The sequence below is a fragment of the Microbulbifer maximicatervae (SeqCode) genome (genome assembly GCF_052467615.1).
In genome coordinates this window covers 4,049,900-4,107,570 of the sequence record NZ_CP174319.1, presented here as the reverse complement: position 1 = coordinate 4,107,570, position 57,671 = coordinate 4,049,900, and the positions used below count along the sequence as shown (strand labels likewise).

Sequence of the window (57,671 nt, the reverse complement as noted above, 5' to 3'; positions counted from 1 at the left end):
TGGGGCATACCAGAATCAATAGTAGTATTTGACAGTTGATAAAATACGCTAATAGGTACTGGGGTTTTATTTGTGCTACTGCCCCTCATTTCATGCGTATTTTGCAGCTACTCCGTCAGTTAAGTGGATAACATCGGGAAGTGAGGAATAATAATGAACAGAATATTTGTTTTACCGCTCATTGGCTTGGCGTTATTAGTCGGCGCCTGCGCTCATGATCCCAGTAAGGTGGGGGACTCAAAGTTGGCTGAACAGGAGGATAGCCAAGGTTTGGTTCCCAGATCCAGCTCGTTGGATGAAGTTGCCGCAGCCTTTGCTTTTGATATGAGCGGCTCCAAAGTGTTTATTGCCCCTGTGCAAATTGACTACACCAAGCGTTTTTCTTCGTTGCCGCGCACCCGCTACAGAGAGAAAGATTACGAGCTGGATGATAGGGACCTACAGCAGATGAATGCATTGTTGGTCAAAACGTTTGCCGAGAAGTTTCTCGAACCGCGTAACAGCGTGGTAGCAGAGGAGCAGGAAGAGGCAGATTACACATTGTCCTTATCCCTGGAGAAATTTTCGGTAGCTGCGCCACTGGACCCCTCTCCCTGGACCTGGCGCGTCTACACCGAGCAGAGTGCCTATGGCGTACTGGTTGGAACTCTTTATGATCGAGAGGGCAATGCAGTGATGCGCTTCCGGGATCGCCGCGATATCGGTGAGAACTTTGGTGCCTATGGCCCGGGTGGACGCTTGGAGCGCTTTACCAGTGTTACTTTCTGGTCTGATATGCGTGTAGATATGGGGCGGGCCTTTGCCAGTTTGAATCGCACATTGCTGTGATTCCCACACGGTTTGAGGCTTCTGGTTACATAGCGCCCCCGATTGACGATATGGGCGCTATAATCACCGCCTATGCAAACTAATGATCTTCAGGGAAGGCCGGTGCTGATATATCTGCACGGCTTCCTTTCATCACCACAGTCCTTCAAATGCCAGTTGATGCGGGAACGGCTCCAGGCCCAATACCCGCATGTTACCTTCTGTGCACCGCAGATTCCTCCCTATACAGAGGAGGCGCAGAAATCTTTGGTGGCTCTTGTGGAGGATCTCCTTCGGCAGTCCGATAGGGGACCCATTGGATTGGTGGGGAGTTCTATGGGGGGCTTTTGGTGCACTTACCTTGGTGAGCGCTTCCGATTGCCCGCTGTACTGATAAATCCCGCAGTGCGCCCCGCGCGCTTTATCCCAGCCTATGTGGGGAAGGTTTTAAAACCCTATAGCGGTGAAGAAGAGGAATTCCGTCTTACCCAGGTTGATGTAGATGCCATGCAGCGGGTACAGGCTGAATTGGAGAAGCCGTTACAGAGTCGCTACTGGTTACTCGCCCAGCGCGGGGATGAAGTTCTGGATTATCGCGATGCGCAGGATTTCTACCAAGGGCAACGCCAGACCATTGAAGACGGTGGCGATCATAGTTTTCAGGAGTTCGCACGCTATTGCGACCCTATCACCGAATTTCTATTTAACGAGCAGTAATCAATAAGAATTATGGCTAATTATTCCGCCGAAGATATTGAGGTACTCACGGGACTAGATCCGGTGCGTAAGCGCCCCGGGATGTATACCGATACCGCACGCCCAAATCACCTGGCTCAGGAGGTAATCGACAACAGTGTCGACGAAGCTCTCGCCGGACATGCCAAGAAAATTGAAGTGGTGTTACACAAGGACCACTCGCTTTCTGTCAGCGACAACGGCCGCGGTATGCCCGTCGATATCCACCCTGAGCAGGGACGGCCTGGTGTAGAGGTTATCCTTTCCACCCTGCATGCCGGCGGTAAGTTTTCCAATGATAATTACCAATTCTCCGGTGGCCTTCACGGCGTCGGTGTTTCGGTGGTTAATGCCCTCTCAAAAGTGCTGGAGGTTACTATTCAGCGAGATGGCAAGGTTCATCGCATTGGCTTTAAGGATGGTGAAAAGGCCTCCGATCTGGAAGTAGTAGGTGAGTGCGGCAAGCGCACAACAGGCACCAGTGTTCGCTTCTTACCAGATCCCCAATATTTTGATTCCGCTAAATTTTCAGTGGTGCGCCTAAGACACCTTCTGCGTGCCAAGGCGGTGCTCTGCCCGGGCCTCACGGTTACGTTTATCAATGAGCAGGATGGCGAGTCCGATGAGTGGTATTACGAAGATGGCCTCAAGGACTATTTGGCCGCTGCAAATCAGGGTTGGGAAGTACTGCCAGCAGAGCCATTTGTAGGCAGTTTTGCAGCTACTACTGAGGCGGCAGATTGGGCCGTTCAATGGTTGCCAGAGGGTGGAGAAGTCACCGCCGAATCCTACGTAAACTTGATTCCCACCGCTCAGGGCGGTACTCATGTCAACGGTTTGCGGGCTGGCCTGCTGGAAGCAATGCGCGAATACTGTGAAATCCGCAATCTGCTACCGCGCGGAATTAAATTGGGACCAGAAGATATTTGGAGCCAGTGTTCTTACGTTCTCTCTGCCAAACTGGCTGATCCCCAATTCTCGGGCCAGACAAAAGAAAGACTTTCCTCCCGTGAAGCGACCGCATTTATTTCCGGTGTCGCTAAAGATGCATTCAGTTTGTGGCTAAATCAGCATACGGAAGAGGGCGATAAACTGGCGGAACTGTGTATTGGCAATGCACAGAAGCGCATGCGCTCCGCAAAAAAAGTTGCACGTAAAAAAGTTACTCAGGGACCGGCCTTGCCTGGAAAACTGGCAGACTGCTCCAGTGGAGATACCACGCGTTCTGAACTCTTTCTGGTGGAGGGAGATTCAGCTGGTGGCTCCGCCAAGCAGGCGCGAGACCGGGAATTCCAAGCTATCATGCCCTTGCGCGGTAAAATCCTGAATACCTGGGAAGTTGACTCAGGGGAAATTCTCGCTAGCCAGGAGGTACATGATATTGCTGTAGCCCTCGGCGTGGACCCGGGCAGCGATAACCTGGAAGGCTTGCGTTACAACAAAATCTGTATCCTCGCCGATGCCGACTCAGACGGCCTGCACATTGCCACGCTGTTATGCGCGCTTTTCTTACGTCATTTCCGGCCGTTGGTCACTAACGGTCATGTCTATGTGGCCATGCCCCCACTGTTCCGAATTGATATCGGTAAAGACGTTTATTATGCGCTGGATGAATCTGAGAAACAGGGCATTCTCGATCGTATCAGTGCAGAAAAGAAAAAGGGCAAGATTCAGGTAACCCGATTTAAGGGATTGGGAGAAATGAATCCTATGCAATTGCGTGAAACTACGATGGACCCCAATACCCGTCGTCTGGTACAGCTCTATATAGATTCAGGAGATGACAGTAATCAACTACTAGATATGCTCCTAGCTAAAAAGCGTGCTGGAGACCGCAAGCAGTGGTTGGAAAGTAAAGGGAATCTGGCTGAAGTGGGTTAAGCTCTAATTAATCTCTGATCTATTTTTCTTAGGTTGCCTTAGTTTACTAGGGCAACAATTTAAAGCTCTATGGAAGGTGTTTTGTGAAATTAAGCCATTTATTTATCTTATTTGTTTTTTTAGTTTCTCCTTTAACCGGATTGGCCAAAGACATTCAGTCTTTGCTAAATCAGGAAGTAGATAACTTTATAGCTGAATTAAAAGGTGAAGATAATTTAGCTTTGACCAAAGCTGCTAATCGTATTACAGGATCTGGATTAAGCGATGAACGTTTATTTGATGTGGCTGAACAGCTTCTCCTGGAAAAACACCAGGCGAATATGACAGTTGCTCAACGTGATGAACAAGTGATTAGTGAAATCGTTAATTTGTTACGTACACTTTCGTCATCTGGGAATACAAAATATTCCCCCACTATCAATAAGATAATGCGCGAAAGTGGTAATCGTGCGATTAGAAATCGAGCGAAGCATGTGCTGACTAAGTTTAATTTTTATCGAAAGCGCAATGCAATAATGCAGAATATGGAAGGCCATGTAGCCACTAATAGCTTGCATACTACACGGTTACTAAATTTGCTTAATAGTAACGATATGATCATGCAGCGATTTGCCGCTGAGGAAGTTGTCCGTGACGGAACTGCTGAAGTTGCAATTCAGGAGTGGTTTTACCAAGCGGTAGAGAAGGATGTTCGACAGCCTGTAGATAAACTGCATATCGATACACTCGCTTGGTACTGCAAAGCACTAGGTACGGTTAATAAAAGTGAGTACAAGGAATTTCTGAACTCTATAGCTAATGATAGAAATGTACACAGAAAAATCAGAAGACACGTTAGGAAAATTCTCGGCTAGGTAGCTACAACTGAGCGAAATGCATTTGTCATTTCGCTCATAACTCACCTTTCACTCTCCTCTCCTGTTTTCTGTTGGTATAGAAGTATGTTTAACACATGTGGTCGCGATTTTCTTTAGGTTGATATACGTCATCTCTTCCTTCTCGGTTTAATCTTGGCGGGTGCATTTACTTACTAATTTAAAATTTCTAAAATTTAATGGCAGAGGAATTGTTTTTGCTTTTATCTAAAGGTTATGTCGTTGGCTGATTGTATATAGGGTATTTAGGCGTGCAAGTATTTTTTTCTGCTTGGTGAGATCTATTAGGTGACAATAATATTAGAGTTGTGGATACGTTAACCTTCTTCTTGTTTTCTTTGGTCGTCAGTCTTCCAGATGCCTAGAAATAGGAAATGAACGTTACAAGGTAGGTGATTATATAATTTTGGTAATAGAACGTTATCTGTTGGTAAATCTGTAAAATCTAAGAGTTGGCACTAAAAGTTATGTAAATTACCGTCTTGTTCGAAGGAGTAGAGCCGGATTATGGTATGGGATACATTAAGTGCTGTTGGCGAGCTTGTTGGAGCTTTCGCGGTTGTCGCATCCTTGGTCTATCTTGCTGCTTTAATAAGAGTTCAGAATAAAGAATCCAAGATTGCTTCTATGCATGAGATATCTATTGCTCATCGAGAAGCTGTAGCAGCAATTTGTGAAGGTCCAATGGCAGATGTTTTTGCGAGTGCGATGAAGGATTTCGATTCGTTATCTAGTGCTGACACCTTGAGAGTCATTGGTTTTGTATATCGTTTTTTTAAGATCTGGGAAGAAGCTTATTTCCAATACAAGGCAAACAGACTCGATTTTACTATTTGGGACTCAATGACTCGTCAATATACAGCATACTTATCAATGGCACCTTTTAAAAGGATATGGGAGTTGCGCTCTGAATATGTAGCTCCCGAATTCCGTGATTATGTTAATTCAAGAAAATCAGTAGATTTGGTTTTACCAAATTCAATTAGTAATAGAGGTGATTCTAAAGGTTAATCTTAAATTATGCCTTAATAGGGCTGTGATTTATCTAGATGTTGTAAAAGGAATCGTCATATTAAATTTGTCTGCTGGTAGCATCACTCTCAACAAGATCAATAATAATCCAATTGTGAAAGATGTATTTTCTCTTTCTGAGTGCCAATAGTAGGTTGTATAACCGATAGTAAGGCAAAATATATAATGAATGAATATTGTGGGGTCATGGGAGTTCGTAAATCCAGGATGAAACCGTGAATTCGAAAATTACATACAGGGCGAGCTGGAAGAGTAGTTGAGTATCCAATAGCTTGAGCTCCAAATAAATATTGGAATACTCACAGGTTTTTGTTACAAGAAATTGCTACTACACCTTTTTAAACTGCTTTCATGCATAAAAGGTATGGGATACGATAAAAATAATACTCTATCATCCAAATGGCTAGAAGCCCAAATTTCTTATTTTTGATGCACGAAAGTTTTTAAGCTGCCATCTCTTTATTGATTTATTTTGTGTGATTATATGGGGTATCTAGCTTCAAATTGCTAAAAAGCTATCCATATTTTGGCTTACTAAGAAGTTTTAAGTCACACTTCTTTATGAAAACGTACCCTCAAGTTCGGACAGATATCTAGCCATTAAAGACTTTTAGTTGGACCTATTGTTCTAATTCGGAGGGTAAAAATATATTTATTAAAAAAAGTTCACTCTGTCAGTTGAATCTTGTAGGCTGCTTAAAAGTATCAGTGTGTTTAGATGGTCGTTTCATTATAAGTGCCTTATACAGCCTCGGATATAATGTGAAGAGTGATAGTTTATAGGTTAAATTAATGAATTATGTTTATAGACATTGCTATTGGTTTCGTATTGGTCGGTTGCTCCATTTGGTGTGCAGAATAATTGGCGCAAACCCAATGATAAAAGATAAATAGTGTAGACGTTGATTAGAGTTTTACACTTTGTTTAGTAGTTATTACTGCCGGCTGCTGAACAAATAAAATATATATAATAATGTCTGCTCGTCTGAGTTTTTGCTTTATATGTTTTTTCATGCTGGTTATTTTAGCCTTAAAGTTCATATTAGCTATTGTGAGTTCAAGAAGTGAATTTCTAAGTCTCAACTGGCAAATTAATAAAGCAGTCTTAGCCCTTAATCCTGTCAAGGCTCTAAAAGAGAATCAAACTTAAATCTATAAAAGGGGTTGTTTATTTACGAATATATTCGAAGTTTATTCTAATTTTACCTCTCGCAGTAGTTCTTGTTGGAGATATTTTAGTGCTAAGGCGATGCGAGAATAGTCTGTATTTTCGTGTTGACAATAAAAATTATATCTAATTAATAGCTAAGGATAAGAGAGTTTTGAAAAATTATACGATGACCTATAAGGAAAGCAAATAGTGAAATTTAATATTAACCTAGCAATCTTGATGTTCAGTGTATATCTTTCAGGTTGTAATGGATCTTCGAGCGGGGGAGATAATCCAGACACAGGTGGCGAGCTTACAGCTGCTACGATGGCGGTCCATTATGAGAAACCTAAAACGCTAACCTTTCGCTGGAGCGATATTTCTGGGGCAACTTATTATCAGTTATTTGAAAATGCTGATGGGCACTCTGGGTTTGAACCTATTGGAAACCCCATTGCGCCAAAAGAAGAGCAAATTGAATTAGTGGTGCCTTTATTCAAAAAGCTTAATGCCCAATACTTATTGCAAACCTGCGATGATCAGAGATGTATCGATTCTGATGCAGTAGCGATTGATCAGGATGTGATAGGCAGTATCGGTTATTTTAAACCCAGTAATACGGATGCTGACGATCAGTTTGGTTGGAATCTAGCAATTAGCGATGATGGCAACCTGCTTGCAGTAGGTGCTCCTCTCGAAGATAGCGGTGGTGACCAAGAGGATAACCTGACACCTGATTCAGGTGCAGTTTATATTTTTAGTCGGGAAGATGGCGAATGGACACAGCAAGCCTATCTTAAGTCTCCAGACCCTCAAGAAGCTGCAGAGTTTGGAACTGCATTGAGTCTTAGCGATGATGGTTATACGCTTGCAGTAGGGGCATTCAAGGAGAACGGGGAAAATGATAATTTTTCTGCGGGCGCTGTTCATATTTTTTCCCGAAGTAATGAAGGTTGGGTCCATAGCGCCCGACTTCAAGCAGACAATCAAGGAAATAATGACCTATTTGGTTATGCCCTTAGCCTTAGTGGGAATGGTTCTACTTTAGCAGTAACCGCACCCAGTGAAGATGGTGGTCTTGATGGTGATTCTATTGAAGATTCTGGAGCTGTATATGTGTTCCGTAATGAGGAGGGAGGTTGGTCACAGCATGCCTACATTAAGGCTACTGATAGTTCTGAGGGGTTAGGTTTTGGCTCTTCGATAAGCCTTGATGATGCCGGGGCTTCATTCGCAGTTGGGGCTTATACTGACAATGCAGAGGCAGGTTCCGTTTATCTATATCAGTTGGATGGTGAATCTTGGGTAGAAGATAGCAAGATATCGGCTAGTAATCCTGTCGCTAGTGATTGGTTTGGATTTGCGCTCAATTTAAGTGGTAATGGGCAAACTCTAGCAGTTGGCGCCCCATTACAAAGTGGATCTAACAGTGGCGCTGTCTACATTTTTTCTCGAAAAGAAAATGCTTGGGAGCAAACTGCCTATTTGAAAGCTTCCAATCCTCATGTATCGGCTTACTTTGGAGAGGCGGTAAACCTGAGTAATGATGGCAGTTTTATCGCCGTGGGAGCATGGGGAGAGAAAAGCTATAGCCAAGGATTGTTCGGAGATAGTACAGACGAATCTTCAAATAAAGCAGGAGCAGTTTATACCTATATATTTAATGGCGTAGACTGGTCTAGTGAGGCTTATATTAAGGCGAGCAACACAGACTCGGGAGACAAATTTGGTGGCTCTGTTGCGCTAAGTGGAGATGGAGCTAGTTTAGCAGTAGGGGCGAACGGTGAAGGAAGTGCCGATAGTGGTTTACTCGCAAGCCCTGAGAACAATGAAGCTTATTCTTCAGGAGCGGTTTATATTTATTGATTGGGCTGTATAATTTGTATTTACGTATAAAGTTAGTTGTTTGAGTTTAAATGGTATTGTTATCATTAATCTAGACCGAATGGAATACGTACAATGTAAATTTTAGAGATCTTTATTCTAAGTAAAGATTTTAGGTTGCTCAGGTAAATCAAAAGATTTTCCTAGAGCAGCAATATATCTAGAGTTTTAGCTAAAGCTTAGCTGGATAGTGAAAGAAAATGATATCTTTAAAATTTATAACTCTCTTTAAGTCTGAGCTTGTAATCAAGCTCAGCTAGTGAAATGTGAGTTTGGTTATAAATTTTAATCTCATACTTATCTCTAGTTCAATTCTTTAATGTATAAGTATTTGTTCGCTTTTTTTTGAGTAGATGGCGCGAAGTACTTTTTTGCTAATCTGAGGCAGTCCTTCTATCGATATTGGGGAGGCAGCAAAATGTGTGGGCTGCTAGCTGTATTTTCAAATACCGTTGTATACAACCGGGAACAGATTTATCGAGCATTACAGACCCTTTCCCATCGAGGGCCTGATGGTGAAGGGTTCTGGTCATCAGGAGATGGACGGGCCTGGCTGGCTCATAAGCGCCTAAGTATTATTGACTTGGAAGGTGGTCAGCAGCCACTATTGAGTGATGATGGAGAGGTAGTCTGCATTGTTAATGGTGAATTTTATAATTATTTAGAGATAAAAGATGATTTGATAAGGTGGAACTATCGTTTTCTTACACAATCGGATAGTGAAATACTTATCGGCCTATATCAAGAGTTTGGCGTTTATTGCTTGGACTATCTTCGAGGAGAATTTTCTTTCGTACTTTACGATAAAAGAAAAAACTTAATATTTTCTGCTCGAGATAGATTTGGAATAAAACCTCTTTTTTATTACTGGGCAGATGGATGCTTGTGTTTTGCATCAGAAGTTAAGGCCTTCAAAGCGCTTGGCTTGCCGATAGATTGGAATCCACATACTTTTTGGCAAGAAATTAGCTTCTTGCATGCTCCAGCCTCTAGCTTATTTAACAATATTCATGAGCTTCCTCCTGGTCATTATGGTTTGGCCTATTTGGATAATCTACAATTTTCGACTCATCTTTATTGGAATTTACACTTCCCCACTATTGCGGAACAAAGAAGTAATGTTTTCGATGAGAAAGAGGTTATTAGTGAGGTGCGCGAGCGCTTCTCTGAATCGATTAAGTTAAGGCTCAAAGCTGATGTACCTGTTGCCTGCTATTTGAGTGGTGGCATAGATGCCTCTTCCGTGCTTGGTATAGCGCAAGGTATGGTGGATAAGCCGATCGATGCATTCACCTTATCTTTTGATCATCCGGCCTATGATGAGTCCTCTAACGCAAAATCCATGACTGATTACTTGGGAAGTAATTATCACCCTGTTGAAATTGATAGTGACACACTGATCTCTTGCTTTGAGGATACTGCTTATACCGGCGAAAAAATGTTCTTTAACGGTAACGCTATCACTAAATATGTTCTAAGCCGAGTTGTTCGAGAGCACGGTTATAAAGTGGTTCTTACTGGGGATGGAGCAGATGAAGTATTTGCTGGTTACGGTTGGTTCAGGCAAGATTTTATCGAAAATTATTTAGATGCAATTCCAAAAAAAGAAAAGCAAGCTATCTTGCAGAAATTGCAGTCTGGTGATCCTGTTTCCGAAGGCGTTTTTATGGCCTCTACAAGAATGCATCAGTCACAGGTGGTGAAGTCAGCCCTTGGCTTCTTTCCAAACTGGATGCAGAGCTTTATGGATATGGGCACAAAGATATTCCCATTGTTTTGTGAGGGTTATGCCGAGTATATACAGAACTTACAGCCTGCAGAAACTCTGTTGGAACACTTGGGAGGTGCCTTTTCGGTTAAGAACAGGTCCATTTTATCAAAAAGTCTATATACCTTTACCAAGTCTATGCTGCCCCACTATGTTCTTACAATGATGGGGGATAGAACAGAAATGGCTCACTCTATCGAAGGGCGCCTACCTTTTCTGGATCATCACCTGGTTGAGTATGTCTCAGTATTGCCGGATAAATACAAGATTCGCGGGTTAACGGAGAAATATATACTCAGAGAAGCCATGAAACCTGTGTTAACAGAGCAAGTATACAAGAAGCAAAAACAGCCTCTTTGGACTCCACCACTTACGGATAAGAAAAACAGGAAACTTTATGAATATATGAAGGATATTGTTCATAGCCGTGCAACTTTGGATATGCCGTTTTTGGACCATAAGAAGGCAATTAGATTTTTTGAGAAGAGTGATAGCTTATTGCAAGCCGATCAGAATGTTGTTGATGCTGTAAAATACCTTATAGTGAGTGGTATTTTGTTGCACAAGCGATTGGTCATGTCTTAGGATTTAATTTTCTACTTTAGATGGTTTTGATGGTTTACTCTGGATATTTAAATAAAAGGTAAAATAACAATTCTTTAGCAGGAGCTGCAGTGCAGGAATTTCTCTAAATTGAGCCCGAATAAAATACTTCTATCCGGGCGTTTTGGTATTCTAGTTTCTCCCAGCAATTACCCCGCCATCAACGTCCCAAATGGCTCCAGTTACCCAACTTGCTTTGTCGCTTAAAAGAAAATCTACGACACCAGCGATGTCCTGGGGGGTACCAATTCTGCCAATAGGGTGAAAGTTATCGAAGGAAGCAAGTGCTTGGTCTATTTCCCCCGAATCGATAAAGGACTCATAGATAGGCGTCTTAACCACCGCAGGGGATACTGCATTAACACGAATTTTGTGATCGGCCAGTTCCATCGCCATATGTTGGGTGAGCGAATGTAAACCGGCTTTGGCCATTGAATAGGCTGAGGAGGGTGTCGCCTTTACGGATTGCTTGGCCCACATGGAGCCAATATTCACTACACTCCCTCCGCCGTTGTCTACCATGTTTCTTGTTACGGCCTGGCTAATAAAGAAGGTGGCACGGTTGAGGTCGAGATAAGTGTCGTAGTCTTCCCGAGTATGTTCAAGAAATGCAGTAGGATTAAAATATCCAGCGGCGTTTACCAGGTATTTAAAATGATGATTGCTGGATTTTATATATTCGATAATATCGCTGATATCAGCCTGTTGATAGAGGTCTGCCTGAAGTGCTTCTGCAGAGCCCATCTGAGTTAATTCGTTGTGGGCTCTTTCAAGTTTGTTGAGATTATTGCCAATAATAACTGTGTGGATTCCCTGTTTCACCAGTAGGTTTGCAATGGCGAGTCCCATACCACTGGAACCACCAACGATTAAGGCAACTTCTTTTTGTTCAGTAGAATCTGGTCTTTTAGTGGAGTCACTCATATTATTTCCTCACTGAGATATGCTCATTACGTGAGTGGAGTTTAGAAAAGAATCGGATAGGTTGAAAAGTAAGCACAAAATGGTGCACTAGTTACTTTTTGGTAAGTATTGATGAAATCAGAGAAAAACATGCTCACGCGAAAGCGCCCGCCCAAGAGAAGTGCCAGAATGGTTGAGACTATCTATGGCTGTAAATGGTCCCTTACTGTCTATCAGCTTCTGGCTGGAGGGGTAAATCGACCGGGGGAGATGGTTCGCAGCGTTGAGGGTTTGACTACCAAGGTCCTGAATGAATGTTTACGAAGAAATATGGAGTTCGGGATACTGGAGCGGATCAGCTATGCAGAGATTCCTCCCCGTGTGGAATATAACGTTACAGAATTTGGACAGAAATTCCTGAGAATTCTGGACGACTTGGAAAAGCTACAAGAGGAAATTGACGGCTCAGAATTATCTGAAAGTAAATAACTTTATCCCACCAATACCTTCGAGTTACACTAAGTGTCTAAATGATACTTGTCTCTCCCTATGAATGAAAAAGACTATATAGCTCGCTATGAGAAGCGTAACTTTGACGCTCCTTTAGTTACTGTGGATGCAGTTCTATTTACCTATCACGAAGGCTTTCTCAAGGTGTTATTGGTTAAGCGCTCGGCTCACCCAGAGAAAGGAAAGTGGGCTTTGCCTGGAGGATTTGTCTCTGAAACCGAAGATAATAGTCTGGAGGCGGCGGTTAACCGAAAGCTAAAAGAAAAGACATCAGTTATACCTCCCTATTTAGAGCAGCTTTATACCTTTGGTGGATCTAGCCGAGACAAGCGCGGATGGTCGATATCGGTTGCCTATACTGCCTTGATTGCCCACCAGCGCTGTGCAAGTGCAATCGATACCGTATCGAGTGTGGACTGGTTGCCTTACTCTCAGATATCTCAATTATCTCTGGCTTTTGATCATCAGGAAATTATTAGTCGTGCCCATGAGCGTTTGGTTCAAAAAGCGCTCTATACTATTGTGCCTGCATTTGCATTACCGGAAACTTTTACCTTGCCAGAGTTGCAGCATGTACATGAGGCAATAATTGGTAAACCAATACAGAAAAAATCATTTCGCAGGCGAATTGAGCAGGCAAATTTGTTAGTAGATACTGGTGAAAAACGTTCTGAAAAAGGTCGGCCTGCAGCGCTCTATCGTTTGAGTGAAAGCTCCGCTGATCATAAATTTATAAGAAATTTAGAGCTTTAACTGAAAAATAGTTTCGCTTCTTAAGATAAAAAATTGTTAACTAATTTTTTATCTAGCTCAATCAAGTATTGGTATCCATAAGTACTATTTTCCAGGCCAGAGAGTAAACTGAAAGGAAGTTCCAAATCGTACTCTCTGGTAAGTGCTGCAAGCCCGCAGGCAATTGCGGCGACACTATCAGTATCACCACCAAAATCTATACAGGTCTTCAATAGTCCAAGGAAGTCTCGATTACTTTGTAGTGCTATATTTACCGCAGCCAAGGTTTCTAAGGCATCACAGTTGACCTTGCCAGACCAGCTTCCTATTAATTTTAGGTTGAGCTTTTTCTCAATAAGCTTGGGCAACTCAATTAGAGTTGATTTTTGGTAGATTAATAGATGTGCCATTAGGGCAACTGCTTGAGCAGATAAGATCCCCTCTTCGGTATTGTGCGTAACGCTAGCTTGGCATTTAGCCACTGTTAGTAGTTGATCAATATCGGGAATAAGCCCAAGGGGTACTGAGCGCATTGCTGCACCGTTACGTTTGCTGTGAGGCCTTATCTTGCGAGTTAGATCCTTTCCAGTTTCACAGCTATCGAGAAGGCTTTGAAAGCCTGATGCATATCCAAGGCGAGGATCACGCTTATAAGCGTGGATAAAAGCTTGTGCAAAGTCCGACTCTTGGGGATTCGAATTCTCAAGAAGGAGCTCAGCAATAGCCAAGCTCATCTGAGTATCGTCGGTATAACAACCGGGTTTGATGCCAAGGGGATGAGAGATATACCCGTTAGCATGATTGTTATTGTTAATAATCTCACGGCTACAAAACTCAAATCCGGCTCCGTAGGCATCTCCAACTGCAATTTCCAATAACATCAACGCTCCCTAAAAGATTACTGATTAGTTAATATTAACTGGCAACAGCCAATATATCTCTACCCTCAACAATAACTGCCCGTTTCCGAATAGTTTCCAGGTCTTGTTCTATAAGTAATTTCCCGTTGCGGTAGACGGTTTCCAGCAGATTATTACGGCTACCAATATCTTGCTCATGAATAGTGTAGGGCGTTCCGCCGGGATGATTTATTAATGCCAAGCGCCCTCTCTTGGAGCGCTTACCGCTATCGGTGGCGGGGTCTTTGTAAACATCCCGCCATAGGCCATCGACTCGAACCGCACTGGCTTTCATGGCGAATCTCATGGTATCTCGGTTAACTTTTTGTAAAAGCTCACCTCCCATACCGAAGCTAATATTTTCAGCGCTCTGTTTTCTGGCTTTCATTGCGCTGAGGATGCCCTCAATGGTGTGTAGAGAAATCCCGTCACCCTGGATCACCCGAATAAAGTCAGGAAGTACTCGGAAACCTTTACTATTAATGGTCGCTCCGAATATTCTCATCAAGCGCTCAATAGTCTGAGTGACTATATCAACGGGATCGCCGCTATCCGGGCGAATTACCAGGGTGCCGCCATTATTTTCTACCCTCTCTTTTAATTCACCGCCCCAGATATTCTCGATAGCACTCCAAAGATCGTAGCTGTCACTCACTACGGCGACCAGACGATTGTCACCGCTGAATTGCGTCAGCATATTTTCATAGGCTTTGGCTTCCTGCTCGCGTCCCCAACTGGTCATGGTGCTGTGCTCTGCAGCGGGTATTGAAAATCCGGCCATTGGGGCTGCGTAGTAGCGGCGGCCGGCGAGTACGGCGGCAATGGTGTCTGTGCCTTGGAAATTTACCAGGTGGGCCAGGCCCCCAATCGCAGCTGTCTCTTCGCTGCTAGCACCGCGTGCGCCAAAGTCATGTAGCTTGAAGGGCAGTGAGTCGAGGCCCTCAGCAGTTTCCAGTAAATATCGTTGAATGACCTTTTTGGCTTCCCGGCTTTGGGTGGCAACTGTGGTGGGGTACCAAATTGCGCGCAGCAGGGCGGTTTCGATATAGCTGGTTAGCCAGAAGCACTTGGGGTCTGTATTGACTACTTGGACTAAGACATTCCTAGTCGGGATAACGCTGCCCTCGGGAACTGCTTGAATCTCAATGGGCAGGTAACCCTGATGCTCCTGGAGAATGTATTCCCATCCCTCGCGATTAAATGGCAGGCCATGGGCCAGACAGAGCTCCTCTGCCTCTTCGATGTGCTCTGCGTTGATCGGGGTAGTCAGGTACTGCTTGATAAATGCCTGTAGGCCAAAGAAAACAGCCTCTTTGAACTGGCCGCCCCGGCTCTCGATATAGCTGCTGACATACTGGGTTCCCTCTGGGTACTGAAGGTAGTGGCTGGTTTTATAGCTGTCGACATTCAGGATTGGGTTGTACTGGTTCATCGCGGAAATCCTCCGTGAGTAGTTGTTAGCACCGGTCTCTCCAGTGCGGGCCTTGCCAATTATTGTCTAAAGGACACCAACTAAGTTAATAGTGTCTTTTCGATACTAAGCTGTCAAGTATTGGCGTGTTTTTTTGGGTATTGGTGAAGGTAATGCGAGTTGTTGAATGTGCAAGAGGCGGCAATTGGCCACCTCCTACCAGCTTTAGGCACCGCCAATCAGGGATTGAATGATGTAATAGTGGTCTTCAAATAGCTGCTGAGGGTCCAGATCAGCGAGGGGAACCCAGCGGGCATGGCGAGCGTCGTCACCGCCCTTTACCTTGGGTAGCTGTTGGCTGGGAGCCAGTTCTATGTAATAGGCGTGTGTGATAGTCCTTCCACGGGCCGAGCGATAGGGTTCATCGAATACATCCTGCCGGCGTATAGATCCTTTCAACACTGGTGTCGGGACTTTAAGGCGTGTTTCCTCTCGCAATTCTCGCAGGCAGGCATCGATCAGTCGCTCACCGGGGTCGACAAAACCACCGGGCAGCGCCCATAAACCCCGCCCGGGAAAAGCTCGTCGCTCTATCAGCAGGATATGGCCAGATTGGACCACTACAGCATCGACAGTAACGTGAGTTGGCGGATAGGGAGCGGTGGCCCAGGAGGATCTGTAGCGCTGGATGAATGCCATTTCTTCGCGCATTTCGCCGTAGGCTGGATTGGTCTCCACAAACTCTCTTAAAGCGCCAATAGTGCCCTCTGGCAATTGCTTTTCTTGGTTGAGTGAATTCAACAAGCTATCGGCGCTGTCGGTAAATAGTGCCTCCCTAAAGGGGGTTGCACTGATTTCGTTGTGATTCTCCACCCCAAGGGATCCCCACTGGGGGAAGAGGTTGAGGTAAAAACCGCTCTGGTCTTTCTGGTGCCCGATTAATGCAATTTGAGGTGGCTTGTGGGGAATGGTGTGATGAGCGGTCACTATGCCGTTAACGGAGTTTTGTACATTGCGTACCCACAGCTCATCGTTATAGGGCACATCCATTAAAGGTAGGCAGGTCAGGCGCTTGTTGTCACTCTGGCTTAAGCTTTTCCTGATAAATTGTTCCCGCTCGCGATGAGTCCAGGGGTTGCGAGGATTGCGGGGCTGGTTGGCGGAGCCAATCAGGATAATCAGGTGCTGGGCCTGAGCTAATCCGCACTGGACTACTTTTAGATGTCCGGAATGGAATGGCTGGAATCGACCGATAAAAACGGCAAAATCGTAGTGCAGGGCCATAGCAGCAAGCTCCTTGCTGTGAGTAAACCCCGGTCTCTCCAGGGCTTGAATAATAAGTCTTGAAACATTATGTGTCTAATGGACACTAATGGCAAGTGGGCTTAAATTCAATTTTTAGTGGTTTATCGAAGAGGTGGGGTTATATTCCAGTGTCCGAGCCGATTTACTTTTTTCGAGTGTGTGAGTAGAACTGATGTGCCGCTGGTTGTTGTTCATTTCCTTATTGAGTTTGGAAGCCTTTGCGCAGGAAATAGAACCATTTACTACTGATGGTTGTAGCGCATTTCCCGATGGAACTTTTGATCAACAGGAGTTGTGGCTCGACTGCTGTATTGCCCATGATTATGCCTACTGGAAAGGGGGCACATACGATGAACGCGAGCAGGCGGATAAAGATCTGGAAGTCTGTGTAGCTGGAACCGGGGAAGAAGAAGTTGCACTAATGATGTTACTTGGAGTTCGGGTTGGCGGTACGCCTTTTTTACCCACCCCATTTCGCTGGGGGTATGGCTGGCCCTATTTGCGTGGCTACAAGGCTTTGTCACCGGTGGAATTACAGGCAATAAAACAATCAGAAGGTGAACTTTGACGGTAATTAGGAAAAGCTAGTCACAGAGACAAATTGTTCGCGTTTATTTGAGGTACTTTATTCAATAGGACTAACAGCTAAAGCCTGTAAATAAATATCCGCAAAACCTTCCTTTAGCCACTGCATCAAATTGCGCACCCGTAATAATTGGTGGCGTAGGGGCGGGCATACCATGGAGAGCTCGGTAGACTCAGACCAGCCGGGCAGAATTTCAACCAGACGCCCACTGGCAATATCTGCCTGGACATAGATATCTGCCAGCCGGGTAATTCCAAGTCCCTCAATTGCAGCGCGGTGCATTACCCTTCCGCTAATCAATTTAGTGCTGTTTTCAACTTGCACAACCTGTTGATTCTTACCTCGTGTCAGCAGCCATTGATCTACACTGCCGGAAATTAGTGGTACAGATGCTAAATCAGCAGGTTTTTCTATAGGTCCATATTCTTGAAGGAACTTTGGGCTGGCTACGTATCGGGTTTTGATAGTGTGAAGTTTACGCACGATTAGAGAGGAGTCCGGCAAACTGCCCATACGAATAACCAAATCGTACTGGTCTTGAATCAAATCTACTCGGGTGCTGGAAAAGTCCAGATGAACTCTAACTCCTGGATTGGCCTGCTGAAACTTGATCACCAGCCGAGCAATTAAGCTCTCTCCGATAATGCCACCAACAGCGTTGATGCGGATGTTTCCCTCCAGTCCTCCCTTTGATTCACTGGCCCACTCGGCGGCTGAATCCAACTGCTGCATCGCTTGCTTGCAACGCAAATAGTAACCCTCACCAATCTCGGTAAGACGCAGTTGTCTTGTCGTGCGGTAGAGAAGCTGTATATCCAGGGTTGTTTCCAGCTCTGTGACCAGTTGGCTCAAATTGGCCTTGGAAAAGCCGCTGTTCCGCGCTGCAGCGGTGAAGCTTCCGGCATCGGCCACCTGAATAAATGCACGAATAGCGCGCCATGAGATATTGTTCATAAAAACCAAACAATGTTTTCCTATTGGTTGGGCTAATCATATTAGTCGGAATTCCTATACTGGGTCTACTTAAACAAAACTATCCGCCGGGATAACTCATTGAAGGAGAGAGAGCCCATGTCCAAACCACTCGTTGTTATTACTGGAGCCAGTTCAGGTATTGGTGCTGCCATTGCCCAACATATGTCTGCTGCCGGGCATCCTCTATTATTGTTGGCAAGGCGTGTGGACAAGCTGGAAGCTTTAAATCTGCCAAATACTCTTTGCAGGAAAGTGGATGTGACTGATATGGCAGCCTTGCGCGAGGCAATTCGTGAGGCTGAGACTCAGTTTGGTCCGGTTGACTGTCTGATTAACAATGCCGGCAAAATGTTACTGGGCAATATTGAAACCCAGAACCCCGATGAGTGGCGGAAAATGTTCGATGTGAATGTATTGGCCTTGCTTAACGGTATGCAGGCAGTTTTGGAGGATATGAAAACTCGCCATTCCGGGACCATTATCAATATCAGTTCTATTGCTGGAGTAAAAACATTTATCAATCATGCTGCGTACTGTGGTACCAAATATGCTGTCTCTGCTATTGGTGAAACCGTGCGCGAGGAAGTGGCGCCTACCGGGGTACGTGTAATGACCATATGCCCCGGCGCGGTGGAAACAGAGCTGCTAAGCCACACTACCTCAGCAGAAATTATTGAGGCCTATCAACAATGGAAAGAATCCATTGGTGGTGCAATTAATGCAGAGGATATTGCTCGCACAGCTATGTTCATGTACTCCCAGCCCCAGCATGTAAATATTCGAGAGGTTCAAATTGCAGCAACAGGGCAGGGACAGTAATCCTGATTTTGTACCGCGCAAACACTAATCGTTTTTCCAAGCAATATTTCTTTTGCTAATATTCCCAACTTAAGCCAGCTAACTGGAGCTGGCTTAAGTTGGAATGGATAGTAAAGGATATGGAGATATCAGTGCGAAGAACGATTTTAATTGCCGGCCTGATTTTATGTTCCTCTGCGTTTGCACAGCAAAATACAGATGAGCAAGAGAGTGGCGTAGCGGAAACGGCAAAATCAGTGATGTCTAACATCGTCAGCTTTGGTAAAAACCTGATGGATGGTGCCAGTGAAGGTGTGGTTGATGGACGTAAAACAGGGCAGAGTACTGATGGTGCTGTACTTATCAATACGCTGGAAGATCTCAATAAGTATCTGGAAAGCGACGTTATCGCAGTGACCGCCCATGCAGAGAGTGGTTGCTATGTTGAAGTTGGTTTTAAAAATCAAAATGACTTCCCCGTGCGGTTAATCGACCTGGATAGCTCCGAGGCAGTGATCCTTATTGACCAGGATGGCTATGCAACCAACTTGTTTAGGGGCAAAGGAAACCCTGAAGAACTCACGATTCCCAGTAATGCTGGACGCAAACAAAAGTTCTACTTTGCTATAGAGTGGGATCAAGTGCGTGAAATCCGAATTCTCGGTAAAGTCATGCAACCATAGCCAGTAACTGGTGCTGGAGAGAAGTGGAGCTGCGGCAGGGGTTGTGGATACCCAGCCTGCTACGCGGCTAATCCACTTCTTGAAATAGCTTTTGAATAGATGAGAAGTCCAAATCACTACCTCCGCGCAAATTGAGAATTCCATAGAGATTGCGCGCCATTGAGCCGAGAGGCGTATAGCTCTTACTCTGAGTGGCTGCTTCCTGCGCCAACCCCAGGTCCTTACACATAAGTTTTACCATAAAGCCACCGCTATAGTTTTTACTCGCTGGAACTTCGGGCATTACTCCGGGATAGGGATTGTAATTTTGTAGGGACCAGTTGGCTCCTGAACTCTTTAACATAATGTCGGAGAGCACATTGGGGTCGAGTCCATTATCTACCCCCATTTGTAGGGCTTCAGCGGTACCAATCATATGAATAGCCAGCAGCATATTGTTACAAATCTTTGCTGTTTGGCCAGATCCCGCTGCTCCTGCATAGAAAATATTGCTACCCATTGGCTCTAGAACTTCCCGGGCCCTGTCGACATCACCGGCCTCTCCCCCACACATAAAACTCAAAGTTCCTTTGCTAGCACCCGCCACTCCCCCGGAAACAGGGGCTTCAATGGCTTGCAGGCCTTTGATTCTGGCTTCACGAATAAGGCGCTTAGAACTGTTGGAAGAAATAGTGGAGCAGTCGATAATCAAACAGTCGCGAGAAATACTGTCGAGTAGTTTGTCGGTATCAATATACAGGCACTCAACCGCCGCGCTATTAGGCAGCATGCTTACCACAAAATCTGCTTCCTCGACGGACTCTTGGGGAGAGGAGCACTTTTTGATACCGCTTTCTACAGCGGTATCCAGTATTTCAGTGACTGGGTCAAACCCTTTAACTTCAAAGCCCGCCTGGACCAGGTTGGTGGCCATAGGCAGTCCCATATGGCCCAACCCTAAAAATGCGACTGTTTTAGTCATGCTGCTCTCCAGTTAACATTATTTGAGCTGTATGGTTAAGTTGGTGTGCTCTGCATGCTCTATATCACTGTCAAACCAGCGTGCCGTAACAGTTTTGGTTTCGGTATAAAACCGTACAGCTTGTTTTCCATAAGCGTGTTGATCACCGTAAAAAGACGCTCGCCAGCCGGTAAAACTAAAGAAAGGTAATGGCACTGGAATAGGTACATTAATACCGACTTGCCCCACTAATATTTCGTGTTGGAACTTACGTGCGGCAGCGCCACTAGCCGTAAATATTGAGGTGCCATTGCCATAGGGGCAGTTATTGATTAATTGGATTGCTTCTTCCAGGGAGTCGGCATTTACCAGGCAAAGTACGGGACCAAAAATCTCGTCGGTATAGATCGACATGTCCGAAGTTACATCGGCAAATAGGGTGGGACCAACCCAGTTTCCATTGGGAAACCCTTCGACAGTAATTTCAGAGCCATCTAATACACAGCGGGCGCCTTCCTTTTTGCCCTGGGCGATATACCCAAGCACCCTCGCACGAGCAGCGGGTGATATTAGTGGACCGAAGCCCGCTTGCGTATCCTTCCAATGACCGGGCTTGATAGCTGACATAGCGTCTTTAATGTCGTCTACCCATTGTTGTGTCTCCCCAACAAGTACAGCGACGGAAATCGCCATGCAGCGTTGCCCGGCAGCTCCGATGGATGATCCAACAATATTATTAATAGCCGCAGCCTTATTGGCATCGGACATCACGACCATATGGTTTTTTGCACCGGCAAAAGCTTGAACTCGTTTTAGGTGCTGGGTACCCATCTGGTAAATATGCCGCCCTACGGGGACTGAACCAACGAATGAAATGGCCTGAATGCCGGGATGCGTTAGAAGAAAATCCACCTGTTCCCTGCCGCCATGTACTACCTGTAAAACACCTGCTGGAGCCCCCGCTTCAGCAAATAATTCGGCCAGTTTGCAAGGCGTGACAGGATCCTGTTCAGAGGGTTTCAGAATAAAAGTATTCCCACAGGCAATCGCCATTGGAAACATCCACAGTGGAATCATTGCGGGGAAATTAAATGGTGTGATCCCCGCACAAACTCCAATAGGTTGTAGATAGGAGTAACAGTCGATGGTGTTGGCAACATTCTCTACGGTTTCACCCATCATTAGTGAAGCGATATTGGCTGCATGCTCAACAACCTCAATACCGCGCCAGACGTCCCCTTTGGCATCCTCAAAAGTTTTACCTGTTTCCTCGCTGAGGATTTCAGCCAGCAGCTCCTGATTTTCTTTCAGAAGCGCCTGGTACCTCAACATAATCCGTGCTCTTGCGGTAACCGGCGTATTTCGCCATTGGTCAAATGTTTCTTTGGCGGAAATTACTGCATTCTCCAGTTCAGTCGGGGTAGACAATGGCGCCTGTGTAATAACATTGCCGGTAGCGGGGTTGGTTACATCCAGCCACTCAGTACTTTTGGACTGAATCCACTCACCACCAATCAATATTGGTAACTTGGAAGGAATATTCTTATTCATGTTAATTAAAGCGCCGAGAGGAGGGAATTTTATCCAACAGTTTAGGTGTTTATTCGCGATTAAAGAGGAATATCACGCTGCTTTTATGACTATCCACTTTTATTGAGTAGAAGGTTGATTGACCAAAAAATTAAAATAAATGTATTTGATTATCTTTGTAGAATAGATCGCAAATAATTAATACCCATAAGAAATGAAAAATAATCTTGCACTGTACGGCTAGTATCTTGTGGCTGGCAATTCGGCTTTGGATTAATGCCCAGCTTAAACGTTGTTGTCGTAATGTAACTAGTGAAGAGTAAAAGAGGATTATTCAATGTATTTTATGATAAAAAGAATACTGATTGTAATCGGATTAATGATATCTCCCATATTTGTTGGTGCTACCACTCTAAGTGACTTAAGTGCACATGAGCCTAGCTCTGATGAAACCTGGGCTGAGCAATGGTTCTATAACATTGCAATTCCCGATGTGGGATATTTCAAAGTTAGCTTACAAACCTATATTGCACCTGACTTTGCAGTTGCCAAGCCTAAAGCCTATATCCATTTAGCTTTTTCTTCAGAGGCCGGAGCTACCACGAAGTATGATCTCTTTTTTGATGAAGTGATCTTGAAGCACCCTGAAGGTATTGATGAGTTCTACTATGAAGTACCGGGAGTAGTTGTGGCCGATGAGCAGGGTGTACAGGTCTTACACCCAGATTTCCTGTTTAATATGGAGTGGGCTGGTGAACACCACCATTACTGGCATGGGTTAAACCCCGGTCAAACCCCTTTTGGATTTATTCCTGAGATACCTGGGGTAGGAGGAAAGTGGTTCCTATATACGGTCGGTACCCCAGTCAATTACAGTTACTTTGATGGTTCTATGTCTCTAGCCGGTGTTGGCTATGCGCAATTGGATAAGGGCTGGTATGACAAAGAATCCAGTGCCGGTATGATCTATTCAATGGGGCTAACAGATGACCTCTACTATATGATTACCGGAGCTAAACTGGGTGACTCAGAGATTGAAATGTGGGCGGGGCGATATGTTTCTGAAGAGTATGACCTGATTTTTTTACCGGCTTTTAATGGTTTCTCTGTTAAGCGGGAAGCTGATGCTTGTTCAGGTTATCTACAAGTTGAACTTAACAAAATTTCATACAAGTTAGTTGTCGAAGCAAAAGCAGATATTGCCAGCTTTTATCCGCTGGAGTTTCCCTCTGTAATTATTTTTGGTGGTGAGCAGAGTTATATGAAATCCATGCAGGCAGATGTCAACTTCTATCTGTATCAATTTGGACAGTTGAAGGAGCAAATTCAAATGCCCCAGGCTTTGCTAGAATTTAGTGGGCCATTGGCGTGTGATGATTTTTTTGACTAAAGAAGAGTGATATAAAAGAAGAACTTATTGGGTTTGCAGGAGTTAAGTTAACTCCTGCAGATACCCTATCTCATCGAAACTAGGGGCCGTTCTTGTGGTAAGCGTACTATTTACACTATAGGTAATGGATTTCTGAGGACGTTGGGGAATAGTGCTTTTCTTTGTAGTAGTACCGATTGTAATTACTGCTTATTGGAAAGTTAATCCTTTTTTCCAGATGGTGTTCTATTGATGGCAGTTGTTTCTAAATGGATACATAGTGGCAAGTTGACAAGTCTCGATGTTACATTTCTGTTTCAGTATGGTTTTCGTTGAATAGAGGTCTCGCTCTTAAGGGGGTTTATCTATGAAATACTTGTCATTAATAATTATTAATTTTCTTATTGCGTCGTGCTCCTGGGTGGACCTTCCTCAAAAATGTACTTCTAAGGCCCGGTATTATATGGATGATTTCAGGGAAATTTTTCAGGAAGACCGGCTGCTGCCAATAGCAAGGCTGGCTTCGAAGCGTGAAAAAAATTTCAATGCTCTTCAAGCAAAGCTTGCTATTTCGCAAACACCAGATTACTGGGAAAATTTGACTGCTAAAGGACAGAAGCAGTACGCTTTTGAAGTTATTGAGTTGGCTGAGCAAAGAGTAATAATCAAGCAAGAAGAGGTTGAGTTGTTAATAATATTGTTACATTTGTATTCTTTACATGTTATGGAATTGAAGAAAGAATTTAATCAATTGGCCCCAATTGTAGCAAATGGCGAGAAATGTGAGGCTTTAGATTTAACCCCAGAGTTGATTGAAAGAATCATCGGTAGCTATCAAGTACTTACACAAAATAGGGATGGTATAACTGAGAATTTACAATAATTTTCATGTGGGTAACTGTAAACCTGTGGAGTTTTTTTATTCTATGTAGTTTTTTATGAAAAAATTTAAATATAATATTTTTGATAAAGAGATGTTTATCGAAAGGTAGTCGAATAGCTGGGCCACATTCTATCAGAGCAATGAAGGTAAGCGTCGCAGTGCCGGGATATCAATACCTTCGGAAATTAGTGAGAAAGATTTAGCCCAATGCTTGGCAGATATCTGCCATGAATGGGTAAGTGAGCGGTACCCTGCTGTGGAGCGTATAAATACAAAATAAGTATATGGAAATTTGGCGGACGGTGGTGATCCAACTTTTCTTGAGGTCGTATTATAAAAGACCAATAACTGTAAGTAATTTGAGGTCGCCAAGACTGTATTAGGAAAACGATGTACAGTTAAGTAGAAAATAGGTGAAGCAAGTACCAAGGGCACCTGCTTCATATAGATAAATAAATATAAATATGGACTTAAATTCTTAAATTACTCACTTACTCCAAATTTATTCGGGAAACTTCCTCTTTGTGACTAAAGCCATTAGTCTCAAGATTAGTTTTCAATTCTAGTGTATAGGTGAGCAGGGTATAGTCTTTGGCATCGGCTTTACAGGTAAAGCCCATGGATTTTGCGAAACTGTCCACTCGTCTATTTTGTGCTGACTCAATCGAATAGATTCGTTCAAGCCCCTGATCCTGAGCGCAGTTGATGAGTCGCTTTAACATTAAGCGTCCCAAACCTAACCCCTGCCAGTCATCGCTCACCACAACGGCACACTCACAAGCGCGTCCGTCAACGTCAAGTGCGTAGTGTGCTATAGCAACAGCTCTCTGTGCTCTGTCACTACTGCAGAGTGCAATAAAAGCTTCATGTACATGGTGGTCGTTATCTGTGAGTAACTCCAATAGCTTTTGGCTGGCTTTACAGCTTCCGCCAATAAAGCGATCGCGGCGAGTTTCTGGAGACAACTGTTCAATTAGTTCTTTCTCAAGCTGACCATCACTGCGACAGATGGGGCGTATTGAGACTTTGCGTCCATTGCCGAGGGTGATCAGCTCAACTTGGTGTTCAGTATTCACACTGTTGTTGGGTGACATAACGGTTCCTATCCTGGCTGCTTTGAGCAGCTTTGTTTTACAAGTTCGCAACGGGATGGGGTACCTCAAAGATAGACGCTCGCGCTGCGAACGTGAAACTATGTTACGGTCCTGAAGACGACCTCCCCAACAACTGCTCTGTATAAACCTATAAAAGAAAGGAGTTTGGCTGGGTGAAACTATACAGTCAGCCTTTGTGTGGTATAGTACAGCCGCTGATTTTTCTCAGCTGCGTCATTTGTAGGCCGGTGATCCGCCGGTAGCCCCTCCGGAACTTTTCAAAAATTCTTCCAGGAAATTTCTACTGAATGCCGCGCGCCGGTTACGAGGACTGGCGATTAGACGGCTGTACACGCTGGGAGCAATACAGGCTCCCGATGTCGACTCCGATTTCTCTCTTCATTCCCTCAGGGGGAGTGAGTGTGTTTGATTGCGCCTGCGGCGCAGTTCGAGGTTTTTTTATGTTGTTTGAAGATCTGGGCCTTGCCCAGGAGATTGCCCGTGCCGTTGCAGAGCAGGGATACACTGCGCCTACGCCAATCCAGGCACAAGCTATTCCAGCGGTAATGAAGGGCAGCGATATTATGGCCGCAGCCCAAACTGGTACCGGTAAGACGGCTGGCTTCACTTTGCCGCTGTTGCATCGTCTTAGCCAGGGGGAGCGCGCTAGAAAAGGGCAAGTACGCGCACTGGTGCTCACTCCAACCCGTGAATTGGCGGCTCAGGTTTTCGATAATGTGCAGGGGTACAGCCAGTACCTGCCTATGCGCCATGCGGTGGTGTTTGGTGGTGTGAAGATCAACCCCCAGATTTCTCGTCTGCGAGGCGGAGCGGATATTTTGGTAGCTACCCCTGGGCGCTTGCTGGATCTGCACAATCAAGGGGCAATTCGCTTCGATCGCTTAGAAGCCCTGGTACTTGATGAAGCAGACCGCATGCTGGATATGGGCTTCATTCACGATATCAAACGAGTATTGAGGATTTTACCGGCTAAGCGTCAGAACCTTCTATTCTCCGCAACTTTTTCACCAGATATTCGTCAGCTGGCGAAAGGCTTGGTAAAAGATCCGCTGGAAATTGATGTCAGTCCACGCAACTCCACTACTAAAACGGTGCGACAGAAACTCCATCCTGTGGATAAGGCTCGAAAAACGAAACTACTTAGTCATTTGATTAGGGAGAATAACTGGCACCAAGCCTTGGTCTTTAGTCGAACTAAACATGGTGCCAACAGGTTGGTGAAGCAGCTCGAAGGTGACGGCATCCTGGCAGCAGCCATTCATGGTAATAAAAGTCAAAATGCACGAACTCGTGCCCTGGCGGACTTTAAGGCTGGCAAGGTTCAGATTCTTGTGGCGACTGATATCGCGGCCCGAGGCATCGACATTGACCAACTGCCCCAGGTAGTAAATTTTGATTTGCCCAATGTGCCTGAGGACTATGTCCACCGTATTGGCCGCACAGGGCGTGCGGGCGCTCAGGGGCAAGCGGTATCTCTTGTTAGCGCTGATGAGATTAAGCAGCTTCGCGATATTGAGCGCTTGATCGGCAAGCCAATTCCGCGCGAGGAAATCGAAGAGTTTGAACCGGACCACCAGGTGCCCGCATCCGGAAATCCAAAGCGGGGTGGGTTGCAAAAGCCCGGCTCCAGCAAGCGCCCAGCGGGTAACTCTCAGAAGAGTGAAGGGCGGCGTGAAGCGCGCGGCAATAGCGAGGAACGTCGGGGCAACCGCGGCAATGGACGCGGTAAGCCTGAGGGGCGTGGAAATTCTAGCAGCCGCAGCGGTAACGCCTCTGCGGGTAAAGGGGCCCCAGCCAAGCGCGCGGGCGGTAACGGTAAAGGGCGCGGTGCTGAGGCTGGTCGCAGTGATGGACAGAAACCACAACGAGCTCCGAGACGGCGTCCTAATAGAGGACGTTCGGAAAGCGCTTAGCGTGTTTAATTAAAAGAAATAAAAAGGCGGCTTAGGCCGCTTTTTTATTTCTTAGAAAAAATCTAGGAGGTCCCTTTTAACTTTATCTATTTACCTGCCTAATTTACTTAAAGAAATACATTTTTTTGTTTTGAGGATTAATTTTTAAATTTGTTTTTCGGTACTAGTGTCTGCTTTTGTGTCTTTTCTTGATATTTTCTTTCATAATTGATCACACTTAATTTTCACATTTTGTGCTAATTTACTTCCGCTTTTGAAGCGATTTTACACAAGGAGATGTTGTGAAACTTAAATTACTTGCAAAATATTTTGCTCTTTCCTCAGCTGCTTTTCTGATTGCAAGCACTGCAATTGGAGAGGTTCAGTTTCAGCCGGTAGAGATTTATTCCACAGGATCAAAAATAGAGGCAGTTTCTGTTGCCGATGTTAATAATGATGGACTTGATGATGTTGTACTAACTACATCGAGTAACTTTGATCCCGAAAATGACTTTAAGCTAAAAGTATTTCTACAGGATGAATTTGGTAGTCTGACAGGGTCTATTGACTACCCGCTTGCAGGTGGAGAGGCAAGTCTGCCTCAGTCTATTACAGTAGGTGATCTTGATAATGATGATTTGAAAGATGTTATTGTTGGGGTTGATGGCGGCATAATTGAGGTATACCTGCAAGATCCTGCTAACGGTTTAGAATATGCGGAATCTTTGGAGAACTCCTATTCTGAGCGAGTCGCAATTGTCAACCTTGGTAATAATGGTGATAAAGGAATTCTCGGGATTAGTTGGGGAGAGAATGGTGCTGTAATAACCCATAAAGTAGGGGAGTCATCTACCTATGTGAGTAGCGCTAGCGATCTAGCTATTGAAAGTCCAGGGCAGGTGGCACTGGGTGACGTGGATGGAGATGGTATAACAGATATTTCTCTAATTGCTAACGGGTCTCTCCAAAATAGCTTGGTTGTTCTAGCGCCGAATGATTCTTTGAGGTTGAGCGAAATTAGCAGTATTGAATTAGATGGAAATGCTGATGTTAATGATGATATTAAAATAAAAGGAATCGCAATTGGTGACCTTAATAATGATGGCCGCAATGATATTTCGTTATCAATAGTGGGTGGAGGGCAGGATAATTTAAGAATCGCTGTATATTACCAGGGAGAAGATAGCTTATTACAGCAACCTGAAATTCACAGCTTTGGAAGTCCTCCTGGAGAGCTTTTAATAAAAGATATTGATAATGATGGCCTTGCTGATTTAGTTGTCTTGCCGGACAGTGGAGAGTTCTTAAGAATTTATCAACAGCAAGATGATGGTACCTTGGCTTTGAGTGAACAAATTGCCATTCCTGGTGCAACTTATACTAGCCCCCAGAGTATGGCTAGTGGAGATATCAACGGGGATGGTATTGCGGATATCGTTGTCGCAAATCCGTTACAGGGATTGGTTATATTAAAAGGTGGTGCTGGGCATATCAACCAGCCACCCACGGCTATCGCCGGTGAAAATCAAACTGCTGAAGGTAATTCGGCGGTACTGCTCAATGGTACTCTGTCTTCAGATTCCGACGGCAGTATTGTGGCTTACCGCTGGACACAGATTTCCGGTACTCCTGTTATCTTAGATGACTCTGGTAATGGTTTCGCTAGCTTTACCGCGCCCTCCGAAATTACTGGAGTTGTACAGGAGTTAATTTTCGAGCTGGAAGTTGAGGATGATAAGGGTCTAAAGAATACTAGCAAAGTGGCGGTTAGTGTTGGAGTTAATTTAGCTCCTGTTTTGATAGTCGATCAGCCAATGTCAGCATTTACTGCCGGCCAAGAGGTTACATTATCCGCAGGCCAGTCTTATGATCCCGATGGAACCATCGTTAGCTATCATTGGCAGCAGGTTTCTAGTGGCCCGCGTATTGAGCTGAAAGAGCTTGATGATGGTTCCGTAACCTTTACTGTTCCAAGGATAGTTGCAGAGCCAGGAGTGTCTTTCTCAGCATTAGTATTTACGATTGAGATTGAAGATAACGGTGGTGCAAAAACTGAACAGAAAAGGTTTTTTTTTGTTAAGGTGTTAACACCTCCTGTGGTCAGGAATGCTTTTCTAACGGTAGAGCCAGGCAAAGAAGTTTTATTTTTTATATCGGCTTCGGATAGTGATGGTCACATTGTAGATTATCGTTGGCGTTCGCTCTCCAATACGGATATTGAATTGGCAGTCAACGCCGATGGAATTCCGAGCTTTACAGCACCTCAAATTCCCTGGGGTACAGAATTAGTACTGGAGTTTGAGCTTGAGGTTGAAGATAACGATGGTCTGACTGCAACGGGTATATACAATGTACTTGTAAAATGGAATGTGCCCCCAAATATGGGTGTTGGAACTATGAGAGTGGTTCAACCGAATACAAATGTGACTTTAGATGGTTCCTATTCAAATGATCCAGATGGATATATTGTGAGCCAACAATGGGAGCAAGTATCGGGTCCACCCGTTGAATTAGTAAATGCTAATAATTTAATTGCCAATTTTAAAGCTCCAGCAGAGCCAGCTGTATTGTCATTTAAATTGAGTGTCACTGATGACAGAGGGGCGACAAGCCAAATGACAGTCAGCGTAGATGTTGAGTTAGTTCCCCCGAAAGTAATAAGCACTACTCAAGAAGTTGAGCCCGGTGAAAATGTCTTACTGGTTCCTGGCATTTCTTGGGATGTCCCTGGTGCGCATATTGTCGACTATCGCTGGAGTTCCCTCTCCGATAGGGGGATTGAATTGATAACTCACACTGATGGTAGTGCGAGTTTTATAGCACCGCAAAACCCGGGAAGTGAGTTTACTCTGGAGTTTGAGCTGGAGGTTGAAGATAACAATGGCCAAATAGTAACGAGTATATTTACGGTAATCGTAGAAGGGAACATTCCACCGTTTATGGTTGTTGCATATGGGGCTGTTGGCGGTGTTAAGATTAATACAATTTCGACCTTGAGCGGTGGGGCTTCAAGAGATCAGGATGGAACTATTGTGAGCCAGAAATGGGAGCAGGTATCTGGCCCTGCAGTTGAATTGATTGATGCGGACAAGCTGACTGCTTATTTTATGACACCAGCAGAGCCCGCCACTTTGTCTTTCAAATTCAGCATTACGGATGATGATGGAGCAACAACTGAAAAAACTATAACCTTAGATGTTGAGGAATAGATAATTGTGAAAGAGAGCCCCAAGAGGGGCTCCTTTACAATTACTGTTTTTTATAGTTCGCCATATAATCCAAAGTTAACAGGGTCAGCGCTTCAGTACCCTTACGCAAAGCGTCCTCATCCACATAGAAAAGCGGTGAGTGATTGCTTGGAGCTTGGCTAGCATCCTGATCCCTAGGAGTTACTCCCAGGAAGTAGAAAAAGCCAGGGACCTCATTGGCGTAGTAGGAGAAATCTTCTGCCCCCGTGATTTTGGGTACTTCTACAACATTCTTGTCGCCGACAGCAGATCTCAGAATAGGCAGGGCCATTTCTGTCAGCTCCGCATTATTTATCGTTACCGGATAGCCCTCCAGAATCTCCACATCTGCGCTTGCACCGGAGCTTTCAGCAATTAACTCCGCAGTGGTTTTTAAGCGTTTGAAAATTTCTGCACGGTTATCCATATCAAAATTACGGATGGTGCCATTCAGATAGACACTATCGGGAATGATATTGTTGCGGACACCACCGTCAATACGTCCGAAAGAAACGACTGCGGGCTCTTTGGTGATGTCGATCTGGCGGCTGACAATGGCTTGGGTGCCCATTACGACTTGTGCTGCGGCGACAATAGGGTCCACTCCACCCCAGGGGCGTGAGCCATGGGTTTGGCGGCCATTGATGGTAATACGGAATTCATCGGCAGCGGCCATAAGCGGGCCCGAGCGATAGCCGATGACGCCGGTGGGTAGCGAGGAAGTGACATGCTGGCCAAAGGCCACGTCCGGCTTGTACTTCTTGAAGATCCCTTCTTTGAGCATCAACTCCGCGCCACCTTCTTCATTGTCCGGTGCGCCTTCTTCTGCGGGCTGGAATATAAACAAGACGTTTCCAGCCAGCTCATCGCGAAGGCCTGCCAGGACCTCGGCAGTGCCCATCAGCATGGCCACATGGGTATCGTGGCCACAGGCATGCATAACGCCAACATCTTTACCTTGGTAAGTGGTTCTCGCTTTGGAAGCGAAGGGCACATCGGTTCTCTCGGTGACTGGCAGAGCGTCCATGTCCGCGCGCAAGGCCACAGTTGGTCCCGGTTTGCCGCCTCTCAAAAAGCCCACAAGGCCGGTATGGGCGATACCTGTTTCAACTTCAAGGCCCAGTGCACGTAAGTGTTTTTCAATATATTTGGCTGTTTCAAATTCGCGATTGCCCAGTTCTGGGTTCTGGTGCAGGTGGCGACGCCACTCGATCACTTTGGATTCAGTATTTTCCAGCAATTGCTGAGGCTTAGGATCGCTTGCAAAGGCATGAGTAGCCAGCAGCGATGCACCGATTGCGATGGGCAGGAGCAGTTTTTTCACAGCACAATTCCTTCATTCTCATTATCGTCGCCCGATTTTAACTCAGATCTTGCGCAGCCGACTCCCTCAAGCTGTCTTGCCTTTATATATTTTGAATTTCCGCTGTTGACATGATGAACCGAACGGTTCAAGATGTTCTGTATAGATTGTGGAAAGAGCTATAACCACAGAACAATGATGGCTGCAGGAGGTTCTCAAGGTTTTCACGAGACTGGGTGATACAGAAAGTGATACTGGTTGGTCATAGGTTGGGCAAGCTGTTGTACTGCTGTTTTAGTGGGCACAATAGAATGCCCAGAAGTAGCTACGGTGTCCAAGGCTATTGGTATTGCTGACCAATCACTTTGGGCCTAAGTACGTGATTAAAGTAATGGTTGGAAACAATTAAAGATGTTTAACTTGTCGAGCCCCCTAATTATTTCTTAAAGGATAATTAACGAGTTAATTTATAGTGATAACAATAGGCAGGTTACTAATATATCTGTATGTCTCAGGCATATATTAATAATTATTATATTTATTGTTAGATTTACGATATTTTAAATTAGGTATTCTCTTAACTCGGCGGCTCTCTCGTGGTCGCCCCTGTGTTGGGGAAAGGTGAGCTTTGCCTGAAATTGGCTACTATTAATTACAAAGAAGTGGTTCTTATAGCGCCTAAAGCGATAACTCTTTATTTATGTCTCGGCCATATTTACGGTTTGGCTGATGGCATTAGTGTGCCTTTTTATCAAATTTTGTAGCTGATCTTATATTGGCTATTACGGAATTCTGTGGCCGTAAGTAAATACCCATTTGCTTAGGTTGTTTATTAATAATTTTTTTATCAGGTTGTTTGAAGGAGCTGATTTCATGTCATCCCCCCAATTACCTTCGAATTGGGTCAGCCGTTATGCGGATTGGCTTATTCGATATCGATGGCTGGTAGCCATTGGCGCACTACTGTTAGCCTTCTTTGCGGTAAGCGGAGCAAGATTCCTGGGTTTCAACAATGATTACCGGGCATTCTTTAGTGAAGCTAATCCTCAACTACAAGCTTATGAGCAAATCCAGCGCACTTACACTAAGAATGACAATATTCTGTTTGCGGTAGTGCCAAAAGATGGCAATGCCTTTTCCAATGATGCCCTGGCAGCCGTAGAGGAGATGACCGAGAAATCCTGGTTGTTACCCTATGCGCTGCGGGTGGATTCAATCACTAACTTCCAGCACACCATTGCTGAAGAAGATGACCTTCTGGTACAGGACTTGGTGGAAAATGCCAGCAGTTTAGATGCAGAAACCTTGGCTTCTATCAAGGCTGTAGCGCTGGCAGATCCCACTTTGAAGGAGCGCCTGGTAAATAGTGATGGCTCCGTTACAGGGATAAATATCACCTTCCAGCTTCCACAAAAATCCATGCATGAAACCCCTGAAGCGGCTGAAGCTGCACAGGCATTGATGGAAGAGATTGAGGCAAAATACGATGTAGAGGTCTATGCGACCGGTATTATTTTACTGAGTAATGCATTTTTTGAAGCCTCTCAGTCAGATATGAGCACCTTAGTTCCGCTCATGTACCTTGTGATTATTGCAGTTGTATTTTTATTGGTGCGGAGCTTCAGTGCGACTTTTGCAGCGCTGTTGGTTATCGTCTTCTCCATGGCCGCAGGCATGGGTTTGGCCGGTTTTATAGGTGTTAAATTGACACCGCCCTCCGCTTCTGCGCCCACCATTATTATGACTCTCGCAGTGGCGGACTCGATACATATATTGGTGAGTCTGTTTGCTGCAATGCGCCGTGGACTCAGCAAGCACGATGCAATTAAAGAGAGCTTGCAGCTCAACATGGGGCCTGTGTTCTTAACTTCGATCACTACCGCCATTGGCTTTTTGTCGATGAACTTTTCCGATGCGCCTCCCTTCCACGATCTGGGTAATATTACCGCGATGGGTGTGATGGTGGCTTTCTTCTTATCGGTTACCTTACTGCCTGCATTGATGGCGATACTGCCAGCCAAGAGTCGCGCCAGTGAATCCAAAATTGGACGCTCCATGGATACTCTGGGAGATTTTGTGATTCGCCGTCAGCGCCCAATATTACTCGCGGGAGTCATTATCTCGTTGGGATTACTGGCAATGATTCCAAACAATGAGATTAATGATGACTTTGTTGGTTACTTTGATGAATCTGTGGAGTTCCGAACCGATTCAGATTATATCAATGACAACCTCTCTGGTATTTACCAGCTGATTTACTCGATCGAATCCGGTGACAACAATGGTGTTAGCAATCCGGAGTTTCTTGCCAATCTGGAGCGTTTCACTGAGTGGATGCAGGCCCAGCCCGGGGTGCGCCATGTCAATACCATTGGCGATACTTTCAAGCGCTTGAACAAAAATCTGCATGCTGACGATCCGGCCTACTACAGGTTGCCTGAAGAGCAGGAATTGGCAGCCCAGTATTTATTACTGTACGAGCTGTCTCTTCCCTATGGCTTGGATTTAAATAATCAGCTGAATGTGGCTAAGTCGTCGACGCAGATTATTGTGACTCTCGATAACCTCAAGTCGAAAGAACTCAAATCGGTAGCGGATGCCGGCAGTAATTGGCTGGAGAAAAACATTGGTGTAACTGCCTATGGTGTAGGTCCGGCGATCATGTTTGCCAATATTGCCGAGCGCAATATGGAGGGCATGTTGGTGGGCACTCTGGTTGCGCTGGTGTTAATTTCTGCACTGATTGGTATTGCCCTGCGCAGTGTCAAACTCGGTTTCTTAAGCTTAATTCCCAACTTGTTGCCGGCCGGCCTGGCATTTGGCCTCTGGGGTGCACTGGTAGCTGAAGTCAATGTGGCTGTCACTATGGTGACCGGTATGGCACTGGGTATTGTGGTAGATGACACAGTGCACTTCCTCAGTAAATACCTGCGCCAGCGCCGTGCAGGCTATAACGTGGAGGACGGACTGCGTTACGCCTTCTCTTCAGTGGGTGTAGCGATAGTTGTGACCTCAGTCATTCTGATTGCCGGATTTATGGTGTTGGCCCAGTCCTCCTTCGGTATGAATTCTTCCATGGCACTTCTGACCGCAATTTGCATTTTGATGGCCTTGCTGGCGGATTTCCTACTTCTTCCGATTCTCTTGATGAAGCTCGATGCCAAGGCGTACGACCCCGCTATCACCCCTATTGAAAATAAGGAGCAAAACTATGCAACCCAGCCGCTCTAATAAACCGTTTTTGACACGGGCCCTAGCAGGTGCCCTGGCTCTGGCAGCTTTATCTGTTTCTGCCAGTGAACTGGATCTGGCCGCAGAAAAAGGTCTGGAAATTGCCAAGGAGGCGGACCGCCGCGACTTGGGATTCGGCGATCTCAGCAACAGCCTAACAATGACCCTGCGCAATAAATATGGAGAGGAGAGTGTGCGGGCTATGCGCACCAAAACTCTGGAGCAGGAAAATGACGGAGATAAATCCCTGGTGATTTTTGACAACCCTCGGGATGTAAAGGGCACAGCATTTTTGTCCTTTACTCATAAAGTGGGATCCGATGACCAGTGGCTCTATTTGCCTGCTTTAAAGCGAGTAAAGCGTATTTCCTCCAGTAACAAGTCTGGACCATTTATGGGTAGTGAATTCTCCTATGAAGATATCGCCTCACAGGAGGTGGAGAAATACACCTACAAATATCTGCGCAACGAGTCTTTCGATGGCCGCGATCACTTTGTTCTGGAGTTGGACCCGGTTGATCCTAAATCCGGTTATTCCATTCAACACCTTTGGGTTGATACAGAGGAGTACCGCGCATGGAGAACCGACTATTATGACCGAAAAGGGGACCTGATGAAGACCCTCACGATTTCCGACTACAACCAGTACGGCGATCAATACTGGCGAGCCAATAAAATGGAAATGGTTAATCACCAGACTGGTAAATCCACAGAGTTGTTGTACGGCGACTGGGTATTTGGCAATGGTTTTACCGATCGCGACTTCACCAAAAATAGTCTCTCCAGGGCGAAATAGGGATTGCGCCCATGGTTAACCGAAAAATACTCACTTTGTTGCCACTATTGGCGGCGTTGAGTCATATGGCTGGAGCAAATGAGTTGAGCGGTTATGCGGGCCTGGAGGCCCGCGCATTCACCGCAGACCCTTTGGATTCAGCACAAAGTGATGCCGGTCTTTCTGCGTCTTTAAATCTCGAGTACTACCGGGATTTTGACGATGGAAACCAGCGTGTTGTGGCCAGTGTCTTTGGACGCTGGGACAGTGAGGATAGCGATCGCAATCACGCGGATCTCGGCGAGCTTTACTGGTGGAAAGCTTACGATAGTTTCGAGCTTTACGCCGGGGTGCGCAAAGTATTTTGGGGAGTTACTGAAACCGTGCATTTGGTGGATGTGATTAACCAGGATGATGCGCTGGAAAATATCGATGGTGAAGACAAGCTTGGCCAACCCATGATTAACCTCCTGATGGAGCGTGATTGGGGAACACTGGAGGTGTACGGTTTACTGGGCTTTCGCGAGCGTCAGTTTGCTGGCCGGGAAGGGCGATTGCGTGCTCCGCTGCCGGTGGATGAGGATGCTGCGGTCTATCAATCTGACCGGGAGGAGAAGCACATAGATTGGGCCTTGCGTTACAGCCATGTACTTGGGGATTGGGACCTGGGTCTCAGCCATTTTTCCGGCACTAATCGGGATCCATTATTATTGCTTACGGAAGATGGCTTGCTTGCGCCTTACTATGCACAGATCGATCAGACGGGTGTGGACATCCAAACTACCCGTGGAGATTGGTTGTGGAAGTTTGAAGCTATTTCATTTAAACCTCGCGGTGAAGATCGCCAGACAGCGGCTGTCGGCGGTTTCGAATATACATTTTATGGTATTGGCGAAACGATCTCAGATCTTGGGGTATTAATGGAGTATCAATTTGATGATCGTACCGGACCTTGGTCTACGGCCAGTCAAAATGACATTGCAATAGGTGCGCGATACGCCCTAAATAATACACAGGATACGGAGCTTTTATTTGCCGTAAGTACCGATTTGGATAACGGTAGTCGTTTTTCCAATCTGGAACTGACCCACCGACTAAATGACCGTTGGTTAATGGAAGCGGAAGCGCGTTTTTTCGGTAATGCCGATGAAGAAGATCCTACCTACAATTTGCGCAACGACGACTATTTTCAGTTGGAATTACGTCGCTATTTTTAAAAGTTAATTCTCACAGGAATACCCCCATTCCCACCCCAAAGAGGCAAGAAGTTTTGGGGTGGGCTTTTTTTAGGGAAGTGTATACTGGTCCAGAATTGTGGATAGCTGTTGGTAACTGTTTTTGCCTGCTGTGGTACTGCCCGTGCCTTTATTCAGGGCCACTACGCCTCGGCTTACCGCCATAACCATCGCGGCGAGGGCGGCACAATCGACATCGGCCTGCAATTGGCCATCGTCAATAGCCTTTTGCATACGGGTTTCGATCCGGTTCAGCATATCATTGGTACCCTTGGCTACCAGGTCAGCGAGAAACCCTTCACTGGCACCCACCTCCATAGCTGCCATAGTAGCGATACAGCCTTCAGGAGTTTCAGAGCTCTCCATACCTGACTGAAGCATTTCCAGGAAGCCGCCCATAGCTGTGCGGAAGTCCGGGTGGTTCAAGGTATCCATAGCATCGCAGGCATATTGGGTGTGGAAATGTTCCAGACAGCGGCCATACAACCCTTCCTTGCTTTGGAAGGTGTTGTAGATACTGGATTTATTCAGTCCCATGGCCGATTCAAGATCCGACAAGGAAGTTGCTTTGTAGCCTTTTTCCCAGAAAACGCGCATGGCCTTGTCTAGTACTTGTGACTCATCGAACTGCTTGCGCCCACTCATTTATCGTTACCAAACCTCAAAAAAATGATAGTGACACATCAACCTGGGGTGGGCAAGACGAGAGGGGGAGAGTCTCGAAATTATAGGGTTAAATAGGTTTTGGCATGAAAAGTCCAGCGGATTTACCGGTCCATGAATAGGTGGTCAGATTATTTTGTACGAAGGCCTGGTGCTGACTAATGGGCCCCTTTTAACTGGTTGCTCAAAGTCTCTGCTTTAAGTGACCAGCTCGTCTTAACCTTTGCTTGCTGTGGCCCCGAGGTGGAGTCAGGGCTACCTGTGTGCGGTTCCTAAAAATAGATATTTAACCTATGATTTCGGCTGCGAATGAATAGAGAAGGATTAGGAAATTATGGGTATTTTTGATAAAGCCAAGGAACTCGGTGAAAGGGTCAATGAGTCCGTAACCGCTTTTGGCAGTGATGAAGTAATAGCCAATACCGTTATCAAAGCGGTTGAGAAACAGGAGAAGGTGAATGCCATTCTTAAAGCCAGGGGATGCAATTATCGTGTTGCGGACATCGATCTGGGGATGGGCATTCCACCAACGGTGACTTTTGGGGTGAGGCGAGTTGATGAGCTGGCAGAAAAAAAGGCTGATGAAAATGGTGTCATGACTTCCCCTGCGCCTGAAGAATCCGCCTTATAGTTACCGACTTTCTAAATGATGGTTCCGGAAATTTTATAAAGCGATATTGGAATAAACATCATGAAAATAGTGCGTAGCAGAGATTTTACCGGTAGTAAGCCCTGGGAATCGCAACTTATCGCAAATATGAACGGGATTACCACTAAACTGCATTGGACTAATAAACCTTATATTTGGCATATCAATGATGGCCAGGAAGTCTTCGCTGTTCTCGATGGTCATGTAGAAATGTTTTACAAAGTGGCAGGTAGAACCGAATCGGAACTTCTCGGACCTGGTGATATATTCCACGCTTCTGAGGGCACGGAACATGTAGCTCATCCTGTTGGTGAGGCTCGTATTCTGGTTGTGGAATCTGAGGGAAGTGTCTAAGTTGGTTTTCCTTTCTTAGAAATTAATTAATATGGTTATCTTATCAAGAGATAGTCATCAATTTGATGGTTTGGATAAGCATTTTGCAATGTTGATTTTGTAACAATGGATCATGTCGGAATTTGTCGATTTACTGTCATTTTAATACCACTATTGGAGAGAGTAAGTCGTTAATATAAAAAGCTATTTAATCTTCCATATATAAAGCTTATACAGATTTTATGTAGTCATTTTCTGTTGGGATAACTTCCTTTGTGTAGGGAGGTTGAGCGAGAAATTAAGACTAATAAACTTCAAAAAATTATTTAGCGAACAAGGAGGGAACTGGGATGCTGGAGTTAAGGCCGAACTGTGAGAATTGCGATAAAGATCTACCGCCAAACTCTGAAGAGGCGATGATATGTACTTACGAATGTACTTTCTGCCAGCCCTGCGTCGAGACATTACTCAGTAACGTCTGCCCTAACTGTGGCGGTAATTTTTGCCCCCGCCCCATTCGACCCCAGGTTGCGCGGCGTGGCGGTGTGGGTATTAGCTATCAACCGGCCTCACAGAAGCGAGTCAATACTCGATTTAGTAAAGATGAAATCTGCTCGTTTACCAATAGCGTGAAAAATATCCCCCCCGCTGATCGCTAAAATAAAGTGACTGAAAGTTGCAGTTTGGTTTTCTGCTGCGAGGTTTATCGAGTTTATCTGGGTTATATATGGGGTTATGCGGTTTCTTTATAGGGTGAGTTGTCCTCTGTAGTAAGCTTTGGGGCTGGCAATATTTTGTCTGACGCCTTAAGTTATATCGCCTTTTTTAGGGGGAAGTTAGAAGGATAACTATGACGAGTATCGTAGCGGATATCGGTGGGACCAACGCCCGATTTGCCATCGCCAAGCCTGTAGCAGAGGGTTACCAGCTGGAAGAACTCAAAGTCGTTGATTGCCAACGCTTCGAGGGATTTGATGCAGCACTACAGCACTGGCTCGATGGGTTAAACCAGCCGCGCCCGGAAAAGGCGTGTATTGCAGCAGCCGGTCCGCTGGAGATGACTCCAACAGGTGGAAAGGTTTATATGACCAACCTGGGCTGGACTATTGACGCCGGGGAGCTGGCGCAAGAGTTTAGCTTTCCCCACCTAGAGCTGATTAATGATTTTGCCGCCTTGGCTCAGTCTCTGCCCCGTCTGGCCGAATCAGATTACCAGGTACTGCGCGATACTCCCCGGCAGGCAGGTGCTCCTATGGCGGTGCTCGGTCCCGGAACTGGCCTCGGTGTTGCCGGGCTGGCTGAAGCCGATGGCCGATACCATGTGCTGGCGGGAGAGGGCGGGCATGCAAACCTGACAGTCTCCACTGAGCGTGAATTGCAGTTGCTGCAAATCCTGATGAAAACCCAGTTACCCGTTTTCAATGAATGGGTTTTGTCGGGCAATGGACTGGTTAATCTCTATCGCGCAGTTTGCGAGCTGAACGGAGAGGTCGCTGAGGACCTGACGCCCCCCGATATCAGCGCCCGTGGCCTTGAAGGTTCAGATCCACTGTGTCGTGAAGCTCTGATAGATTTCCTCAATTTCCTCGGCAGTGCGGCCGGAGATGCGGCTTTGTATATGGGCGCTCGTGGCGGGGTATTTTTGGGCGGTGGTATACTGCCCAGGATCGCTGAACTGCTACCTGAGAGCGAGTTTGAGCAGCGTTTCCTGACGAAAGGGCGTGTCGCTCAATGGATGGAGGCCGTTCCGGTATACGCGTTGAATGCGGGTTATCAGGCCCTGATTGGCGCTGCAGTACAGCTTGAGGGGTAATTGCCTGGTACTTTTGTTGGGTTATGGCCTGACAAACGTGTATTAAATTACACCTGTGATTGATCTCACACTTTTTCCCGTCTCCTCCCCCCTCGGGGGAGGATGTTATGGATTAGGGGCCGCCCTAGGATGCAGGGTCTCAACATAACGATAAGTCCAGGGAGAAGATGATGAGTCTATCCAATAAAGGTAAAGGGGCGCTCAGACCCACTTTGCTATCTGCTGCCATCGCGGCCTCCGTGTCCACCTCGGTTGGGGCCTATGCGCAGGAGCAGGAAACACTGGAAGAAGTAACAGTTACCGGTATTCGCACCAGCGTTTTGGACTCCGTTGAAGCCAAGCGCGCCGCTGATGTTGTGGCCGATGTGGTAGATGCCGGCGCTCTGTCATCTCTTCCCGACCAATCAATCGCTGATGCCCTGGGCCGTCTGCCCGGCGTAACCACCGTGCGATCCAACGGTCAGTCCTCACAGCTAAATATCCGCGGTATGAACGGCGACTTCCTGCAGACCACCCTGAATGGTCGTGAGCAGGCCTCTACCAGTGGTTATACCGAAAGTACTCGCTGGATATCTTTTGACCAGTACCCAGCTGAGCTGATTAATCAGGCCGCGGTCTACAAGACTCCGAAAGCCTCTCATATCGAAGGTGGTGTAGCGGGCTCTGTAGAGCTGAAAACAGCCAATCCTCTCGACGCCGACAAAGAACACAACTTTAATGCCAATGTGCGTATGTCGTTTAACGACGCAGCAGATGACGTCGGTGCCGACGAGTTCGGTGAGCGTGTCACGCTGTCGTACATGGGTAAATTTATGGATGACAAGGTGGGCGTCGCCCTGGGTTATTCCCACCTTGAGCAGCCGAATAGCTTTGTAAAGTCCCGCACGGGTGCAGACGCCCAGATCGGTTATGAACCGCCGGCAAGCGATTACGATGGTGACGGCAGCGCAGATGCTTTGCCGCGCGCATTCCAATGGCAGTCAGGTGATGGTACCGATACCCGCAATGGTTACCTGGCTAGCGTCGTTTTTGAGCCTACCGATGGTTTCAAGGCCCAGTTGGATTACTTCAAATCTGACTTTGAGCGTGTGGATACTCGCCACGGTATTACGGTTGGTGGGCTGGCCAATACAGACATGTATACCCTTTCCGATACGGAAGTAAACGGCGGAGTGGTTACCGATGGAACGGTAATTATTACCGATCCAAAAACTGTTTACGATTCCAGCCCCTGGTTTGAATCCCGCTCTGAGGATCAATCCACTCAGGCGGACAGCGATAGTATTGGCCTGAACCTGGAGTGGAATTTTGGTGACCGCCATACCCTGGCCGTTGACTACTCCTATAGTAAGGGCACCAAGACGCGCAAGGATCAGATTGTATCCATGCACGCTTACGACCTGACCTACGATGACAATGGGAACTTAGAGACCTGGGAAGAAGCTGCTGGGCAGAGCTTTGCCTATTCCCTTAATGGTGATGGTATTCCCTCAGGCGTTTTCTCCGGTGTAGATTTCACCGATCTGGATACCATGCGTTTGTCGCGCTACGAAGAGTACCCCCACGAGTACACAGATAAAGTTGAAGCCTTCAAGTTCGATTACAAGTTTGACTTGGAGTGGCGAGCCATTGCCTCTATAGAGACTGGATTCCGTGTCTCTGAGCGTACTTTCGATTCTGAGCGTGGTGCTTTCCTGTACGGTAGCCGCGATGGTCAATTCAATGACTACTGCGCGGATAACCTGTCCGACATCGATTGTGAGCCGCAACTACTGGACGGCTATGTCAGCATTGAATCTACCAATGGGATACCACAATTCGTAGTCAACGATATGGATGCCCTGGCTTCCAGTATTTTTGGTGCCGGTAATTACGAAGGTAAAAAGGTATTTAGCCAGGACTGGACTTTCGTTGAGTCCGGTGCTGTGAAAGAGGAAGTTTTTGCCTACTACCTGATGGCCAATATCGAAACCCAGTTGGGTAGTATTCCAGTAACTGGTAATTTCGGTGTACGGGTTGTTGAAACCGATGTGAAGTCCAGCGGTATCCAAAATGTGGGTGCTGGCAATGGTATCGAAATTACTGATGACGTGGGTGTAACTTCAGATAGCTACGACTATGTTGAGTACGGCCCCGAATACACAGATACCCTGCCTTCCCTTAACTTGAACTTTGAGCTGACCGAGCAGGACTACATTCGCTTTGCTGCAGCTAAAGTGATGGGCCGTCCGCCAGTTGGGCAGCTGAAGGGCGGCGCTGGCTCCTGGAACAGTGTTAACAACGATGGCGCTACGGAGTACAACGTTTGGACCAAGGGGTCTCCCTACCTCGATCCTTTCCGTGCAAACCAGTTTGACCTGGCTTATGAGCACTATTTCGAAGATGGCGGCGCGGTAACTGCAGCCATTTTCTGGAAAGATATCGAAAGCCTGGTAGAAAAGCAGTATATCTACCTGGACAGCCAGGCAGATCGGACGGCGCTGTTTGATTCCCTGGGTATTGAAATTCCCGTTGGTCTGGAAGCTGGCGCTTTTGAGACTTACGTGAACAATGACAAGGGTGGTTATATTCGAGGCATCGAGCTTGCGGGTACCAAAACCTTTGATCAGCTGCCAGGTATTTGGGCTGGCTTGGGTATGACCGCCAGCTATTCATATACTGAGAGTGAAACCGAAGTGAGTGGCGGTAACCTCTATGGTGAAAACCTGCCATTGCCGGGCCTCTCTGAAAATGTCTGGAGCACTACAGTATTCTGGGATATTGGTAATTTCAGCTCCCATGTCAATGTTCGCTATCGGGATGAATTTATCCTGAATATGCCGGTACCAGGTAGCTCCACACCAGTGGAAGCGCAAGCCTATACCACTGTCGATGCACAGATATCCTACGCATTTGATAATGGTATCGATGTGATTTTCTCAGCGAACAATCTTACGGATGAGGCTGATGTGAAATCATACGGAGTAGATGGCGTCCTCGGTGAATACACTGAGTTTGGACGTCAGTTCTACCTCGGCTTGAACTATAGCTACTAAGTATCGCTGATTCTTTCGGTGTAAACTGAAGATGTGATAAGAGACCGCCCGCTGAGCTACGCTTGCCGGGCGGTTTTTTTTTGAAATATCAAATGGCCCGAAAATAAGTGCGGTGCCGAATTTTTGAGAGTCGCCATGAGCAATCAATGTAAAAAAATAATTATTCTTGGCGGGGGTACCGCTGGCTGGATAACCGCCAATCTGATGGCGACCCATTGGCAGAATAAAGGGTTTGAAATCACCCTGGTGGAATCACCGGATATTGGAATTATCGGTGTGGGGGAGGGATCAACTCCGCCACTAAAGGGTTTTATGGAGACTATAGGAGTTAGCGAATCGGAGTGGATGCCTGCTTGTAACGCTACTTACAAGGTCGGTATTACCTTTAGGGATTGGTCGGTCAAACCGGGCTTTACCGAGTATGTTCATCCCTTTGTTGGCCAGCCTGACCAATTTACTATCCCGGCATTTTTTCATAATAGTTACCTGCGCAGGAAGGGCGTTGACTTGGAGGGGCACCCGGACCACTTCTTTCTGGCCACTGAGATGATTCGGCAAAAATTATCCCCGGTCGCACCAGAAAACTTCCCTTTTGAAATTGCCTATGGCTACCATTTTGATTCTGGTTTATTGGGCCAGTTCCTGCGGGGTGTTGCCGAAAAAAAAGGGGTTCGCTATAAGGTGGCGACAGTGGCTGGTGCTATGCTCGATGCACAGGGGAATATTGATCACCTGAAAACTACTGACGGTGAGGTTCTCAAAGCTGATCTGTATGTGGACAGTTCCGGCTTCCGTGGAAGTCTTATACAACAATCCTTGAAAGTTCCATTTATTAGTAGCGCTGAGAGTCTGTATAACGACTCTGCGGTTGTATTTGCTACGGACCAGGAAAGGGAGTATGCACCGCACACTATTTCTACTGCGATGAAATATGGCTGGGCCTGGAAAATCCCCCTGACTAATCGCAATGGCAACGGCTACGTTTACAGCTCTCGCTTTGTCGATGATGACAAGGCAGAAACGGAATTTCGCGCTCACTTGGGTTTGCTGGACAGTGATGTCGAGGCGCGTAGATTAAAGTTCAAGGTGGGACGGGTTGCCCAACACTGGGCCAAGAACTGCCTGGCGGTGGGGCTCTCCCAAGGCTTTATTGAGCCTTTGGAGGCAACGGCGCTTGATATGGTTCAGGAGACTGTAGTGCGCTTTATAGAGGCCTATAACAATGGTGATCATACTGATAAATATAGGGATGACTTTAATAATCGTATCAGCGCTCGTTTTGATGCGGTGCGGGACTATATCGTCTGTCACTATCGTATTAGTTCGAGAACAGATACGGATTATTGGATTGCCAATGGCTCTAATGAAAAGATATCTCCCTCCCTGCGTTCAATCTTGATGTCCTGGATGGCAGGCAAGAATATTACTGATGAACTACTGGATCAAAAACTGGATGTCTATTTCCCGAATGTATCCTGGAATTGCCTGTTGACTGGCAAGGGGATTTACCCGGGGCAGGAACAGTTGCGTCCAGGTAATGAGTTTGCACACAAATATAAACTGGAGGAAATCAAGGATTTTAACCGCCGCTGTGCTCTGAACTTTATGCCGCACATGGATCAGTTAAATCAATTAAGGGTGGGGTAGAAGAAAATCTGGAATAGTGCTCGGGTTATCTCTGAGCACTATTCCGCTTTAATCAGATAGGGAGGTGAATCGTTTTAAATTAATAAATGGCTATTCGCTATCCTTTACTTCTATTTTCTCTGATTCTTTTATACGTAGTATGTGCTTTTCTCCACGCTCACCACGAATTTTAACCCGATCTCCAGATTTCATACCTTTGAGCTTGGCCTCATCGGCATCCAGGAAGAAGTAGCGGCCAGTCTGCTCATCTTTCAGGGAAAACTTACGCTCGGATTTTCCCGTTTCAAAATCTTCAGAGATAATTTCCTCCAAGGTGCCAGTTACAATCTCCTCTGCTTGCACAAACAGGGAGAAGCTCAATGCAAACGCTATTAGAATGAACTTTTTCATAGTATTTATCCTGCGGTAACGGATTTATAGTCTAATCACTGTAACTGACTAAGATAGTGGCCGACTGTTTGTCTGCGGCCATAGATTGAAACTCAATGGTTAAGCCAATATTTGAGTCGGTAAAACTATCTCCTGGTTCCTTGAGTTCTGCTACATGGTTAAAGAGTCTATTATCGAGATAATGAATGGATACTGAATTTTCCATATGAGACGATGGGTTCAGTATGTCATGGCCTACATGGTAGTTCACGTAGTAGTAGTCTTCTCCATTCTGACTACCCGCACTCTCAACTTTCAGCTGCTGGGGCAGGTTTCCTGAGAGCTCTCCCGCAGTCAGCTCAATAGCCTCAATCTCCACCTCTTCGGTGCTGCCGGCGGTCTGGGTTACCGTTTGGGTATATTCGGGGAATAAATCATACCAGCCCATGTACTCTCGGTGACCACTGCCAAATAAGCGCGAAGTCCAGGCATTCCCCATAAAGCTCCCATCTGTTCCATACTCGCTTTCGCCACTATCGAAGGTATCGCCATCATTGTTGTCATCATTGCCGGCATGGCTGAGTCCAATATTGTGGCCAAGTTCATGGCCCATTATTATCTGGTCTGTATAAGCGGTAACGATGCTCCATTTACCACCAACAGAGGCGACACCAGCCCCAACCAGCCCAGCACTCTTGGCCTTTGGCGGGTAGATGTAAACACGGTGGCGCCAGTCGCTTAGGTTGATAGGGTTGTTATTGTTATCAACTAAATTGGCTTCTGCCCATTCTGTTGCATTGTCACGCCAAGTGTATCCTCCGTCTGTATATTCTCCTCCCTGGCTGGAGCGGGCTGCCGCATCGTCAACGCTTAAAGTGCCACCGTCTTGGTTATCCGGAATGTTGTAACTGATACAGTCAATGGAGCTATCTTCATTGCTACCTTCTCCATAGCAGTAATGTTCCAGGGAGCTGTCGCTGATGCGATGGCGCAGGAATTTTAGTTGTCCCAATGAATTCTTTAGGTAGGTATTATCGAGAGAGTCTTCATCGTTAAAGACCATATCTGCAATATCAGAGATATCAGTGGTATCTGTAGGTACGGCATCAGAGAAGTTCATGAAAATGAATACGATACTGCTTTCATCAGGCTCTAAAGTGACGACAGAGAAGGTAATCGATTGAGTAGTGCCATCGCTAAGTTGAAATGAAATGGTATCTTCTGTCGTTTCACCATTGTTTAAACTGTCTGCAGAATCATTCAGGCTGTATTCCCAATCTCCGTTGCTGTATAACTTGAAATCGCCGTAGGATCCGTTAAGTGTTTCCTCGACAAACTCCGGAGTATTGCCATCGACATCCTCCAAAAGGAACGTTCCCGAAGAAAATTCCTTACCTTCAACAATCAAAGTGGCCAGTGGGCTGGCGGGGTTGAACGTGTAGGCATCGTCGTAACCGGTTATGGAAATGGATATAGTGGCTTCTGAATCACTGGAACCGATACCAATATTAAATGTGTCGGTCACTAATTCTGAGCCAGCAATTGGATCGGATAGTTCAAGGTCCAAAGTATAGGTCCAGCTGCCATCACTGGATATTTCAAGCTCTCCGTAAGTCCCTTGAAAATTTCCGGATTCAAAGGTTTGATTGCTGTTTGAGTCATCGACCAGTTGCCCAGAAACCGTTGTCTCGACATCTTCACTGACGCTGCCGCTGTCACCGCTTATGCTAGGGGAGTCATCGCCGTCGTCATCATCCGAATCTGAACTGTCATCATCATCAGAGCTGGAGCTGTCATCATCAGAGCCAGTATTGCCATCGTCATCATCGCCGTCAGAGTTTGCCCCTGAATCGCTATCGTTGCTTACTGGAGTATCGTCAGGTTCGTTGTCATCGGAGCTTCCGCCCCCACCGCAAGCAGTAAGAAATACAGATAAACTGATAGCTGTGAGTAACTTCAGTGAATAGGTCATATCGCCTCGATAGATCCGTTAAACCAAATATAATTGGCGCGGAGTATAAAGAGCTGTCAGTCATAATCTGTGATGGTTGGCTTGCTTTTGAGGCTGATTTTTTACTTGAGCAAAAAATGGTGCTATCGATCGCACCTAGGAATTTTTTGCCAATAAAACTAAAGAAAACAGGCTGAAAAATAGTTGGGGATTTTTAAGTGAGGAAAAGAGTGGTTTAGGAACTTGTTGGCAAAAGAAGGTTGAACGCGGTCAACTATTCGCTGTGAATAGTCGACCGCATAAATAATCTTATTCTGCAGAGAGTCCACTCAGAAACTGTTTTAAGTGTGAGACATTGCAATCTTTTGTGTTTGCGCAGTTTTCCAGGATTTGTTTCAACTGCTGGTCGTCACTTTGTTCAGTAGCCAATTTCAAATAGTAACGTACCTGATCAAGGTTTTTGCCTGGATTTTCGTCTTGACTATAGGCCTCAGCAATTTTTAGTGAAGCTATACCATGCCCTCTCTTTGAGGCTTCCTCGTAGAGTGACATTGCTCGATCTAGATTAGCTTCTACACCAAGCCCCTGTTCATACATACGGGCTTGGTTAAAGTATCCATACTTTGAATTTTGATTCGCTGCCTGCTCGAACCAATGAAGAGCCTCGGGATAGTTATGGAAAGAATCACTACCGGAGTCCAAGTATATGAGCCCCAGCTTATTCATAGCACTTGCTAATCCCCTCTCTGCTGCTTGAGTGTAATAATAGATTGCCTGTTCCAGGTCCTTTTCTACTCCGTTACCTGCCTCGTAGAGTCCGGCCAACCTGGCACTGGAGTTGGCTGAGCCTTCTGCAGCTGCGAGCCTATAAAGTTGTGCTGCATGAGTCGGGTTTTGTTCCACTCCATAACCATTTTCGGCGGAGTAACCCATATTGGTAATACACTCCAGGTGGCCGGCCCGTCCACACAATAAATACCAGGCATAGGCAATATCGGCGTTGGCATCTGCAATAATATTCTTGGAATGCAGGATCCCCATTTTTAATTGTGCAGGAAGATGATTGCGATATGCCGCAGCTTGATAGTCCCTGATAGATTGATTGATATTAACCGGTTGGCCATGGGCGCCTAGTTGTGTGATACGCCCTCTCTCAAAGAGTGCGGCGGGGTTTCCTGCAATTGCGGCCTCATTGAGAAGTGCCATGCCCCCACTGATTTCTTTTTTCTCCTCCAGCAGGTAGCTGGCGTAAAAAAACTGGGCTGGTGAAAAGCCACTATCGGAAGCTTTTTGAATAAGCTTTTCAAATTGATAGTAATTATTCTGCTCAAGGTAACCAATAGCCTGGGTAAAGTGGGCTACGGGGTAACCTTTATTAGCGCTGGCTTGCAAGAATTGTGCAGCACCGGATTCGTTAGCTGAGTTAAATTCTTCTGACGCAAAAAGGGAGTAGAGTTCGTACTCCGCCTGGCCCTTCCTCAGGTGTTGTTCGGCACTGGAAAGTAGTGAAGTTGCTAATTCTTTGTCTGGGTCAATTCCCAGGCCCATAAAGGCTATATAGGCTAGGTAAATCTTCGCCTCTTCGAGGCCCAGGTCCGCAGCAGCAACAAATAATTGTGCGCACTCGTTAACTGCAAATTTTTCAGTTTTGCCACTGAGACACAGCCGCCCTAAACTGATATTGGCGGAAATGGATCCCATAACAATAGCGTCCAGATAAGCTTGTTCAGCCTGTGGATACTGACCCTCCGCATGAAACACAATGCCTTCGGCGTGTCGAGCAGCATAGTCTGTAGAGGCTAATATCTGGATAATATCGGCATATAGCTGATCCGATGTGCCGGCAAATGGATACCGGATCGCGAGCAGTCGGTGTAGAAAGCGGGCATTATCGAAGTAGATTTTCGATACCTGATAGCCGCCTACTTCCTTTACGTTATATACGCGGTATATAGCATTGCGACTATTTGCAAATTCAAAATAGCTATCAATAATTTCATAGCCGGATATGGTGAGCAGGTCTTCTGCATCTGCCCAGCTTCCGACCTCAAAGGCACTATAGCTATACTCACCACTGCGTCCGGAAAGGATACCAGTAGCAATAAATTCAAACAGGTTTTTATGGTAGTTGGCGGCTTCTAACTGTCCCACAGACTCATAGCATTCTGCAGCGCTGAGATGGGGCGTCAGTGACAGGATGTTGTTGTTTGTTACGGCCTTCCAGTCCACGGCTTCACAAGACTTATCCCCAGATTCAATCGCGGATAGCTCCGCCTGGTAGCGCTCTCTGGCCGCGATATTATTCAGGGGTTGCTGAGACTCAAGATAGGCAACCCAGAAATCCTCATAAGCAACTGTATCTGGAGCGCTAGCAATTTGTTCGGTTAGCAGCCTTATTTCACTATCGCCGGGTTCGATGGAAGTGTGGGCCGCACAAGAGGCCAGTAAGTAAATAACGGGGGCAAAAAGGAATTTTTTCATTATTTACTTCCTGATCAGTGACTTAACCAGGTTTTTCATTGCCTTGCTGGTTTCCTGAGTATTCGAATTATCGCCCTTGGCCCAGAACTGATATTGAAGTGCTTCATCCAGTTTATCGAGTTGCTCCATATACTCGGCAATATCCGTATTGCGGACATGGTCCGCTTTGGATTTAAAGGCGTAGTTCACCGAGATGTTATTGCCAATATGATCGGAGGTTCTGGAGAAGGTGAACCAGGGATTTTCTATCTGTAGATCCTGGGATTCCTCTCTCCACAAAACCTCTCCAGTAATTTTGGCTACTGCTTTGTGGTTGATATCCACAGGATGTGCCAGCGCTAATGGGCTCTGGCGAATACGCTTCTGGGGGCTGGTAATATAAGAGGCGATACTGGAGCCATACAGTGAGAAAATCTTCCGGGCAGAGTTCAACTCGGCAAAATCACTGATCTCATATAGCTCCGATACCTGAAGTATATTTTCACCCCGATTGTCCTGGTGCTTGATATTGGATGTGATTTCAATACCGGGGTAGTAAGTTGCCATAAAGTTTGCGTAATTACTCTTTATGTATTCAGAGTCCGCTGACTGGAAAAATTGACGCATCTGCTCCGCTTTGAGAGCGCTGTAGGTGGACTCAACAGTTAGTCCTGCGGTATTGGCACTGGCATTGATTTCAAAATTTTCGGTGACATCCAGTTGCAGAGTGCCATTGGCGGGATAAATCGTGGTTACTTGTTTTAATGCTCGGGTTCCCTTTCGAATGGGGAGTGCCAATTCATAATCAAAGAAGCCTTTACTCTTGATATTAGAGCCCTGTCCGGAAGCGGTGCCGTCAACCCAATAATCTTGTCCATTGAGTTCAATGACGCTGATTACATGATCAAACGAACTGGGAGAGGGGATATCATTGGCAAGGTCACGCCCGCGTCCTGAAGACACCAAAGCGGGGTAAGAGTTAACCCCCAGGTGAGACAACATGGCGGTTATTAATATGGCCTTGTCTTTACAGTCGCCATAGCGCTTATCCAAAGTCTCTCTCGGCGTTCGCGGTTGGTGTGAGTTGATTCCAAACTCGATCCCAAAGTAGCGAATATCCTCCTGAACGTAGGTAATAGCCTTGCTGACCGCTCTCTCAAGGCCTTCCTCTGCACGCCATTGATCCAATTGTCGGGTGAGTTCCTTTGGCAGGGAAAGGTCAATATCGTAGAGTGTCATTGCCCAGTCGTTCACTTCAGCCCAGCTGTTATAGCCTGAATATTGGATGTAGTTGAATGGGTCATGCCAGTGAGGGTATTCCCCCTCCTGAAGTATCGGAGACACCTGCTTCAGGTCCAGCGTGTACTGGTAAGTGCCGTTATTGCGGGTAACGTTCACCGGTACTTTTTCATTGTTAAAACGGTAGTTGAGCTTGTTGTCACTGGTAATTTTTACATAGCGCCTGTCGATGGCATCTGGCCATGATAGGTAGAAAGTACCAAAATCCCCGCGTTCAAAAATAGGATTGCTTCCCTCGAGCGTATAAGCGTAGGAGATTTGGTCACCGGGTCGGATATCCTCAAGAATGTAAAGCGCATTCCACATTTCAGAGTAGAGTTTGCTGGACAGTTCCTGCTCAGACTGGAATAACTTGAAGTCCTGTTTTTCCAGGCGATCAATCACTTGATCATTGCGGGTGACGGTAATTTCGTGGACGACCAGCTGCTGGAATGCGGGGTAAAAACTAATGTTCAGTTCCGATACCTGTTTAACCCCTTGCTGATTGAGGGGCTCCATCACCAACTGAAAATAGTATTGGTGTTGTTCGTTCGTATGGGATATCTGGGAGTTACTCAGGTGATACCTAACACTGCCTTCGGGTGCAGTGACACTACTCGAGAGGTCGACGGCATCCACCCAAGTGGGTGTTGGGGCTATGTTAATTTCAGGGGTAGCCTGGGCCAGCGACACAGCAAATAAGAGAGTCACAGCCAGAATTTGGCCGAAGGAACGATATTTCAAAATGAGCCTCGATTGTTATCTACAGCCTATACCGGCGGAGACAGAATAGATCTTGGGTGGGGAGTAAGCAGAAGGGGCACGCAGGGCACCCTACGATTGATTCGCTCCTGTTGAACCCTGGATCTTTCCCTATAGGGCAGTGCCTGTTGCCGCTTGGTGTTGGGATCGTTTAGTGAACAGCCGGTAATATACCCCAATGGCTATGGGCTGAGTATCGGATGGGTATGACCGCTGGCGTTTTGAATAAGTTTTTCGGCGGTTCAAATTGATGAAGGCAGGGTTTGTTGTGTCCAGGCGATGAAATGGTTAAAAAACAACCGAATCTTAAAGGTGGGAGGCCACCCAGCTTGTAAGCTGAGTGGCCTGAGATCTGCTTATTGGGTTTGCTCCTGAACGGGCATTTCTTCGAGCTTAGCCTTTATCTCTTTCAGCTTTTCCTTAACCCGGGCTGCATTGTCGGGGCCCATGCGGATCATCAGCTTTTGTATTCCAGGGAGTTTTTCCAGTTTTGGGTCGGCAAATTTGTAATACACCGACGGGCGTATCAATTGAATAGGGCCTTCAACATCTGGCGCTGCCAGTACATTGTCGATTGCTCCAATCACCACCTGGTGGAATGACTTGTTGCGAATCCCCAGCTCGCCATAGGCCTGAGCTAAACGGGGGTACCAGTACTGATACAAAGTAATGATGGCATCAGTGTTAGCCAGTGCGAACAATCGTACTGGTTGGTCGTAACGGCGATAGTTCTCCGGGGACAGTTGGTAGCCCTCAGCGGATGACCCGGTAACGGTGATGGGGCCGCGAATGGTTTTCAGCGGGCGATGCTTGTGAATCAGCTCACCACGGGATGCTGCATTGGCAGCGGCCACCCATTTACGTATTACTTCGTCGGGTACCAGCCAGCGGGACAGGGCGCCGTCGGGTGCCAAGGACATTAACTCGTCATATGCGGCCTTGTCACTCTCGTTCAGGGGGGGAGGCGGCTCTCTGCCGGGCTCCTCTTCAATGACCGGCTCCTCGGGCGGCTGGGCTGGTTCCTGGCTCTCAGGTTGTGCCAGGGCTTCTGGCTCGGGAGCAGTTTGGGGTTCTTCGACAACACCGATAGTGGGAATTTCTTTTTTCTTTTCCTCGCCGGTCCAGAGCCAATAGGCTGCTGCAGCGACAACGACCACCACAATAATGCCGATGATCCACCCTTGCCTAGATTGTTGTTCCGACATTCCCTGCCTCCTTTGACTGCTAACAGAATGTGACGCTTGGACCACGACAAAGCGCTGCGGTTTCTCGCGATCTGCTGGTTTTACATTACTCTGCAAAAGCGCCGCTCGCAAAATAGTTTTACTATGGGGTAATTGCACAACCTTATTGCCGGTCTTATACCCTGCGCAGCACCTACGCCCCCGCGCGGGAGGATGTTTGATTTACTGGGCCTATTAGAGTGGCCTGGGGAGCTTCTGAATAATTCTGAGCGGCGAATAAAAGAGAGAACAATGGGAAAATTCACCAGCTTATTGATTGGCCTGATGCTGGGTGGTGTACAAGCTGCCGTGGCTGCAGAGCCGGTAGATCCTTTTTGGCGCAATGCGACAGTCTATTTTATGTTGCCGGACCGTTTTAATAACGGCGATCGCAGCAATGACTTCCCCTACGGTCGCAAAGACGATGCGGCATACCTGCGTGGCTTTGAGGGAGGGGATCTGCGCGGCGTTATCGAGAAAATTGAAGCGGGGTATTTTAATGATCTCGGAGTCGATGCTATCTGGATGGCCCCGGTGATTGAGAACATCCATGGCTACAATGAGTCCGATAAACGCACCTACGCTTTCCATGGCTACTGGCCTAAGGACTGGACTGCCGTAGATGCCAACTTTGGCACCGAAGCAGAACTGGCAGAATTGATTGAGGTAGCTCACAGCCAGGGGATTCGCGTATTGCTGGATGTAATTCTCAATCACACCGGGCCAGTCACTGAACAGGATTCCAGATGGCCCTCGAGTTGGCTGCGCAATAGCCAGCAATGCGACTGGTCTGACTATGCCGGCAATGTTGAGTGTGCAATTCACGCGAACCTGACGGATATCCTCACGGAGAGCGAGAAAGATGTCGAGTTGCCGCCGCAACTGGTGGCAAAGTGGAAAAAAGAAGGCCGCCTGCAGCAAGAGCAGCGTGAACTGGATGCCTTTTTCGAGCGCACTGGCTATCCCCGCGCCCCCAAATATTACCTGATCAAGTGGTTAACCGACTGGGTGCGTGAATACGGTGTCGATGGTTTTCGTGTGGACACCGTCAAACACGTAGAGCCACAAGCCTGGGCAATACTGAAAAACGAAGCGGATATAGCCCTGGCGGAGTGGAAGACTGAGAACCCGAAGAAGAAATTGGACGATCGCAATTTCTTTATGGTGGGTGAGGTTTACCATTTCGGCGTTAACAACTTTGGTCCCAGTGTTGGTCGCTCTTACGATTATAGCGATCGGAAAGTGGACTTTTATCAGTACGGTTTTGACAGTCTGATTAACTTCGATTTTGCCCAGGTTGCGGGTAAGCCAGCGGAGGATATTTTCTCCAGCTATTCCTCCTCCTTGAACAGTGGTGAACTAAAAGGGTTCGGTGTCCTAAATTATCTAGGCTCCCACGATGACCATCACTCATTTGACCGCGAGCGCCAGCACACACTGAGTGCCGCAAGTAAACTGATGTTGGCGCCCGGTGCAGTGCAGATATATTACGGTGATGAACTGGCGCGCCCCATGATTGATGATCGTGCATTTGGCGACGCCTCTATGCGCACCAATATGAACTGGGATGACTTGGAAAAGCCGGAAACCCGTGCATTGCTGGCTCATTGGCAGAAGCTTGGGCAGTTTCGTCGATCGCACCCGGCAGTTGGCGCTGGTGTACACCAGAAGCTGGAGGATAAGCCTTATACATTCTCCCGTACCTTATCTGGTGAGCAGCCGGTAGTTGTGGCGATGGAACTGTCCGCGGGTGAGAAGAGCGTATCAGTTAAAGGTGTGTTTGCCGATGGTATCGAACTGACCGATTACTATTCGGGCAAGCGAGCCAAAGTTGAGGATGGCAGGGTGAATTTCGATACAGAGGGAACTCTGCTACTGCTATCGGCTAAATCGCAGTAAATCCAAAAAAGAAAGCCCCTGCAGATAGCACTGCTGGGGCTTTCAGCATCCTTGAAAATGGGATGACTTAATCGTTATCCATCGTTGTTGTAGTGAACTGGTTACATACCATCACATCAACGTCTAACTGGCCAATTACACGCTCGGCAGTATTGCCACGCAGGAATGAACCGGTCTCGCCGTACTGATTCATGGTTCCCATCACGACCAGGTCTGCATCGATCTCACGAGCCACTTCCTCAACAACATCGCTGGTATAGCCGCGTTTTACGTGAATGCGATGGGTGGGGACACCAGTTTTATCGGCAAGCTTGGCCAAAGCACCGCGATCTGGGTAGAGCATGGAATCCAGGAAGGCGTTTACGAGGTGTAGCTCTGCTCCGTAATGACCTGCGATATAGGTCGCGCGTTCGCTGATCTGGCGATTGAGCTCGCGCTGCTCGAGGGTTTTTGCCTGGTAGTTAACGGTAGCCAATACAACTTTGCGCTCGTCCTTGGCGCCGGGGCGAATCAATACTACTGGGCAGCGCGCTGTTTTCAGGACTCGCCATTTGGATTCGGCGAAGGTAAAGCGACGGCTGCTCTTCGCGTGTACTGGTAGGTAGATCATTTCTGCGTTGCAACGCTTTGATTCCTGCACGATGGCCGCCTGCCAATCACTGGACCAGCAAACAGTGATCTCACAGGAAAGACCAGCTTCTGAGATGGGTTCACGAATTTGTTCACGGAACCACGACTCATCGCGAAATAGGTGGTCGTTAACTGCACGGGTATCCACCGCTTCACCATCAACTGCGACGAATACAGCCAGTCGCGGCTGAGGATTGCGTCCACGTGAAGTGATCAGGGCTCGCTCCAGAGCTACATGCTTCTCATCGTTAGGGTCCACTACAACGAATACGGTGCTTTGCTGCTCCATTTTTTCTCCTCAACTAAGCGTGTTACTGGCCAGTGCGACCTGCAGTTGACCAAGAGGTCTAATCTATCATGATGGGGTGGTCAGCCCGAGTACCTGACTGTCCCATTTGTCGAATTTGGCGCCTATCTCATCGAATAATTTTGTTGCGCATAATGGCGAAGTTGGGGGTGGGGGTATTGAGGTAGATCAAGTTTATAGGTAGCGCGTGCAAGCCCTACTACAACCAAAATGCGGGTGACCAGAATTCGAAATGTATTCTTGCCTGGTAGCGTTATTGAGAGCTGGTTGGAGTATGTTGGGATTGGAATTACCTAGAGAGTGGGGGGCTAACTACAACACCATAAGTAACTATCGGCTACAGGCTCTTTGAGTTAAGCCGTGATCGGTTCTTTTAGTCTTTCCCAAAGAAACTTACTCGGTGAAGAGGGAGCGCGCACTATACGCGCGTCCCTAGTGCTCAATTCGTAAGGTTTAGACTTCCCGATACTGGTCAATGAGCGCTTTGATATTTTTCTTAAGTACAGCGCCAATATCTCCACCTGCACCGCCCACGGACAGATCACTATCGGCGTGAGCCTTGTATTTAACATCACCGGTTTCGGAGTCCTTAACAGTCAGGACAGAGTCAACGCCTCCCTTTCCTGCGCCAAAGCCAACAGCCCAGCGCAATGCGCGATTTCCGTATTGAACCTTCACATCAAGATCAACGAGCAAAGTCTTGCCTTCAGCTTCATCTAAGGAATTGACGAGTTGATAATCGCTCTCTCTGGCAAATTCCTCGAGTTCACTGCGGGTATGGAGCTCCCAACTTTTCATTTTTTCCTGTAGGGCACTATTGTTTTTGGCTGCACTTTCATTTGAGTACACCCTTACATCTTGTATTAATATATTTTTATAGTCTTCAAAACTTTGCGCTTGAACGTCTGTTTTTACGTGTGCGACACCACATCCGTATAAAGCTGAAAGTGTCACTGCAAGGCAAAACACCTTTATCCCTTTGAAAAATTTCATCCTTTTCCCCTTAATTTGAATATAAAAGCTGAAGCTTCACAGTAAAGATCGAGCCTAGCTGTCTATTTCAGTTACCGGCTGAGCGGTTTTATAGTTAGTGCAGATGGAATGAACTACATGTTCACTGCCCGGTAAGTTTACAAGGAAAATACATTACTTTCTCTACTGATAAGGTGAGATCACACTTGAATGAAGCTATGGTGCCAAGTTGTAAGGCAGTTTCCTTCAGATACACTATGCCAAAACTTGAGCCTGCAGTCTGAGGAACTAATCAAAATTGTCTACCGCAATAGCTTAGATGCATAGCAGGTTTTGTATGGCAGATTGCCACATCTACTGTAGGAGGTAGGTAGATAAACTTAGTGATTTGGGTGTTTAAGTGACAAATTGAAGTGTTTTTAGAAAGGTTCTATGTTTAACGCCCTTCCCTCTTGCTAGCGACTGGTAGAGAGATCAAAACGCAAAACATGTGTTTGTACCGTCGTTTGTTATATATTTTTAGCTACTGATTGAACTGACACAAATCCAGTTCCCGACCATTAAGGTAGCCGTACGGGGTACCTAAAACGTAGTTAAACAAAATGTAAGCCCTGAAATGTCGCAGAGGTGTAGTTCATTGGCT

The 57,671-nt window shown here is 46.4% G+C and carries 43 protein-coding genes and 1 pseudogene; 27 read left to right on the top strand and 17 right to left on the bottom strand.

What is annotated here, in order from left to right; all coding sequences use genetic code 11:
• Positions 1–153 precede the first annotated feature (153 nt).
• The 7 genes from ACJJIM_RS18000 to asnB all read left to right on the top strand — a co-directional run bounded on the left by ACJJIM_RS18000 (position 154) and on the right by asnB (position 10,717).
• On the top strand, positions 154–828 hold the full coding sequence (locus ACJJIM_RS18000; RefSeq protein WP_444911643.1) for a hypothetical protein: 675 nt from the start codon (positions 154–156) through the stop codon (positions 826–828).
• Positions 829–930: 102 nt separating this feature from the next.
• Positions 931–1,524 (top strand): YqiA/YcfP family alpha/beta fold hydrolase, encoded by a 594-nt coding sequence (locus tag ACJJIM_RS17995; protein ID WP_413663541.1) that lies wholly within the window; start codon positions 931–933, stop codon positions 1,522–1,524.
• Positions 1,525–1,536: 12 nt separating this feature from the next.
• The gene (gene parE / locus ACJJIM_RS17990) at positions 1,537–3,423 is read left to right on the top strand and encodes a DNA topoisomerase IV subunit B (protein ID WP_282931020.1); all 1,887 of its coding nucleotides are present in this window, start codon (positions 1,537–1,539) and stop codon (positions 3,421–3,423) included.
• 83 nt (positions 3,424–3,506) lie between these two features.
• Positions 3,507–4,277: a hypothetical protein gene (locus ACJJIM_RS17985; protein WP_444911642.1), complete on the top strand. Its 771-nt coding sequence runs from the start codon at positions 3,507–3,509 to the stop codon at positions 4,275–4,277.
• Between the two features lie 528 nt (positions 4,278–4,805).
• Entirely contained in the window at positions 4,806–5,309 is a 504-nt protein-coding gene (locus ACJJIM_RS17980) for a hypothetical protein (RefSeq protein WP_444911641.1), read from the top strand.
• Between the two features lie 1,381 nt (positions 5,310–6,690).
• Positions 6,691–8,346: a hypothetical protein gene (locus ACJJIM_RS17975; protein ID WP_444911640.1), complete on the top strand. Its 1,656-nt coding sequence runs from the start codon at positions 6,691–6,693 to the stop codon at positions 8,344–8,346.
• Positions 8,347–8,782: 436 nt separating this feature from the next.
• Positions 8,783–10,717, top strand: coding sequence for an asparagine synthase (glutamine-hydrolyzing) (gene asnB, locus ACJJIM_RS17970; RefSeq protein WP_444911639.1), 1,935 nt, complete (start codon positions 8,783–8,785; stop codon positions 10,715–10,717).
• 150 nt (positions 10,718–10,867) lie between these two features.
• On the opposite strand, the gene ACJJIM_RS17965 is transcribed toward asnB, so the two are convergent.
• Positions 10,868–11,659, bottom strand: coding sequence for an SDR family NAD(P)-dependent oxidoreductase (locus ACJJIM_RS17965; RefSeq protein WP_413663536.1), 792 nt, complete (start codon positions 11,657–11,659; stop codon positions 10,868–10,870).
• Between the two features lie 111 nt (positions 11,660–11,770).
• Between ACJJIM_RS17965 and ACJJIM_RS17960 the strand changes: the two genes are divergently transcribed.
• On the top strand, positions 11,771–12,127 hold the full coding sequence (locus tag ACJJIM_RS17960; RefSeq protein ID WP_413663535.1) for a winged helix-turn-helix transcriptional regulator: 357 nt from the start codon (positions 11,771–11,773) through the stop codon (positions 12,125–12,127).
• A gap of 60 nt (positions 12,128–12,187) precedes the next feature.
• On the top strand, positions 12,188–12,901 hold the full coding sequence (locus tag ACJJIM_RS17955) for an NUDIX hydrolase (RefSeq protein WP_413663534.1): 714 nt from the start codon (positions 12,188–12,190) through the stop codon (positions 12,899–12,901).
• A gap of 20 nt (positions 12,902–12,921) precedes the next feature.
• Here ACJJIM_RS17955 and ACJJIM_RS17950 read toward each other — a convergent pair whose 3' ends face one another.
• From ACJJIM_RS17950 to ACJJIM_RS17940, 3 genes are all read right to left on the bottom strand, one after another.
• The gene (locus ACJJIM_RS17950; RefSeq protein ID WP_413663533.1) at positions 12,922–13,761 is read right to left on the bottom strand and encodes an ADP-ribosylglycohydrolase family protein; all 840 of its coding nucleotides are present in this window, start codon (positions 13,759–13,761) and stop codon (positions 12,922–12,924) included.
• A 34-nt stretch (positions 13,762–13,795) separates the two neighbouring features.
• A complete protein-coding gene (locus ACJJIM_RS17945; protein ID WP_413663532.1) occupies positions 13,796–15,211 on the bottom strand; it encodes a nicotinate phosphoribosyltransferase in 1,416 nt (471 codons plus the stop codon).
• 204 nt (positions 15,212–15,415) lie between these two features.
• Positions 15,416–16,516: a bifunctional nicotinamide-nucleotide adenylyltransferase/Nudix hydroxylase gene (locus ACJJIM_RS17940; protein WP_444913402.1), complete on the bottom strand. Its 1,101-nt coding sequence runs from the start codon at positions 16,514–16,516 to the stop codon at positions 15,416–15,418.
• A gap of 151 nt (positions 16,517–16,667) precedes the next feature.
• Here ACJJIM_RS17940 and ACJJIM_RS17935 point away from each other — a divergent pair, with 151 nt between their 5' ends.
• Positions 16,668–17,063: an FAD-binding oxidoreductase gene (locus ACJJIM_RS17935; protein ID WP_282931030.1), complete on the top strand. Its 396-nt coding sequence runs from the start codon at positions 16,668–16,670 to the stop codon at positions 17,061–17,063.
• A gap of 57 nt (positions 17,064–17,120) precedes the next feature.
• On the opposite strand, the gene ACJJIM_RS17930 is transcribed toward ACJJIM_RS17935, so the two are convergent.
• Positions 17,121–18,035, bottom strand: coding sequence for a LysR family transcriptional regulator (locus ACJJIM_RS17930; RefSeq protein WP_444911638.1), 915 nt, complete (start codon positions 18,033–18,035; stop codon positions 17,121–17,123).
• A 117-nt stretch (positions 18,036–18,152) separates the two neighbouring features.
• On the opposite strand from ACJJIM_RS17930, the gene ACJJIM_RS17925 reads away from it, so the two are divergent.
• Positions 18,153–18,875 (top strand): SDR family oxidoreductase, encoded by a 723-nt coding sequence (locus ACJJIM_RS17925; protein WP_444895922.1) that lies wholly within the window; start codon positions 18,153–18,155, stop codon positions 18,873–18,875.
• A 131-nt stretch (positions 18,876–19,006) separates the two neighbouring features.
• Positions 19,007–19,537, top strand: a complete 531-nt coding sequence (locus tag ACJJIM_RS17920; RefSeq protein WP_444911637.1) for a hypothetical protein — start codon at positions 19,007–19,009, stop codon at positions 19,535–19,537.
• A gap of 67 nt (positions 19,538–19,604) precedes the next feature.
• Here the strand turns inward: ACJJIM_RS17920 and mmsB are convergent, their stop codons facing one another.
• Positions 19,605–20,498, bottom strand: a complete 894-nt coding sequence (mmsB, locus tag ACJJIM_RS17915) for a 3-hydroxyisobutyrate dehydrogenase (protein ID WP_444911636.1) — start codon at positions 20,496–20,498, stop codon at positions 19,605–19,607.
• An 18-nt stretch (positions 20,499–20,516) separates the two neighbouring features.
• On the bottom strand, positions 20,517–22,028 hold the full coding sequence (locus tag ACJJIM_RS17910; RefSeq protein ID WP_444911635.1) for a CoA-acylating methylmalonate-semialdehyde dehydrogenase: 1,512 nt from the start codon (positions 22,026–22,028) through the stop codon (positions 20,517–20,519).
• A 316-nt stretch (positions 22,029–22,344) separates the two neighbouring features.
• Between ACJJIM_RS17910 and ACJJIM_RS17905 the strand changes: the two genes are divergently transcribed.
• The 3 genes and pseudogenes from ACJJIM_RS17905 to ACJJIM_RS17895 form a co-directional block, all read left to right on the top strand.
• Positions 22,345–23,397 (top strand): hypothetical protein, encoded by a 1,053-nt coding sequence (locus ACJJIM_RS17905; RefSeq protein WP_444911634.1) that lies wholly within the window; start codon positions 22,345–22,347, stop codon positions 23,395–23,397.
• A 442-nt stretch (positions 23,398–23,839) separates the two neighbouring features.
• Positions 23,840–24,259, top strand: coding sequence for a hypothetical protein (locus tag ACJJIM_RS17900; RefSeq protein WP_444911633.1), 420 nt, complete (start codon positions 23,840–23,842; stop codon positions 24,257–24,259).
• 124 nt (positions 24,260–24,383) lie between these two features.
• Positions 24,384–24,539: pseudogene (locus ACJJIM_RS17895) on the top strand (DUF7661 family protein); the annotation flags it as partial.
• Between the two features lie 211 nt (positions 24,540–24,750).
• On the opposite strand, the gene ACJJIM_RS17890 reads toward ACJJIM_RS17895, so the two are convergent.
• A complete protein-coding gene (locus ACJJIM_RS17890; protein ID WP_282931039.1) occupies positions 24,751–25,353 on the bottom strand; it encodes a GNAT family N-acetyltransferase in 603 nt (200 codons plus the stop codon).
• A gap of 461 nt (positions 25,354–25,814) precedes the next feature.
• On the opposite strand from ACJJIM_RS17890, the gene ACJJIM_RS17885 reads away from it, so the two are divergent.
• Positions 25,815–27,287, top strand: a complete 1,473-nt coding sequence (locus ACJJIM_RS17885; RefSeq protein WP_444913401.1) for a DEAD/DEAH box helicase — start codon at positions 25,815–25,817, stop codon at positions 27,285–27,287.
• A gap of 281 nt (positions 27,288–27,568) precedes the next feature.
• Complete coding sequence (locus tag ACJJIM_RS17880) at positions 27,569–30,475, top strand: PKD domain-containing protein (RefSeq protein WP_444911632.1); 2,907 nt, start codon at positions 27,569–27,571, stop codon at positions 30,473–30,475.
• Between the two features lie 40 nt (positions 30,476–30,515).
• Here ACJJIM_RS17880 and ACJJIM_RS17875 read toward each other — a convergent pair whose 3' ends face one another.
• Entirely contained in the window at positions 30,516–31,817 is a 1,302-nt protein-coding gene (locus ACJJIM_RS17875; protein ID WP_413663523.1) for a M20 family metallopeptidase, read from the bottom strand.
• Between the two features lie 852 nt (positions 31,818–32,669).
• Between ACJJIM_RS17875 and ACJJIM_RS17870 the strand changes: the two genes are divergently transcribed.
• Genes ACJJIM_RS17870 through ACJJIM_RS17860 form a run of 3 tightly spaced genes read left to right on the top strand, consistent with a single transcriptional unit; the run spans position 32,670 to position 37,019 of the window.
• Entirely contained in the window at positions 32,670–35,027 is a 2,358-nt protein-coding gene (locus tag ACJJIM_RS17870) for an efflux RND transporter permease subunit (protein WP_444911631.1), read from the top strand.
• Positions 35,008–35,823 (top strand): outer membrane lipoprotein-sorting protein, encoded by an 816-nt coding sequence (locus ACJJIM_RS17865; protein WP_413663521.1) that lies wholly within the window; start codon positions 35,008–35,010, stop codon positions 35,821–35,823. Before ACJJIM_RS17870 ends, ACJJIM_RS17865 begins: the two co-directional genes overlap by 20 nt.
• 11 nt (positions 35,824–35,834) lie before the next feature.
• Positions 35,835–37,019, top strand: coding sequence for a hypothetical protein (locus ACJJIM_RS17860; protein WP_413663520.1), 1,185 nt, complete (start codon positions 35,835–35,837; stop codon positions 37,017–37,019).
• Between the two features lie 69 nt (positions 37,020–37,088).
• Here ACJJIM_RS17860 and ACJJIM_RS17855 read toward each other — a convergent pair whose 3' ends face one another.
• Positions 37,089–37,682 carry a TetR/AcrR family transcriptional regulator gene (locus ACJJIM_RS17855; RefSeq protein WP_413663519.1) on the bottom strand — a complete coding sequence of 198 codons (594 nt, stop codon included), beginning with the start codon at positions 37,680–37,682 and terminating at the stop codon, positions 37,089–37,091.
• A 352-nt stretch (positions 37,683–38,034) separates the two neighbouring features.
• Here ACJJIM_RS17855 and ACJJIM_RS17850 point away from each other — a divergent pair, with 352 nt between their 5' ends.
• The 6 genes from ACJJIM_RS17850 to ACJJIM_RS17825 all read left to right on the top strand — a co-directional run bounded on the left by ACJJIM_RS17850 (position 38,035) and on the right by ACJJIM_RS17825 (position 45,177).
• Positions 38,035–38,331 (top strand): hypothetical protein, encoded by a 297-nt coding sequence (locus tag ACJJIM_RS17850; protein ID WP_444911630.1) that lies wholly within the window; start codon positions 38,035–38,037, stop codon positions 38,329–38,331.
• A 60-nt stretch (positions 38,332–38,391) separates the two neighbouring features.
• Positions 38,392–38,703 (top strand): cupin, encoded by a 312-nt coding sequence (locus ACJJIM_RS17845; RefSeq protein WP_444911629.1) that lies wholly within the window; start codon positions 38,392–38,394, stop codon positions 38,701–38,703.
• A 329-nt stretch (positions 38,704–39,032) separates the two neighbouring features.
• Positions 39,033–39,341 carry a DUF1272 domain-containing protein gene (locus tag ACJJIM_RS17840; protein WP_444911628.1) on the top strand — a complete coding sequence of 103 codons (309 nt, stop codon included), beginning with the start codon at positions 39,033–39,035 and terminating at the stop codon, positions 39,339–39,341.
• A gap of 191 nt (positions 39,342–39,532) precedes the next feature.
• Positions 39,533–40,495 carry a glucokinase gene (gene glk / locus ACJJIM_RS17835; protein WP_444911627.1) on the top strand — a complete coding sequence of 321 codons (963 nt, stop codon included), beginning with the start codon at positions 39,533–39,535 and terminating at the stop codon, positions 40,493–40,495.
• 170 nt (positions 40,496–40,665) lie between these two features.
• The gene (locus ACJJIM_RS17830) at positions 40,666–43,530 is read left to right on the top strand and encodes a TonB-dependent receptor (protein WP_444911626.1); all 2,865 of its coding nucleotides are present in this window, start codon (positions 40,666–40,668) and stop codon (positions 43,528–43,530) included.
• Positions 43,531–43,665: 135 nt separating this feature from the next.
• Positions 43,666–45,177 carry a tryptophan halogenase family protein gene (locus ACJJIM_RS17825; RefSeq protein WP_413663513.1) on the top strand — a complete coding sequence of 504 codons (1,512 nt, stop codon included), beginning with the start codon at positions 43,666–43,668 and terminating at the stop codon, positions 45,175–45,177.
• Between the two features lie 90 nt (positions 45,178–45,267).
• Here the strand turns inward: ACJJIM_RS17825 and ACJJIM_RS17820 are convergent, their stop codons facing one another.
• The 5 genes from ACJJIM_RS17820 to ACJJIM_RS17800 form a co-directional block, all read right to left on the bottom strand.
• Positions 45,268–45,567: a hypothetical protein gene (locus tag ACJJIM_RS17820; protein ID WP_444895935.1), complete on the bottom strand. Its 300-nt coding sequence runs from the start codon at positions 45,565–45,567 to the stop codon at positions 45,268–45,270.
• 31 nt (positions 45,568–45,598) lie between these two features.
• Positions 45,599–47,518, bottom strand: coding sequence for a VCBS domain-containing protein (locus ACJJIM_RS17815; protein WP_413663511.1), 1,920 nt, complete (start codon positions 47,516–47,518; stop codon positions 45,599–45,601).
• Between the two features lie 288 nt (positions 47,519–47,806).
• Positions 47,807–49,978 carry a tetratricopeptide repeat protein gene (locus tag ACJJIM_RS17810; RefSeq protein ID WP_444911625.1) on the bottom strand — a complete coding sequence of 724 codons (2,172 nt, stop codon included), beginning with the start codon at positions 49,976–49,978 and terminating at the stop codon, positions 47,807–47,809.
• Between the two features lie 3 nt (positions 49,979–49,981).
• The gene (locus ACJJIM_RS17805; protein WP_413663509.1) at positions 49,982–51,979 is read right to left on the bottom strand and encodes a DUF3857 domain-containing transglutaminase family protein; all 1,998 of its coding nucleotides are present in this window, start codon (positions 51,977–51,979) and stop codon (positions 49,982–49,984) included.
• 374 nt (positions 51,980–52,353) lie between these two features.
• The gene (locus tag ACJJIM_RS17800; protein WP_413663508.1) at positions 52,354–53,202 is read right to left on the bottom strand and encodes a DUF3014 domain-containing protein; all 849 of its coding nucleotides are present in this window, start codon (positions 53,200–53,202) and stop codon (positions 52,354–52,356) included.
• 270 nt (positions 53,203–53,472) lie between these two features.
• Here ACJJIM_RS17800 and ACJJIM_RS17795 point away from each other — a divergent pair, with 270 nt between their 5' ends.
• Positions 53,473–55,119 (top strand): alpha-amylase family glycosyl hydrolase, encoded by a 1,647-nt coding sequence (locus ACJJIM_RS17795; RefSeq protein WP_444911624.1) that lies wholly within the window; start codon positions 53,473–53,475, stop codon positions 55,117–55,119.
• A gap of 67 nt (positions 55,120–55,186) precedes the next feature.
• On the opposite strand, the gene ACJJIM_RS17790 is transcribed toward ACJJIM_RS17795, so the two are convergent.
• Together ACJJIM_RS17790 and ACJJIM_RS17785 are read right to left on the bottom strand one after the other, a co-directional pair.
• Entirely contained in the window at positions 55,187–56,038 is an 852-nt protein-coding gene (locus tag ACJJIM_RS17790) for a universal stress protein (protein ID WP_444907127.1), read from the bottom strand.
• A 471-nt stretch (positions 56,039–56,509) separates the two neighbouring features.
• On the bottom strand, positions 56,510–57,049 hold the full coding sequence (locus ACJJIM_RS17785; protein WP_282931061.1) for a hypothetical protein: 540 nt from the start codon (positions 57,047–57,049) through the stop codon (positions 56,510–56,512).
• Positions 57,050–57,671 lie beyond the last annotated feature (622 nt).

What these genes read in the sequence shown, in the direction of transcription:
- ACJJIM_RS17845 (WP_444911629.1), top strand. Translation starts at nt 38,392, where the DNA reads ATGAAAATAGTGCGTAGCAGAGATTTTACCGGTAGTAAGCCCTGGGAA.
- ACJJIM_RS17870 (WP_444911631.1), top strand. Translation starts at nt 32,670, where the DNA reads ATGTCATCCCCCCAATTACCTTCGAATTGGGTCAGCCGTTATGCGGAT.
- ACJJIM_RS17840 (WP_444911628.1), top strand. Translation starts at nt 39,033, where the DNA reads ATGCTGGAGTTAAGGCCGAACTGTGAGAATTGCGATAAAGATCTACCG.
- ACJJIM_RS17865 (WP_413663521.1), top strand. Translation starts at nt 35,008, where the DNA reads ATGCAACCCAGCCGCTCTAATAAACCGTTTTTGACACGGGCCCTAGCA.
- ACJJIM_RS18000 (WP_444911643.1), top strand. Translation starts at nt 154, where the DNA reads ATGAACAGAATATTTGTTTTACCGCTCATTGGCTTGGCGTTATTAGTC.
- ACJJIM_RS17965 (WP_413663536.1), bottom strand. Translation starts at nt 11,659, where the DNA reads ATGAGTGACTCCACTAAAAGACCAGATTCTACTGAACAAAAAGAAGTT.
- mmsB (WP_444911636.1), bottom strand. Translation starts at nt 20,498, where the DNA reads ATGACTAAAACAGTCGCATTTTTAGGGTTGGGCCATATGGGACTGCCT.
- ACJJIM_RS17935 (WP_282931030.1), top strand. Translation starts at nt 16,668, where the DNA reads ATGTGCCGCTGGTTGTTGTTCATTTCCTTATTGAGTTTGGAAGCCTTT.
- ACJJIM_RS17790 (WP_444907127.1), bottom strand. Translation starts at nt 56,038, where the DNA reads ATGGAGCAGCAAAGCACCGTATTCGTTGTAGTGGACCCTAACGATGAG.
- ACJJIM_RS17860 (WP_413663520.1), top strand. Translation starts at nt 35,835, where the DNA reads ATGGTTAACCGAAAAATACTCACTTTGTTGCCACTATTGGCGGCGTTG.
- ACJJIM_RS17855 (WP_413663519.1), bottom strand. Translation starts at nt 37,682, where the DNA reads ATGAGTGGGCGCAAGCAGTTCGATGAGTCACAAGTACTAGACAAGGCC.
- ACJJIM_RS17810 (WP_444911625.1), bottom strand. Translation starts at nt 49,978, where the DNA reads ATGAAAAAATTCCTTTTTGCCCCCGTTATTTACTTACTGGCCTCTTGT.
- asnB (WP_444911639.1), top strand. Translation starts at nt 8,783, where the DNA reads ATGTGTGGGCTGCTAGCTGTATTTTCAAATACCGTTGTATACAACCGG.
- ACJJIM_RS17910 (WP_444911635.1), bottom strand. Translation starts at nt 22,028, where the DNA reads ATGAATAAGAATATTCCTTCCAAGTTACCAATATTGATTGGTGGTGAG.
- glk (WP_444911627.1), top strand. Translation starts at nt 39,533, where the DNA reads ATGACGAGTATCGTAGCGGATATCGGTGGGACCAACGCCCGATTTGCC.
- ACJJIM_RS17785 (WP_282931061.1), bottom strand. Translation starts at nt 57,049, where the DNA reads ATGAAATTTTTCAAAGGGATAAAGGTGTTTTGCCTTGCAGTGACACTT.
- ACJJIM_RS17825 (WP_413663513.1), top strand. Translation starts at nt 43,666, where the DNA reads ATGAGCAATCAATGTAAAAAAATAATTATTCTTGGCGGGGGTACCGCT.
- ACJJIM_RS17820 (WP_444895935.1), bottom strand. Translation starts at nt 45,567, where the DNA reads ATGAAAAAGTTCATTCTAATAGCGTTTGCATTGAGCTTCTCCCTGTTT.
- ACJJIM_RS17885 (WP_444913401.1), top strand. Translation starts at nt 25,815, where the DNA reads ATGTTGTTTGAAGATCTGGGCCTTGCCCAGGAGATTGCCCGTGCCGTT.
- ACJJIM_RS17950 (WP_413663533.1), bottom strand. Translation starts at nt 13,761, where the DNA reads ATGTTATTGGAAATTGCAGTTGGAGATGCCTACGGAGCCGGATTTGAG.
- ACJJIM_RS17960 (WP_413663535.1), top strand. Translation starts at nt 11,771, where the DNA reads ATGAAATCAGAGAAAAACATGCTCACGCGAAAGCGCCCGCCCAAGAGA.
- ACJJIM_RS17980 (WP_444911641.1), top strand. Translation starts at nt 4,806, where the DNA reads ATGGTATGGGATACATTAAGTGCTGTTGGCGAGCTTGTTGGAGCTTTC.
- parE (WP_282931020.1), top strand. Translation starts at nt 1,537, where the DNA reads ATGGCTAATTATTCCGCCGAAGATATTGAGGTACTCACGGGACTAGAT.
- ACJJIM_RS17905 (WP_444911634.1), top strand. Translation starts at nt 22,345, where the DNA reads ATGTATTTTATGATAAAAAGAATACTGATTGTAATCGGATTAATGATA.
- ACJJIM_RS17850 (WP_444911630.1), top strand. Translation starts at nt 38,035, where the DNA reads ATGGGTATTTTTGATAAAGCCAAGGAACTCGGTGAAAGGGTCAATGAG.
- ACJJIM_RS17795 (WP_444911624.1), top strand. Translation starts at nt 53,473, where the DNA reads ATGGGAAAATTCACCAGCTTATTGATTGGCCTGATGCTGGGTGGTGTA.
- ACJJIM_RS17815 (WP_413663511.1), bottom strand. Translation starts at nt 47,518, where the DNA reads ATGACCTATTCACTGAAGTTACTCACAGCTATCAGTTTATCTGTATTT.
- ACJJIM_RS17945 (WP_413663532.1), bottom strand. Translation starts at nt 15,211, where the DNA reads ATGAACCAGTACAACCCAATCCTGAATGTCGACAGCTATAAAACCAGC.
- ACJJIM_RS17925 (WP_444895922.1), top strand. Translation starts at nt 18,153, where the DNA reads ATGTCCAAACCACTCGTTGTTATTACTGGAGCCAGTTCAGGTATTGGT.
- ACJJIM_RS17930 (WP_444911638.1), bottom strand. Translation starts at nt 18,035, where the DNA reads ATGAACAATATCTCATGGCGCGCTATTCGTGCATTTATTCAGGTGGCC.
- ACJJIM_RS17800 (WP_413663508.1), bottom strand. Translation starts at nt 53,202, where the DNA reads ATGTCGGAACAACAATCTAGGCAAGGGTGGATCATCGGCATTATTGTG.
- ACJJIM_RS17830 (WP_444911626.1), top strand. Translation starts at nt 40,666, where the DNA reads ATGAGTCTATCCAATAAAGGTAAAGGGGCGCTCAGACCCACTTTGCTA.
- ACJJIM_RS17890 (WP_282931039.1), bottom strand. Translation starts at nt 25,353, where the DNA reads ATGTCACCCAACAACAGTGTGAATACTGAACACCAAGTTGAGCTGATC.
- ACJJIM_RS17900 (WP_444911633.1), top strand. Translation starts at nt 23,840, where the DNA reads ATGGATGATTTCAGGGAAATTTTTCAGGAAGACCGGCTGCTGCCAATA.
- ACJJIM_RS17955 (WP_413663534.1), top strand. Translation starts at nt 12,188, where the DNA reads ATGAATGAAAAAGACTATATAGCTCGCTATGAGAAGCGTAACTTTGAC.